Source organism: Umezawaea endophytica (assembly GCF_025061645.1).
GTDB lineage: Bacteria > Actinomycetota > Actinomycetes > Mycobacteriales > Pseudonocardiaceae > Umezawaea > Umezawaea endophytica.
The window spans coordinates 1-43009 of the sequence record NZ_JANYMP010000051.1; the positions used below are offsets into that span (position 1 = coordinate 1).

48 protein-coding genes are annotated in these 43009 nt (G+C 65.9%); 12 read left to right on the top strand and 36 right to left on the bottom strand.

What is annotated here, in order from left to right:
• Window positions 1-1641 precede the first annotated feature (1641 nt).
• The gene (locus NZH93_RS48105; protein ID WP_259630088.1) at window positions 1642-1968 is read left to right on the top strand and encodes an immunity protein CdiI family protein; all 327 of its coding nucleotides are present in this window, start codon (window positions 1642-1644) and stop codon (window positions 1966-1968) included.
• Between the two features lie 125 nt (window positions 1969-2093).
• Here NZH93_RS48105 and NZH93_RS48110 read toward each other — a convergent pair whose 3' ends face one another.
• From NZH93_RS48110 to NZH93_RS48175, 14 genes are all read right to left on the bottom strand, one after another.
• Window positions 2094-3695 carry a recombinase family protein gene (locus NZH93_RS48110; protein ID WP_259630089.1) on the bottom strand — a complete coding sequence of 534 codons (1602 nt, stop codon included), beginning with the start codon at window positions 3693-3695 and terminating at the stop codon, window positions 2094-2096.
• Window positions 3696-3886: 191 nt separating this feature from the next.
• Window positions 3887-4057, bottom strand: coding sequence for a hypothetical protein (locus NZH93_RS48115; RefSeq protein ID WP_259630090.1), 171 nt, complete (start codon window positions 4055-4057; stop codon window positions 3887-3889).
• The gene (locus NZH93_RS48120) at window positions 4054-4761 is read right to left on the bottom strand and encodes a GP88 family protein (RefSeq protein WP_443742694.1); all 708 of its coding nucleotides are present in this window, start codon (window positions 4759-4761) and stop codon (window positions 4054-4056) included. The genes NZH93_RS48115 and NZH93_RS48120 overlap by 4 nt, the downstream gene beginning before the upstream one ends.
• A gap of 51 nt (window positions 4762-4812) precedes the next feature.
• The gene (locus NZH93_RS48125) at window positions 4813-5256 is read right to left on the bottom strand and encodes a hypothetical protein (RefSeq protein WP_259630091.1); all 444 of its coding nucleotides are present in this window, start codon (window positions 5254-5256) and stop codon (window positions 4813-4815) included.
• Window positions 5238-6212: a GH25 family lysozyme gene (locus NZH93_RS48130; protein ID WP_259630092.1), complete on the bottom strand. Its 975-nt coding sequence runs from the start codon at window positions 6210-6212 to the stop codon at window positions 5238-5240. Before NZH93_RS48130 ends, NZH93_RS48125 begins: the two co-directional genes overlap by 19 nt.
• A gap of 86 nt (window positions 6213-6298) precedes the next feature.
• On the bottom strand, window positions 6299-6631 hold the full coding sequence (locus tag NZH93_RS48135; RefSeq protein WP_259630093.1) for a hypothetical protein: 333 nt from the start codon (window positions 6629-6631) through the stop codon (window positions 6299-6301).
• Between the two features lie 540 nt (window positions 6632-7171).
• A complete protein-coding gene (locus NZH93_RS48140) occupies window positions 7172-9379 on the bottom strand; it encodes a hypothetical protein (RefSeq protein ID WP_259630094.1) in 2208 nt (735 codons plus the stop codon).
• On the bottom strand, window positions 9366-10160 hold the full coding sequence (locus NZH93_RS48145) for a hypothetical protein (protein WP_259630095.1): 795 nt from the start codon (window positions 10158-10160) through the stop codon (window positions 9366-9368). The genes NZH93_RS48140 and NZH93_RS48145 overlap by 14 nt, the downstream gene beginning before the upstream one ends.
• Window positions 10161-10164: 4 nt before the next feature.
• Complete coding sequence (locus tag NZH93_RS48150) at window positions 10165-13035, bottom strand: phage tail protein (protein WP_259630096.1); 2871 nt, start codon at window positions 13033-13035, stop codon at window positions 10165-10167.
• Between the two features lie 48 nt (window positions 13036-13083).
• A complete protein-coding gene (locus NZH93_RS48155; protein WP_259630097.1) occupies window positions 13084-13569 on the bottom strand; it encodes a hypothetical protein in 486 nt (161 codons plus the stop codon).
• Entirely contained in the window at window positions 13485-13763 is a 279-nt protein-coding gene (locus tag NZH93_RS48160) for a hypothetical protein (protein ID WP_259630098.1), read from the bottom strand. Before NZH93_RS48160 ends, NZH93_RS48155 begins: the two co-directional genes overlap by 85 nt.
• Window positions 13760-14398, bottom strand: coding sequence for a phage tail tube protein (locus NZH93_RS48165; RefSeq protein ID WP_259630099.1), 639 nt, complete (start codon window positions 14396-14398; stop codon window positions 13760-13762). Before NZH93_RS48165 ends, NZH93_RS48160 begins: the two co-directional genes overlap by 4 nt.
• Window positions 14399-14407: 9 nt before the next feature.
• Entirely contained in the window at window positions 14408-14827 is a 420-nt protein-coding gene (locus tag NZH93_RS48170; protein WP_259630100.1) for a hypothetical protein, read from the bottom strand.
• Window positions 14824-15138 (bottom strand): hypothetical protein, encoded by a 315-nt coding sequence (locus NZH93_RS48175; protein WP_259630101.1) that lies wholly within the window; start codon window positions 15136-15138, stop codon window positions 14824-14826. Before NZH93_RS48175 ends, NZH93_RS48170 begins: the two co-directional genes overlap by 4 nt.
• A 395-nt stretch (window positions 15139-15533) precedes the next feature.
• Between NZH93_RS48175 and NZH93_RS48180 the strand changes: the two genes are divergently transcribed.
• Window positions 15534-16568 (top strand): DUF3800 domain-containing protein, encoded by a 1035-nt coding sequence (locus NZH93_RS48180; RefSeq protein WP_259630102.1) that lies wholly within the window; start codon window positions 15534-15536, stop codon window positions 16566-16568.
• Here the strand turns inward: NZH93_RS48180 and NZH93_RS48185 are convergent.
• From NZH93_RS48185 to NZH93_RS48210, 6 genes are all read right to left on the bottom strand, one after another.
• A complete protein-coding gene (locus NZH93_RS48185) occupies window positions 16565-16930 on the bottom strand; it encodes a phage Gp19/Gp15/Gp42 family protein (RefSeq protein WP_259630103.1) in 366 nt (121 codons plus the stop codon). The genes NZH93_RS48180 and NZH93_RS48185 overlap by 4 nt on opposite strands.
• 35 nt (window positions 16931-16965) lie before the next feature.
• On the bottom strand, window positions 16966-17163 hold the full coding sequence (locus NZH93_RS48190; protein ID WP_259630104.1) for a hypothetical protein: 198 nt from the start codon (window positions 17161-17163) through the stop codon (window positions 16966-16968).
• Complete coding sequence (locus NZH93_RS48195; RefSeq protein ID WP_259630105.1) at window positions 17160-18155, bottom strand: SU10 major capsid protein; 996 nt, start codon at window positions 18153-18155, stop codon at window positions 17160-17162. Before NZH93_RS48195 ends, NZH93_RS48190 begins: the two co-directional genes overlap by 4 nt.
• Before the next feature lie 33 nt (window positions 18156-18188).
• Entirely contained in the window at window positions 18189-18965 is a 777-nt protein-coding gene (locus NZH93_RS48200) for a hypothetical protein (RefSeq protein WP_259630106.1), read from the bottom strand.
• 183 nt (window positions 18966-19148) lie between these two features.
• Window positions 19149-20114 (bottom strand): hypothetical protein, encoded by a 966-nt coding sequence (locus NZH93_RS48205; RefSeq protein ID WP_259630107.1) that lies wholly within the window; start codon window positions 20112-20114, stop codon window positions 19149-19151.
• Window positions 20115-20258: 144 nt separating this feature from the next.
• Entirely contained in the window at window positions 20259-21803 is a 1545-nt protein-coding gene (locus tag NZH93_RS48210; protein ID WP_259630108.1) for a phage portal protein, read from the bottom strand.
• A gap of 41 nt (window positions 21804-21844) precedes the next feature.
• On the opposite strand from NZH93_RS48210, the gene NZH93_RS48215 reads away from it, so the two are divergent.
• A complete protein-coding gene (locus NZH93_RS48215; protein WP_259630109.1) occupies window positions 21845-22810 on the top strand; it encodes a DNA-methyltransferase in 966 nt (321 codons plus the stop codon).
• Between the two features lie 322 nt (window positions 22811-23132).
• On the top strand, window positions 23133-23921 hold the full coding sequence (locus tag NZH93_RS48220; protein WP_259630110.1) for a PDDEXK family nuclease: 789 nt from the start codon (window positions 23133-23135) through the stop codon (window positions 23919-23921).
• Window positions 23922-23924: 3 nt separating this feature from the next.
• On the opposite strand, the gene NZH93_RS48225 is transcribed toward NZH93_RS48220, so the two are convergent.
• The 7 genes from NZH93_RS48225 to NZH93_RS48255 all read right to left on the bottom strand — a co-directional run bounded on the left by NZH93_RS48225 (window position 23925) and on the right by NZH93_RS48255 (window position 30120).
• A complete protein-coding gene (locus NZH93_RS48225) occupies window positions 23925-24878 on the bottom strand; it encodes a terminase TerL endonuclease subunit (RefSeq protein ID WP_259630111.1) in 954 nt (317 codons plus the stop codon).
• Entirely contained in the window at window positions 24875-25564 is a 690-nt protein-coding gene (locus tag NZH93_RS48230) for a terminase large subunit domain-containing protein (protein WP_259630112.1), read from the bottom strand. The genes NZH93_RS48225 and NZH93_RS48230 overlap by 4 nt, the downstream gene beginning before the upstream one ends.
• A gap of 100 nt (window positions 25565-25664) precedes the next feature.
• Window positions 25665-26123: a phage terminase small subunit P27 family gene (locus NZH93_RS48235; RefSeq protein ID WP_259630113.1), complete on the bottom strand. Its 459-nt coding sequence runs from the start codon at window positions 26121-26123 to the stop codon at window positions 25665-25667.
• Between the two features lie 676 nt (window positions 26124-26799).
• Window positions 26800-27213: a hypothetical protein gene (locus tag NZH93_RS48240; RefSeq protein ID WP_259630114.1), complete on the bottom strand. Its 414-nt coding sequence runs from the start codon at window positions 27211-27213 to the stop codon at window positions 26800-26802.
• Window positions 27197-27826 carry an adenine nucleotide alpha hydrolase family protein gene (locus NZH93_RS48245; RefSeq protein WP_259630115.1) on the bottom strand — a complete coding sequence of 210 codons (630 nt, stop codon included), beginning with the start codon at window positions 27824-27826 and terminating at the stop codon, window positions 27197-27199. The genes NZH93_RS48240 and NZH93_RS48245 overlap by 17 nt, the downstream gene beginning before the upstream one ends.
• 143 nt (window positions 27827-27969) lie before the next feature.
• Window positions 27970-28143 carry a hypothetical protein gene (locus NZH93_RS48250; RefSeq protein WP_259630116.1) on the bottom strand — a complete coding sequence of 58 codons (174 nt, stop codon included), beginning with the start codon at window positions 28141-28143 and terminating at the stop codon, window positions 27970-27972.
• Window positions 28144-28818: 675 nt separating this feature from the next.
• Complete coding sequence (locus NZH93_RS48255; RefSeq protein WP_259630117.1) at window positions 28819-30120, bottom strand: DUF932 domain-containing protein; 1302 nt, start codon at window positions 30118-30120, stop codon at window positions 28819-28821.
• A 594-nt stretch (window positions 30121-30714) separates the two neighbouring features.
• On the opposite strand from NZH93_RS48255, the gene NZH93_RS48260 reads away from it, so the two are divergent.
• The 6 genes from NZH93_RS48260 to NZH93_RS48285 all read left to right on the top strand — a co-directional run bounded on the left by NZH93_RS48260 (window position 30715) and on the right by NZH93_RS48285 (window position 33836).
• The gene (locus tag NZH93_RS48260; protein ID WP_259630118.1) at window positions 30715-31161 is read left to right on the top strand and encodes a hypothetical protein; all 447 of its coding nucleotides are present in this window, start codon (window positions 30715-30717) and stop codon (window positions 31159-31161) included.
• 87 nt (window positions 31162-31248) lie between these two features.
• The gene (locus tag NZH93_RS48265) at window positions 31249-31671 is read left to right on the top strand and encodes a hypothetical protein (RefSeq protein WP_259630119.1); all 423 of its coding nucleotides are present in this window, start codon (window positions 31249-31251) and stop codon (window positions 31669-31671) included.
• Between the two features lie 61 nt (window positions 31672-31732).
• Window positions 31733-32446, top strand: a complete 714-nt coding sequence (locus tag NZH93_RS48270) for a hypothetical protein (RefSeq protein WP_259630120.1) — start codon at window positions 31733-31735, stop codon at window positions 32444-32446.
• Between the two features lie 2 nt (window positions 32447-32448).
• Window positions 32449-32835 (top strand): hypothetical protein, encoded by a 387-nt coding sequence (locus NZH93_RS48275; RefSeq protein ID WP_259630121.1) that lies wholly within the window; start codon window positions 32449-32451, stop codon window positions 32833-32835.
• Between the two features lie 154 nt (window positions 32836-32989).
• The gene (locus NZH93_RS48280; RefSeq protein ID WP_259630122.1) at window positions 32990-33319 is read left to right on the top strand and encodes a hypothetical protein; all 330 of its coding nucleotides are present in this window, start codon (window positions 32990-32992) and stop codon (window positions 33317-33319) included.
• 268 nt (window positions 33320-33587) lie between these two features.
• A complete protein-coding gene (locus NZH93_RS48285; RefSeq protein WP_259630123.1) occupies window positions 33588-33836 on the top strand; it encodes a hypothetical protein in 249 nt (82 codons plus the stop codon).
• Between the two features lie 147 nt (window positions 33837-33983).
• On the opposite strand, the gene NZH93_RS48290 is transcribed toward NZH93_RS48285, so the two are convergent.
• The 6 genes from NZH93_RS48290 to NZH93_RS48315 all read right to left on the bottom strand — a co-directional run bounded on the left by NZH93_RS48290 (window position 33984) and on the right by NZH93_RS48315 (window position 37529).
• On the bottom strand, window positions 33984-34703 hold the full coding sequence (locus NZH93_RS48290; RefSeq protein ID WP_259630124.1) for a DUF7341 domain-containing protein: 720 nt from the start codon (window positions 34701-34703) through the stop codon (window positions 33984-33986).
• The gene (locus NZH93_RS48295) at window positions 34700-35242 is read right to left on the bottom strand and encodes a zinc finger domain-containing protein (RefSeq protein WP_259630125.1); all 543 of its coding nucleotides are present in this window, start codon (window positions 35240-35242) and stop codon (window positions 34700-34702) included. The genes NZH93_RS48290 and NZH93_RS48295 overlap by 4 nt, the downstream gene beginning before the upstream one ends.
• Window positions 35242-36414: a hypothetical protein gene (locus NZH93_RS48300; RefSeq protein ID WP_259630126.1), complete on the bottom strand. Its 1173-nt coding sequence runs from the start codon at window positions 36412-36414 to the stop codon at window positions 35242-35244. Before NZH93_RS48300 ends, NZH93_RS48295 begins: the two co-directional genes overlap by 1 nt.
• Entirely contained in the window at window positions 36404-36652 is a 249-nt protein-coding gene (locus NZH93_RS48305) for a hypothetical protein (protein WP_259630127.1), read from the bottom strand. The genes NZH93_RS48300 and NZH93_RS48305 overlap by 11 nt, the downstream gene beginning before the upstream one ends.
• Before the next feature lie 80 nt (window positions 36653-36732).
• The gene (locus NZH93_RS48310) at window positions 36733-37134 is read right to left on the bottom strand and encodes a hypothetical protein (RefSeq protein ID WP_259630128.1); all 402 of its coding nucleotides are present in this window, start codon (window positions 37132-37134) and stop codon (window positions 36733-36735) included.
• A 68-nt stretch (window positions 37135-37202) separates the two neighbouring features.
• On the bottom strand, window positions 37203-37529 hold the full coding sequence (locus NZH93_RS48315; RefSeq protein WP_259630129.1) for a hypothetical protein: 327 nt from the start codon (window positions 37527-37529) through the stop codon (window positions 37203-37205).
• Between the two features lie 430 nt (window positions 37530-37959).
• On the opposite strand from NZH93_RS48315, the gene NZH93_RS48320 reads away from it, so the two are divergent.
• Both NZH93_RS48320 and NZH93_RS48325 read left to right on the top strand, forming a co-directional pair.
• Complete coding sequence (locus NZH93_RS48320; RefSeq protein ID WP_259630130.1) at window positions 37960-38385, top strand: hypothetical protein; 426 nt, start codon at window positions 37960-37962, stop codon at window positions 38383-38385.
• 206 nt (window positions 38386-38591) lie between these two features.
• The gene (locus tag NZH93_RS48325) at window positions 38592-38966 is read left to right on the top strand and encodes a hypothetical protein (RefSeq protein WP_259630131.1); all 375 of its coding nucleotides are present in this window, start codon (window positions 38592-38594) and stop codon (window positions 38964-38966) included.
• Window positions 38967-39044: 78 nt separating this feature from the next.
• Here NZH93_RS48325 and NZH93_RS48330 read toward each other — a convergent pair whose 3' ends face one another.
• From NZH93_RS48330 to NZH93_RS48340, 3 genes are all read right to left on the bottom strand, one after another.
• The gene (locus NZH93_RS48330) at window positions 39045-39524 is read right to left on the bottom strand and encodes a TSCPD domain-containing protein (RefSeq protein WP_259630132.1); all 480 of its coding nucleotides are present in this window, start codon (window positions 39522-39524) and stop codon (window positions 39045-39047) included.
• Between the two features lie 111 nt (window positions 39525-39635).
• On the bottom strand, window positions 39636-41249 hold the full coding sequence (locus NZH93_RS48335) for an aminotransferase class I/II-fold pyridoxal phosphate-dependent enzyme (protein ID WP_259630133.1): 1614 nt from the start codon (window positions 41247-41249) through the stop codon (window positions 39636-39638).
• A gap of 137 nt (window positions 41250-41386) precedes the next feature.
• The gene (locus tag NZH93_RS48340; protein WP_259630134.1) at window positions 41387-42283 is read right to left on the bottom strand and encodes a S1 family peptidase; all 897 of its coding nucleotides are present in this window, start codon (window positions 42281-42283) and stop codon (window positions 41387-41389) included.
• Between the last annotated feature and the right edge of the window lie 726 nt (window positions 42284-43009).

The following is a 43009-nucleotide window of genomic DNA, read 5'->3' on the forward strand; positions in this document are numbered from 1 at the left end:
AGCCTCTTAGTCTCCGGCGTGCGGCAAGTAAGCATTGTCTGCTCCTATTAAAGTAAGAACAGCGACAACTTGAAGGAGCTCGGGTCGCGTTTATTTGTCAGTACAGCTGATGGGTAATTCGAACATCAATCGGTGATGCCTGCTGGTGTGAAACCGGCAGCGGAGAGCTCTCCGGGCATGCGGGACACCGGTCTGGTCGCCATATGAGCGGCGCGAGCGGTTTCCTGAAGGGCTGTTTGCGATGTTGCGAATGTGGAAGGACTTGCCGGGCGTGCAGATTGGAGTGTTGCGCTTAAGGTCGCATGGTTCACCGGTGATGCTTTCACAGGTCGCACTCCCTTTCTCCTGCGGGTCACGTAAATGCAGCAGGGGCTCAGAACCGACTAAAAGTGCAGGTCAATCGTCATTGATTCAAAAATCATCGGTTGTGAATCGCAATGCGTGCAATCAGGATTGCGCCGTTCGGTCCTGTGTCGCATGTGGGCATGCGTGGGCGTAGTGCAGTTCAGGAGTTGCAAGGACGGTTTCCTGTGTGGTGAAGTTTGTTTCCCTGTCCAATTCTTCACGCTCCACATACGCTGGAAATGCAAGCGGCTGCAAGGATGCCAGCGCCCGATAGAGCGGCCGCCACGACAACGCACCCAGATCCTGTGGTTACCCAGCTTTCCCTGGTGGTTGTCAACTTGTCATGTATTGTTTCGCGCCGGTCCTTTAGTAGGAACACGGCTGCTTGCTCCGAAGATTGACCTTCCGGTACGGCGTAGGCGATCCACGCTGCCACACCGGGAAAGGTCATGAGCAGTACATCGTTTTCCCATCCTGCCTCGCGAACTCGCAAGGCCGCTTGGGCCTCGGTAGAACCCTCCGTGCCCGTTTCTAGATGAGCTTGAAGATCTTCTTGCGCTTCTTGTTGCGTGTTGAAGTACCTTCCATGGTCCGATACCGACAAGTCGGCTTCGCCCTGGATTCTGATGCAAGCCCAACTCCATCTCACCGCCATGACCTTCGCTCCTCCGCGTGTCGCTGCGCCAGTCAAATTTACCATCCTATAGGATTGTTGGAAAATATGAGCATTCCTACCTGGGTGGATAACTGCTGACCAATCGAGGTTCGGCAAACTTCACCGACCGCACCCACTGGATCTTCGCTGGCAGATGTCGATGGGGACGATTGGGGCTCCGACGACGAAGGTTCACTCAATCGGAGGAAGGTAATTCATGCGTCACGACGATTGGCAGAGGGCGGCCTGAGCCACTCGGAGCACGCGACTTGGGTCTCGCGGGCGCGCAAGCGCGAGTTGGACATGGTCTGCTTGATACAGGAGTCAAGGCGCTGAAGGCGTACACCAAGGGTGACCGCACCCATGCCGTCTCAGACCTGTCCGCTGGTCAGTCCATTGCGTCACCGAGGTGGTGTACCGCGCCGCCACCGAGGGCGAGTACACCGGCAACTACCAGGGTGAGCCACCTGGACGGCCGATCTTCGAGGTTCCGTACGGTGGACAGACGCACTACGCCACGGTCCAGATCGGTGACAACGGCTTCATCGTCGATGCCAACACGCGCAGCGCGGACACGCCCTTCGAGGGCCCCAACGTGATCCGCGCGCGGATACGGACCCGAACTACCGAGGTTGGGAAGAATGGGCAGGCTGCCTTCGATCCGTGTGACATCCGAGTGGGGTGCATTCCCGTTCTGGGTCCGCGTTTCCAGGGAAGTGATCCCCGACAACTGCTCGGCTGAGCGGCTGGTGTCCGAGTACGGGGCGCTTGGAGATATGGCGGCTGCTACCGATGCCTGGGATGACGAGTTCCAGGCCGTCTACAACCGCAGCGACCCGGAGAGCCTGGGCTTCCCCGGCGAGGCGACCACGGCGGCGTGGCACGAGCGGGGTGAGCGGTTGGCCGCGGCGTTGCCGGTGCGGTCCGAGTTTCACACCGCACGTGGGGATCGTGTGTTCGGTGTTTGAGGCTGGCACCTGTTGGTGCCGTTCACACTGCGGTGTGTGGAGCAAACCTGGAGCAGACGGGAGAGCCGAACGGCGTGCGACGGCTTCGAACGGCGGTGAACGGCACCGGCTGACGTGCTGGTTCTCTATTTGTGCTGGTCAGGGCGTCGGCCGGGCCGCGCTGGCAGTGTGAGGGTCAGGGGTTCGAGTCCCCTCAGCTCCACCAGAGGTAGACATGCACGAACACCAGGAGCGGAAGCCGATAATTCGGTTTCCGCTCCTTTTGCGTCTGCCGGTTGTGGTACCCGAAAGACTGGGACTATTCGGTCCGGGCTCAGGATCTTGATCTGCACAACCAGCGCTTCTACGACTGCCTTACGTTGATTCGCGTTGCCACCACCGAAGATCTCGGTGATGTGGTTGTTGACCTGGGCGAGGGTTGCCGCGTCGGGCATGGTCGGTTCGGTTTCCAGTTCCGCCACGAGTTCTGCTTGGCGTTCACGAAGTTGTCGCTGTGTAGTGCGGTGCCGCAGCAGGCGTTCCTTCGCGGAGTCGTCATTGGCGTCGAACAGGTCGGCCTCGAAGGCGTCGAGATACTTGTCGATCTTCGAGGTGACCTTGCCGATCTCAGCTTGGACGGTGCGTAGTTCGGTGGTCGCGGTGTCGTGGTTGGACTCGTGAAGTTGGCGGGCAACGTCGACCGCTTGCTGCATCAGGCTTTGCTGACTGCGGTAGAACGATGAGACCGCGCCCAGGACGGCTTGGTCGAGCGCGTCTGCGTTGATGCGTTCCATGTCGCACGTGTCCGTGCCGTACTTCTGCCGCGTCACGCAGGTGTAGTAGCGGTAGGTCTTGGTCTTGCCGGTTGCGCGCGTGCCGACCATCGCCTTGCCGCACTTGGGACAGGGAAGACGACCGGTGGCGATGTAGTCCGAACCGCTTGCGGCGCTGTGGGAGGCGCTCTCGCCGCGTTGGTCGAGAAGGTGTTGCGCCTCCGCGAACTGCTCGGGGCTGATCAGACCCGGATGAGCGTTCTCCGTGGTGATCTCGCGAAAGCTGATCTCCCCGATGTACATCCGGTTCTCCAGGATCTGGAGTATGCGTCGATACGACCACAGCCCTCCAGAGCCTGACCGGAAGCCGCGCTCGTTCAACACCTTTGCCACCGCTCGTGATCCGAGCCGATCCTTCGTGTAGAGATCGAAGATCAACCGGATGATCGCGGCCTCGGAATCGTGCGCGTAGAGGACGTGAGTCTTCGGATCCTTGAGATATCCGAAAGGCCTCTTCCCGCCCTTGTACTGCCCGCGAGCGGCCTTGCGTTCCATCCCGGAAGTGACGCGATCGATGATCATGTCGCGTTCGAATTGAGCGAACATCGACAGCATCTGGAGCAGCAATCGCCCCATGGGGGTGGATGTGTCGAACGGTTCGGTCGCCGAGCGGAAGGCCACTCCGGACTGGTCCAGTTCATCGAGGAGGGTGACCGTGTCGCGCAGGTTTCGAGAGAAGCGGTCGACCCGGTACACCAGCAGCACGTCGATCCTGCCCGACCGCGCCCAGTGCAGGGCTTTCTGAAGATCCGGCCGGTTGGTGTTCGCCCCCGACGCGTCATCGCTGAACTTCTTGACGATCCGCCACCCCGGCTGCGACGCGACGTAGCTCTCCAGCCGTGTGTCCTGTGCGTCGATCGTGTACGGCTGGTTCTCGTCGTCGGTGCTGCGGCGCGTGTAGGTGGCGACTCGCACGTCCGAGAGTTCGACCTGTGCCGCTTTCCGGACTCTCGCCGTGGTGGCGCGTCTAGACAAGAATTCCCCCCTTGAGTCGGCTTTGGAATGACTGAATGGGCGAGGATTTGCACAAGGCTTTGCTTGAGGTGCTTATTTCACGGTTCACCTGTTCAAATTACCATTTAATTGAGTTCTGTAATGCTTGACTCCTATTTATTTCCCTGGTGCTCATTCCATGAGTTGACCAATGTTGCGAGATGGTTCACAGCAGCGGAATGGGCAGCCTGTTCGAGCGGCACGGTCTCGACGTGATCCACGGTCCATGCCACGGTGTGGGGTTCAGGGATGGCGTTCAAGACTTCCTCGATTGGATCGGTCATCGGCGTACACCGTCGGAGCCTCGTGACCTGCGAGCCCGCTCGGAGGCCTGCCATTCCCGGAAGGTTCGTTGGCCGATCACGCGCTTGAGGTGCGGGATGTTGTTCTGCCGCATCCCGACGGGTGCGGGACCGAGCACGGCGAGAAGGTCGCTCGCGGCGTTGGAGTGCCACCCCGCCGTGGTGATGGCTTGCTCGTCGGGGAAGACGTCGGCAACGCGATCGGTGTCCGGGTCCAGCAGGTGGTCTTCCTTGCCGCCGTAGGAGAAGACGTAGAGGAAGTTGAGCGGGGAATCGGGTTGTACGAGTCGTCGGAAGCGACTGACTTCCTTGGTGTAGCTGTAAAACGTCACGTCGGGTACTTGGCGAGCGATGCGAAGCCAGGCCGATAGGTAGTCGTCGCTGAAGTAGTCCCCGGCGTCGTGTACTCGCAGGAACTTGCCTCGGTACTTCGGTGCGGCCAGTTCGGAGAGCACGTCCTGTTCCCACTGCGGCAGGTCGTCCAGGATCCGCATTAGGTTGCGTTCATGCTTGGCTTTGACTGAGGCGAAGGCGTATCGGCCGACGCGGGCGTAGCAGACTGCCGCGCACACTCCGGCTGCCGGACAGGTGTTGTAGGTGCGGCCGTCGGGCAGACGTCCGGCCCACGCCGGTAGGGAGAAGGTGAAGATCCCGTACCGGCGCAGGCCGGAGTTCTGCGTGATCAGCCGCTCGGGTCGACGACGTCGTGGGGCTGTGTCGCCCAGGGTGGTCACCTCCTACTTGAAGCCGAACGGCATCGGCTCGGGTGCGGGGATCAGTGGGGTGCCGTCGGTGTCGCGCGGATCGGACACGGGGGTGACCTTGTGCTCGGTGGCGATGACGACGCCGAAGGTGCCGAGCAGGACCAGGACCGCGTTGATCACGGCGGCGGTGGCGGAGCCCTGGGTGTCGGTGAGCACGCCCGCGCCGACGAGGCCGGAGACCAGGGCGAGGGTGCCGCCGATCCAGGACGCTGCGGTGCGCAGCGGGCGGGGACGGGGGTCGGTCATGGGGGTTTCCTCCTGTGTTGGGTGGTCGGTGCTGTGGTGGTCGAGCCACACGACGAAGGCGCGGGCCGCCTTGTAGGCGAGCCAGAGGGCGAGGGCGAGGCTGACCACGAGCGAGCCGCCCGGCGCGAGACCGAGCGGCTCGTGGTCGTGGGTCAGGGGCGGTTGATCCACGCCCCTGCTCGGATCAGGTTCGGGTTGGGGATGCCGTTGAGGCTGGCGATGGCAGCAACGGTGGTGCCCCACCGGATCGCGAGTGCGGAGAGGGTGTCGCCGGGCTGGATCTGGTAGGCCTCGCCGCTGCCGTCTCCGCCGGAGCCGGGCACGCGGAGCACCTGGCCCACGCCGATGAGGTCGGGGTTGGGGATGCCGTTGACGCTGGCAAGCGCGGCAACGGTGGTGCCGAAGCGGACGGCGATGCCGGACAGGGTGTCGCCCCAGACCACGGTGTAGCTGCTCCAGTCGGCGGGCGGGGTCGGGTCTGACGGACCGGGACCGGGACCGGGGGCGGGCGCGCCGTCGAGGACCATCGAGGCCAGCGACCAGCCGGGCATGGTGACGTTGCGGTCGACGTGTCCGGCGAACCCGTTCACGTTGCCCTTGCTGGTGTGCTGGTGCATCCCGAGTCGGGGGTGGACGTAGTCGACGGTGCCGGGGTCGCCGTTGTACTGGGCGCACCACAGGATCACGTCGCCGTCGGTCCATTCGTCGGGGCGTAGCCGGGTGGTGAACCAGTTCTGGTTGGCGTAGACGAGGATCTGGCGGCGGCCGGAGCGTTCGCGGTAGAGCCGGATGAACTCGGAGATGAAGCCGTTGGGGTCGCCGAAGCCGTCGGCTTCCATGTCGAGCATCGGCCACAGCGACCCGGAGTCGAGCAGGCCGCGGGCGAGCAGGTTGGCCACGAAGTGGTCGACCTGGGCGCTGATGTTGCCGGGCTGGGCGAAGTGGTAGCCGCCGGTGCGGATGCCGACACCGCGGGCGCCGTTGATCTGGCTGTCGGCGGCGGGGTTGGTGTAGTCGTCAGCTTCGGTGACCTTCACCGAGCACCCGGTGATGTTGTGGTCGCGCACGGCGGTCCAGTCGATGCTGGTGCCCTGCCACGAGCTGATGTCGACGAGGTAGTCGGTCAAGCGGGTGTTCCTCCTGATTTCGGGCATGACGAAGCAGCCGAGCACCGGGGTGGTGTCGGCTCGCGGGTCTGCTGGTGGGTGTGGAGCTAGGTGGTGTGGCCGCGTAGGGCTTGGGCGGCGGCGTCCTCGGCGACGCGGCGGCGGTCGCGCTCGGCGTCCAGTTCGTCCTCAAGCTCAGCTAGACGGCGTTCAAGTTCGCCGAGGCGAGCACGGAGGGCGGTGAGTTCGGCGGCGTGCGCGATGCGCATCGCAGACAGTTCGGCGGTGTGCTGGGTTTCGCGGGCGGACAGCGCGGCGAGGTACTCGGCGCGGTCGGCGCGGTTAGCAGTCATCAAACGGTGATTGGCAGAGAGCAGATAACCCACGACGATGACGAGCGCCCCCGCAATACCGAGGTTCGGCAGTGCAGCGAGGTCCAAGCAGCCTCCTTTCTGTTGGCAGTGAGAGCAGAAGCCATCACGTTCAGCTGAACGGGTGACACCATCACGCGGCGATGAGCGCGCAGACACGAAGTGGTACCGTTTGGCAGGTCTGGGACGAACACCTCGGACCGCGTGAAGAGACAACACCTTGTTTGACCGGAGTGTTTCGTCGACCGTTGGACTGGCGGTCGTTCGAGCCGGAACACTCTGAACACCTTGTAGTTGCGAAACGAACCACCCGCCAGCATGGCGGCTGGACGCTCGAACCGGTTGCCGGAGCTGGAGCGCGCGTGGTTTCGTCGATTATTTGGGCTTTCGTCCTCCTTGTGCTGGCCTTCTTGGTTGCGTTCAGCGCCTACCAGGCCCGTGTGATGTGGAAGGACGACCCGAAAGCTAGGCGCATGAGCGCGCGCGCACAGGTGTGGCGGATGTCCGGCACCTTCGAGATCGAGCGCGAGATAGATCCCAGCCTGACGCCACCCACAGCTGTTACTCGATCGAGGAGCAGCTCTCGGCGTCGTTCTCGCCGCCGTTAGCTCAGGGCACGCGAATGCCCTCGCCCAGCAGGACCGCGCGGGCACCGGGATCCAACAGCGGATCAGGGGACAGCCCGGCGTCGAAGGGTGGGCCGGGGCTGAGGGTGGCGCGCAGGGTAAGTACTTGTCGGACGCGTCCTTGGTCGTCGCCGTTGGTGCGGATGCCGACCACCCACGCCGGAGTGGTCAGGGCCGCGCCGACGGTGTCGGTGATGCGCACGAGGTCGCCGAGTTGGATGCGTGGGTCGGGCAGGATCTCGACGTCGCCGAGCACGGGTAGCGGGCTGGACGCGACGGCCAGCAGGTAGGCCGCGACCGATGACGCCGCGGTGGAGGTCTGGAGCCAGGGTGTGGCGGGGACTTGGTAGACCTGTGGGCCGTAGCGGCTGACGCTGGTGGTGTCGGTGCGCCGCAGAGACCGGCGGGAGGGGCTGCCGGTGGCCAGTTCGACGGAGTAGATCGACAGCGACGCGACGTTGGCCGAGGTGACCATGAAGACGGTGGCGGATCCGGTGTTGCGGAAGGTGATCCGCATCTGTGCGCCGTCGCGTTCGGTGGTGGATTCGACTTGTCCGTGGACGCCGCCGCTGCCGTCGCTGACGGTGGCCCACCGGACCCGTGAGGTGGTGCTGGGTGTGGTGGTGACGTAGGCGATCGGGGGTGGGCTGTCGTACTCGGTGACGTCGTAGTCGTAGGTCAGGGTCAGGGAGGAGAACCCTGGGATGCTGCGGCGGACGGTCTCGGTAAACCGTTCCCGCGTGGTCCCAGACGAGGTGTAGATGGAGTAGGGGACGTCGATGACGTTGCGGACGGAGTCGATCGCCTCCGACACTTGCAGGCTCGCGATCTCCCGCGCGCTGGCCGCGGTGAGGACCGGGGTTCCGGGTGTGGTGAAGCGAGAGTTGTTGCGGTAGCGGAAGATCCCGTGTTCATCGAAGGACGCGGTGGCTTGTTCGGCCTGGGCGACCGCGCCGATCACCTCCCACGCCGAGCCCTCGGTGGGTGGGATCGCGGTCAGGGTACTGGTGATCGCGTCGAGTACCGCGCCGCGCTGCCAGACGTAGTCCTCGAACTGGGCACGGGTGGGCGGGAAGGTCATCATGGCGACCTGGACGGCCTCGACCGGAACCCCGGCGGTCAGCGACACGTAGTTGAGTTGGGTGCCGCTGGCGGGCAGTCTGCCGAGGGTGCCGGGGTCGAACTCGCGGTAGAACCCGCCCGGCCCGGACATGTAGATGCGCGCGGTCGGTTGGGTGCCGGTGAACGACCAGTGGCAGCCTAGGTGCCAGCGCCCGAGCGGCAGTGTGTCGAAGAAGATGACCACGGTCCCGCCGTCGGTGGCAGCCGTGGCGCGGTTGTTCTTGAAGTCCACGCCGAACTCGACGGAGTTGGTGGCGCCGTCGGCTTGGTAGAAGCAGGACAGGAACGCGGTGCCGGTGTCGGGGCCGATGGCGCTGGTGTCCACCCACATCTCGGTCCACAGGTTGCGTCCGGGAACGGTGGTGCGGGTACGCGGATCCCAGCGGACGGTGAACGAGACCGTGGTGGCACCGGGGAGCGCGGCCATCTCCCACGGGGCGCGGTCGCGCAGGTAGCCGATGGATCCGGAGTGGGTGCGGTAGAAGCCGATGTCGGGGGCGATGCCGCCGTGCATGGAGGAGTAGAAGATGCACTCGGGGCGCGGTGGTGGTGCGGTGTGGATGTCGGCGTCGCGCAGCAGGCTGTCCACGATCCACACCCCCGACGCGATCGGCACGGTGTTGACCGAGACGGCGACCGGGAGCCGTGCGGCGCCGCGGAGTCGTTCCGCGCCGTCGAGCGCGGACAACTCGACCTGCCCGGTGCCGGAGTCGGCGGACCGGTCCCGCACCAGGCCCCGGAACGCGGGGAGTGCGTCTTCGGCCAGGCCCCAGCCGTGCAGCACGGATTGGCGGGGGCGGGCGATGTCGGCGGTGGCGTGGGGTGCGTAGGGGCTGTAGAGCTGGGCTGCGGTCTGGGTGTCGGTGCCGGACAGGGTGAGCCGCAGTTCTGCGGCGGCGCTGCCGTTGGTGGCGCGCATCGGGGCGGGTAGGTCGGAGTCGTAGGCGCGGTCCAGCGACCAGGAGGTGACCTGGTCGGTGAGGTCGCGTCCACCGAGGCGGGTGAGGCTGGTGTGGACGCGTTCGGCCTCGCCGAGGGCGGCGGTCAGTTCGGGGTCAGCTTCGAGCACGGCGCACCTCCACCAGGGTCAGCGACAGGTCACGGGCGGTCGCGGTAGGGCGGTCGGTGTAGCCGGTGACGGCCATCGCGGGGCACCCGTCCCCGATCGGCAAGGGGCTGGGGAGCGGGGTGGGATCGGCGAGGCGGAGCAGTGCCGGGCCGACGGGGATGGGAGTGGTGAGCGGGCCGGGGACGATCGCCGGTTTGACGAACAGTGTCCGATCCGGCGGTTCGGCGGTGATCGTGGCTCCGGCTCTCGACGTCCAGGAAGACAGCCCGGCGGCGTTGAACCAGTAGAGCTGGACTTCGCTGGTCGATGCGGGAAACGAGGTGGTGAAGGTGAGCCGCTGGCCTGCGGGCACTGGCCAGCCTGGCCAGAAGGGGTGTTGCCAGCGCAGCACCGAGGTTGAGCTGGTTCCGGTGAGGGTGACCGTCCGGTCCGGCTGTTGGACGAGGCTGCCTTGACCTGTCAGTTCCCAGGAACTGACAGGTCCGAAGCCCTGAGACTGCGTGCCGTCGAGCAGGTTGCGCGTGCTGGGGTCGAGCACCGCGAGCGGACTCGGACCGAACACGCGCCGTGCCAACGCGTCCAGCCATTCGGCGTCACCGGGTTGCAGCCCGGTCCAGGAGAGAGCAAGGCGGCGGGGCGGCGTCGGCAGACTGGTCACCGTCACCGCCCCACCCAGCGCCTGGAACTCGGTCACACTCAAGGAGACCGACCGGTCGAACTCTTGTGCGGCGTCATCGACGGCGCGCAGCCGACCGGGCGGCCCGATCCACAGCGATGGCATCGGGTCACCTCCGGGACAGCACGCGGTTTCCCTCGGCGGTGGCGCGGGCGATCTCGGTCGTGCCGACCTGCACCACGACCGGGCGGGCCGCCAGCTCCCGAACGGCGTCGGTGAACGCCGCCAGGTCCGCCGCCGTGACGGGCTGTTCCGTCGACCTCGGCTCGGCCGCGCCTACGGTCCGAGTTACCCGACTGGTGATGTCCACCGTGGAGCGTTCGAGGGTGAGCGGGATGCGTCGGGTGAAGTCGGCCAGGTAGTTGCGGACGGCGGGTTCGCCGTCCTCCAATCCGGTCACCAGGCCTCGCATCAACAGGACACCGTTGGCACGCAATAGGGTCCGGTCGCGTGCGGGTGGGCCCTTCCACGACGGCAGGAGATTGGTCAACTGGGCGAGCTTGTTCTTGACCGTCTGGAACATCGACTCGATCCCGCGTAGCAGGCCGCCGATGATGTCGCGGCCGATCTGGAGCAGCAGGGAGCCGACGTCGCCCAGCGCCCCGACGATGCGGCCCGGCAGGTTGGCGACGTAGCTGAGCAGGCCGCCGGTCGCGAGGTCGATCCCGGACACGATCGAGCGAAACGCGCCGAGCACGAGTTCCTTCGCGCCGTTCCAGGCTCGGTCCCAGTCGCCGGTGAAGATCCCGATGAACAGATCGAGCCCGCCTTGCAAGGCTTGCAGCGCGCCGGAGACTACCGAGACGATCCGGTCGAACACGGGCACGACGACGTAGTCGATCAGGAACGTCAGGACCGGGATCAAACCGTCGGTGAACGCCGCCGCGACCTTCGCGATGGCGGCCGTCCAGGTCGCGAGCAGACCGGCCGCTTGGAGCACAAGCGGCAGCAATTTCGTGATCAGCTCCACCGCTGGTGGCAGCAGCGCGGACACGAGTTCCAGCAGCACGGGCAGCAGCGGCACCAGGCCCTCGGACCAAATCCGCATCCACGCTTCCGCCAACGGCGGCAGCAGCGGCAGCAGTCCGACTAGCGCGGTGGTGAGCACCTCGCCGAGCAGTCGGCCGGTCTCCACGAGGCTCGGTGTCGCGGCGGCCAGTCCGACGCTGAGCACGTCGGCGAGCTGCTCAACCACGCCCACGACGACCGGGAGCACCGGCATGACCGCCTGGAGCGCGGCCAGCAGCACCGCCGAGAACACCTCGGCCAGTTGACCGACCAGCGGGAGCACGGCCGCCAACGCGGTGAGCAGCGATCCCGCCAGCTCGGCCGCGATCGGTGTCAGGACCGTGAGCAGCGCCGACAGCGCGGGTGCCGCGATCCGTAGGGCTTGGACGAGCAACTGTCCTAGTTGGACGATGATGGGCGCGGCGGCGCGGGCCAGGGCGAGTAGCGCGGGCGAGAGTTCGCGGACACCGTCGGCGAGCGCTCCGCCGACGAGTTCGTTCACGACCAGCGACACGGCCGGAGCCAGCTCCGCCACCACGCCCGAGAGCAGCGTCAGCACCGGTACCAGCACCGACGCCAACGCCTGCGCGGCAGTCCCGGCCAGCGGAGCCAGTGCCCCGAGGATCGCGCCCAGGGGGGTGGCAGCACCGGTCAGGGTGCCCAGCGCGGCGGCGACCATCGGCCCCAACACCGCGATGGCGGGAGCGACGTCGGAGGCGAGCACCGACGCGAGCGACATCAGCAGCGGCAGAAGCGCTCCCGCGACTGCTCCCAGACCGCTGAAGATCTGTTGCAGTGCAACGGTTCCCTCCGTGCTGCGGAGGAAGGCGAGCAGTCCGCCGGTGACGGCGTTGAGGGTGCCGAGCAGTCCAGCGCCGCCCTGGTCGGCCGCCGCGAACAGCGTGCCGACGATCCGGGCCACGTTGGTCAGCAACGTGAACAGGTTGCCCAGCGCGGACAGCCCGGCGGACATCCATTGCCGGAGTTGGCCGGTCTCGCGCGCGGTGGCGATGAACGTGGCGAAGGTGTCCGCGCTGTCGGCTAGCCCGGAGGCGAAGCCCGGCAGGAAGTCCGAGCCCACGGCGGCAATGTCGCGCAGGGCCCGCAGCAGCGGCGCGAACCCGGCCGAGAGGTAGCGCACCGATTGGCCGGTGTTGTCCAGGATCAGCGTGACGTCGTCGACGGTGCGGGCTTCGCGGCCGAACTCGCCGAGTCCGCGGGCACCGACGTTGAAGCCCGCGGCGACCTCGGACAGCCCACCGCGCAGGACCGGCAGGTAGGTGCCGCCCAGCTTGGTGACCTGTTCGCCGAGGTCGGCGAACAGGGCGGTTTGGATGTCGAGCTTGAGGTCGTCGAACTCGGGTTTCAGTGCGCGGACGGCGTCGCTGGTGGCCCGCATGGCGGGCGGGAAGTCCTTGACCGCTTTGGCGTACTTCTCCGGGGTGTCGGCCTTGAGCGCGTCGGACAGGCCGTCGACGCCGAGCTTGAGCGTCTGCACCGCCACCGCCGCCGCGATACCCACGGCGGGCAGCACCAGCAGCGACCCCGACGCCGTGGCCGCCGCCGACCCGAGCCCACCCACGAGGCTGATGGCCTGGGCCAGGGCTCCGGCCAGCGCGGCGTACTTCAGCGTGGAAGCGCCGACGGCGGCGGTGTTGCCGGTCAGTCCGGTGACGCCCCGGTCCAGATCCGCCATCCCACGCAGCGCGGTACCCAGGGACTTGTCGAGCACGACCTTGAGCGAGACGTTCTTGTTCGACAGGCGACGGTGGACCTGGTCGAACTGGGCTTCGGCGGTCGCGGAGTCGAGTTCGGCCAACAACCGGATCGCGGTCTGATCGCCCTCGCGAGCGGCGGCTACGAGCTGTTGGCGCAGCAGGTGGGTCTGGATCTGCGCGGTGAGGGAGATCGAGGGGGCGCCGCGTTCGGCGGCGTTGATCTCGCCGCGCAGATGCTGCCCGAGTCCCTGCAAGGAGGGCAGGATCTTGAGGTAGGCGTGTCCGACTGTGGCCAGAGGGGATCACGCCCCTCGCATCCACAGCGCGATCTCACGCAGGGACTTGGTCTCGGGTTCACCCCCAGCCGCAGCCGGGGCGGAAGTGTCCGAGGTGGATGGAGGATCGAGAGGACTGGTCAAGTCGTCGTCAGCGACGGTGTGCCCGAGGGCCTGGGCGACGGTGGCCCACAACAACGTGACTCGGCGTTCCAGCACGGCTAGCAGCAACCCTTGACGGGTCCAGCCCGCATCCGGTCCGGCGGTGCGCCACACAGCAGCGTCCTCGGGGAGGTTGGCCACGAGCGCGCAGACCCGCCGCAGGGGCAGGGTTCCCCGGTAGAGGTCGAGCAGGTCGACCCCGTAGCGCAGCAGGTCGGTTTCGAGGGCTTCGGCGGTGGTGTCGTCGGCCAGCAGGCGGACGACGGTCAGGGGTTTCCCCGCCCCAACTCCCTCATCACCGAGCGGGAGAAGTCCTCGGCGTCGGCGGCCGTGGACGCCATCGACCGCCACGTCCGGTACTGGGCATCGCCCAGGATGAGCCGCAGCGCGGCCAGGTGGCGGCCGTCTTCCTCGGCTTCCATCGCGTCGAGGGGGAAGGTGTCGGCGGTGGGCAGGGTGAAACGGGTGCCGCGCCACATCACCGCCCGATCGGACCGGACGGCCGGGGGTTGGCGGGTGGCCTCGCGGCGCTGGCGGTTGCTCACAGGGCATCTCCTCGATCAGGCGTCGTGGTGGCGGCGAGTGCGCCGCCACCGGGTGCGGCGAGCAGGACGGCGGGGTCGTCGGTGAGCCACACGGCCAGCGCGGTCGACCCGCCGATCGGGGCCAGCGCAGCGAAGGTCAAACCCCAGCGGGCCTCTTGGGTGCGTGACCACTGGGCGTCCTGGGTCTCGGAGACCTCGGCGCGCGGGACGTAGAGCCGGTGGTGGTAGACCTGGGTGGCCGAGACGTAGTCGACCCAGTCCACGCACAGCGCCCGTTCGTCGCCCTTGGGGACGCTGGAGATCTCGGCCCGGTATTTCTTGGACCCGGCGGCCGTTTCGGCGAACACCAGCCCACCGAAGTACGCGGACAGCACGATGCCCTTGGTCTCCTGAAACACCGAGGCGACAGTGAGTTCCTGCTTGGTGTAGATGTAGCGCGCCGGGGTGAGCTGCTGCCAGTGCTCCGTACCGGTCTTCTCCACCGCCCGCTTCATCGTCACACCATCGTTGGTGGACAACCCCAGCCCGGTCCACGCCGCCGGTAGCGCCGTGGTGGCATCGGGTGGCTCGGGGGTGCCCGGTGGGCCGAGCGAGAGTTCCCCGGTACCGGGGACGCGGACAAGGGAACTGTTCAACGCCAAGGGTTACCTCCTGGTCGGCGTGCGCGCGTAGACCGCCACGGCGGCTGTCGCGAGGGGTTGGTCGGTGTGCGGGTCGAGTCCGGCGACCGGTCCGGCCACCGGCTCGGCGGTGATCAGGACGCCCGCGTCGTGGTGGTCGCACAGCAGCGCCAACGCCAGTCCCGCAACGGCTTTCGCGGTGTGTTCGCTGCGGTGCCAGCAGGTCAACCGGATCACCGCGCGTTCCACGGCGGGCCACGTCCAGGTGTGGCCGTCCTCGGCGACCAGCAGCCACGGCAACGACGGCGGACCGCCCTGCGGACCGTGGCCGGTCTCGGTGGACACCTTCGCCCCCGCAACTTCGAGTTCGGGTCGGGCGGCCAGTAGCGGGCGCAGCATCCGGACGACCAACTCGGCCACGTCGACCGGGACCGGCAGGGTCACGCTTTGTTCACCTCCAGACCTGCCACGGTCAGCCCGGCCGCCTCGGCGGCGCGTTTGAGCACCCCGTGGCGGGCTTCCATGCCGACCCCGGCGGGGTGCCGCACGGCGACGGTGACGCCCACCCGGTCGCGGTTGGGGTCGTCGAACACGTCGACCGGCAGCGGCTCGCCCGAGGCGACACGGTGGCTGCCGCTGCGGGCGATCCCGGCCACCTCGTCGGCCACGCCCTGGATCACCGCGCCGAACTCGGCGGAGGCCAGCAGTTCGGCGACCCCGTCACGGTCGATCTCGACCCTCTCGAACGCAGGCATCGGTCATCCCTCCACGTGGGTGAGTCGGGCTTCGTAGTGGGTATGGCCGAACCGCGGGGACCACTGCGCGGGCTCCCCGTCGACCTGGAACACGCGGTCGCGCCACACGATGCGTTCTCGGGCGGTGATCGTCGAGGTGGTGAACAGTCGCCAAGTGGTGACGACGGGTTGACGGCCGCGCTCGGTCGGCTCGCTGGACCCGCCGGGCTGGAGCAGGCCCCAGATCGTGCGGCGGACGGCGTCCGGCCCGTAGCCCAGCGCGGGGACGGGGTTGTCGTATGGGTCAGGGGTCTCGGTTGGGGTGATGACCGTAAGCCGATGGGGAAGTTGCAGAACAAGCCTCCTCGTGGAGAAATCGTGCTGATGTCGGTGTCCCGGTACTGCACACTTGTCCGATGAGCGAGGCAGAACCTGCGGTGATCTACGTAGACGAGTCAGGCAACACCGGAGAGAACTTGAGGGATGACGCGCAACCGGTCTTCACGTTCGCGGGTGTGCGGCTGAGTGACGAGCGCGCGTCGGAACTTGTGGGTACGGTGGCCACGAAGCTGCGCAAGTCGGGACCCGAAGAACTCAAGTCTCGTTCGCTGCTGAGGAACGACAGGACTCAGAAGATCCTTCTTGATGCTCTGCAACAACTTCCCGCCGAGACCGCCTTCACGCTGGTGGCCGACAAGCAGTACGTGACCGTCTCGAAGCTCGTTGACCTGCTTGTCGTGGAGACCATGGCGAACAGCGGCTACGACATGTATTTGGATGGTTCCGCACGCTCTCTCGCGCACCTCTACTACTACATCGGACCAGTCATTGGAGACGCTGAGGCGTGGCAACGACTTCTTGTCACCTTTGTAGATTTCGCCGTAGGCAAGGAAGAGGTTTCACCTGACCGGTTCTTCGCCTCGATCGAGGCCTACTTGGCCACTGTCAGTCTCGACGAGCACGATCCGTTTTCGATGCTGGGATCGATCCAGCTCGAAGGTTGGAAGTGGTGGACTAGCCGCCGCCGAGGTGAGTTCAAGGACTCCCTTGATCCCGCGCTCGCGGCATTCGCTGTCTTCTCCCACGAGATCGGTCAACGGATCGGGCCGTTCAAGCTCGTCTGCGACGAGTCTGCGGTGATCCAACGTCACGCGTCGTTCGTGTTGAACGTTGGTGAATACCCAGACCTTGCAAACCCTGGAACGAACTTGCCTTCCTCACCGATCACCGAGCTCGTCTTTGCCGACAGCGCTACGAGCGCCCAGATCCAGATCGCTGACTGGATTGCTGCCACGTCCCGACGGTATGCGGCAACCCGGCTCAAGGACTCGAAGGCGAAGCCGGTGTTGCCTGAATTTGGCGAACTCGTTGAGAGCTGGATGGTGTGGAACATCTGGCCGGATTCGGTCGAGCAGTTTCAGGCGGATCTAGGGCAGGGAGCTGGTAGCTAGATCGTCCAGATGGAAAACGCACCGCGTGGCAGTGGCAGTGGCATGGGCGGACGCAGCAGGTCCAGTTCGTCGTTGGTGAGGTACAGGCCGCCGCCCTCGTGCGCGGCGACCCGTGAGTGACTGCCGGTGGTCTCGGATTTGTTGCCGTCCGCAGGCGAAGCCAATGCCCGCAGCACGGCTGTGACGATCACACCGGGCGTTGTTGCCGGTGGCGGGTCGGAAAGATCCGGGACGCGGACGCGGATGATCGCCGAGGCGTCGCCTATGAACACCGCTGCGCGGGCTTGCTGTTCCGGGGTGAGTTGTACTTCGGTGCGGGCTTGGACGTCGGCGACGGTGGCCAGCGGGATGGGAGCGGACACGGTGACTCCACCCCCGTCCCTGCCGTGGTCGGCCGCTAGGCCGGGTCCTTGCCGGTCTTCCCGGTGACCGCGCTCGGCGGTCGACCTCCGGCCGCGCGCACGCCCAATTCGGCGGGTAGTCCGCGTAGGGCCTCGATGGTGTCCTTGTCGGTTACCTCGGCCTCGCCGTCGACGAACGTCACACCCAGGTCGTGGACGACGAGCTGCGGGTACTGCGGGCTGACGAACTTCACGTGCCACCCCCGACCGGGGCCGTGGCCAGGCCGGTGATCTTGCCGTGGGCGATCTCCGGCCCGTACTCCAGGCCGATCTCGCCGTAGATCTGCGCCCGGTCGGTGCTGCCGGTCTTGGCGAGCGGTTCGGAGAACAGGAACCCCTTGCCGGGCGACTCCAGCAGGACGGGGGCGCACTGGTCGAGGCTGACCACCTGGACAACGTCGGTGGGCATGTACCGGTTGAGCATGATGTTCAACCTGCCGAAGTCCGTCTCGATCGTGGTGACCGCGACGCCACCGACGTTGCGGGTGGCCTCCTGGTAGTTCTTCTTGGTCACGAACTCGGTGGTGAGCTGCCGCTTCTGCCACGCGTTGCACATCAGAGTGGCGGTCTCGGACACCTGGATGCCGCCGTTCTCCCAGACCTTTTGCAACAGGTCGATGACCATCGCTTCGGTCAGCGGCTTGGCGGTGGCGTTGGTGATGACGTTGGTCCGGGTGGCGTCCAGGATGCCCCTGGTCTTGCGCGCGGTGCTGTTGGTGGTGGGTTCCTGGTAGATGCCGGTCAGGAACGTCAACTCGACGTCACGGGCGATCTGCACGAGGGCCTGGCGGGTCTGCCAGTCCATCTCGACCGCAACCGCGTTGCTGCCACCGATCGCTGCGGCGTTGGGGTTGGCCGCCCCGGTCCCGGCGAACATGTTCTGCGTAGCCTGCCGGGTGTAGGTCACGCCCACCGTCTCCTGGTGGATTTCCAGGACGTTGCGGTCCTGGCCCCGGATGCGGGTCTCGGCCGGTGGCGCGTCCGCGCCTTCCAGACGCTGGCGTGCGGGGTCGGGTGGGCGCAGGTCGTAGACGGTCCAGGTGTGCACGATCGCGTTCGCACGGCGCCCGCCGGTCAACCCGCCGATCGAGCTGAGGAACGGCGTGTCGGTCGGCGTCAGGCCGAAGAGTTCACCGACGTAGTTGGGGGAGTTGTAGGTGTTGGCGATGGCAGCGATTCCGGGCAAGGAACCTCCTTACAGGTCAAGGGAAAGCGGCGGTCACCGCTGGGTTCGGGCTTGCTCGACGAGCCGCTGGTTCTTCAGCGAGATCGCCGTGGCCCAGTCGCCGCGGGCTTCGGCCTCACGGATCTGCTCGCCGATCCCGGACGGCCCGCCCGACCGCTGCCCCTGCGAGGGATCCGGGGCAGGGCGACGGGGGCCGTCGACGCGCGCGAGGTGCGGACGCTGAGCGAGCACCGTCGCGAGGTCCGCGGTGATGGCGGTCGTGTCCACCGCGCCGTCCGCGCCGAGGTAGCGGTCTCGGTCGTCGAGGTAGCGGGGTGCGTCGGTGGGGTCGGCCCAACTGGTCGCGGCGGCGCGGATCTCCGCGTCCACGGCCGTGCGCCGCAGGGCGACGAGCTGTGCTTCGGCGGCTGTTGCGCGCTCGACGGCCTTCTCCGCGTCGGTCTTGGTCGCGGCCTCGATCTCGTCCAGCTTCGTGGCCTTGGCCTTGTGGTCCCGCGCGGTCTGCTCGGCACGGGTCAGCTTCGCGCGGACCTCCTCGTACAGCGCCCGGTAATCCGGTTCGGTGGCCTTGCCGGTGCCCTCGACCGGTGCGGTCAGGGCAGGTGATTCGGTGGCCGGTGGAGCTGGTGAGGGCGGCTGTGCGGGAGGTTCCGGCGTGGGCGGGGTGGTGGTTTCGGACAGGGCGAAAACCCCCTTTCGTGTGACGTGAACGGGAGCGCGGACATGGGAAAATCCGCGCGTGAAGAACCGGCCGATGCGCACGCCCGCTGTCGCGGTGCTGCTTGCTGCCTCGGCTGGTGCCCAGGTCATGGCCGGAGTCGACGGCGGGATGACCACGTGGCTCTGGACTTGGCTGGCAGGGACGGTGATCGCCGCAGGTGCAGCCGGACTGCTAGCGGGCGCTGGTCCTGCTTCAAAAAAACCCTGTTTCGGCGGGCCAAGGCGAGGCTGAATTAGCCGCTTGATCAGCAAAAATGACCGAAATAGCGGCCGTTATCGGATGTAGCCGAACCGCTTGAGCTGGTGGACCAGTTCCGCGCGGTCGTCGGCCGCGTTCACGAGCTGCGCCGGGGTCGGTCGATCGACACGCGAGCGGACGTAGCGGGAACCGGGTCGTTTGGACAGCTCTCCGAGCTGACGACCGACACCGCGTTTGGTGGTGGCCTCGCGGGTGAACTCGTAGCCACCGGCGGTGTAGACCGCGCCCCGGCGGCGGGCGTTGACGACACGGGACATGTCCGCCCCGGTCCGGATCGCCTCAGCGGCATCCGCACCGAACGCCTTGTCCTGCTGGGCACGGGTCATCCGCTCGAACAAGGTGCCCGGCGATGCGCTGGCCGGGCCGGTGCCCCACTGGTCGTGGGTGACCGGCTTCATCCCGCAGTCACAACGCGGATGCCGCAGGAATCCTTGGCTGTAGCGGTAGAGCCGACCGGACAGGATGACGCACCGCCCGCACGCGGGCAGGACCACGACCCGCTCGTATCCCGCGATCTCGGGTTCGACCGTGGCGGCGATCTGAACGGCAAGGCGGCCGGTGTCGGCGACCTCGGTACTGACGTAGGTCAGCAACCGGTGCAACCCCAACGCCCGCGCCTCCGAGGGCGGCGCCCCGAGATCCAGTGCGCGCCGTAGGTAGCCGACCGCGAAGTCCAACAGCGGCGCGAGCAGCAGCCCGTTGGCCGCCATCCCCACGAACGCACCCGCCACCAGCAGACCGAGCGGAGCCGATACCGCCGCCGCGGCGGCCAGCGTGCCGAGCACATAGGACTGCGCCAACCCTGCGGCCTGGGCCTGAGCCTGTTCCACGGCGGTGACGACTTCCGGCCGCACGTCGGCTTCCCAGGACTGTTCCAGGTCGGCGACGTCGAGTCGGGTCCACGCGGTCTGGGCTTGCTCGACCGCCTGGCGGACGGTGACCTGCTGGGCGGTGTACTGCTGGGTATCCAGTGGCGTCACGGGTGATCACCGCCGGACCGCAGAAATAGGGGTAACGGAGATCGGCGGATGCGCGACAATCGCGGTGGCGGCCACCCCCCGGCCGCCGTATCCCCGGTCGGGGTTCTCGACCCCCCTGAGCACCCCGACCGGGCGCACACACCGTCAGCGACCGGTCAGCGCCGCTTCACGGAACACCACGGCGGCGTTCCCCCGTCGAGGCGCGGGAACCCGCGGTAAGCCCTGCGCGCTGTCGACTGGCGGCACAGGGGGCGTCTGGCCGGTGTCAGGTTTCGGGCCGAACTCGGCGGCTTGGTCTTCGCCCGTGATTCGCTGGTAGGCCTGCTGGTCCTCGGCTTCCATGTCCAGGATCTGCGCGTCGGAATAGCCCAAGGCCCGCCGTGCGGAACGGCGGGGCAGGAGCTTGTCTGCCGAGTACAGCTTGACCACCCCGTCCGCCTGCGCGGCGAAGGTGGGGGTGGATGGGTCGACCCACTGGGTTTCGACTCGCAGCGCTTCCTGCGGTACGCGGCCGTCGCGCACGTGCAGGACACGGCGGACGACTTCCTCCCAGCCGTCGCCGAAGCTACGTTGACGGCGTTCGGCGCGCTTGATGTGACGGGACTCCGAAGACCGGATGCCGTCCGCCGACGCCGGGTTCTCCGTGGCATAGCCCAGGAAGTGCGGCGGCAACCCCGACAACGACGCCACCAACCTGGACAGTGCGTTGAGCGTGTTGTGGAAGTTCGACAGGTCGGCCTCGGGGAACTGCCCGACCGCGACCCCGTCCTCCTTCGGGGACTTGGACGAGGCCCATAGGACCCCGGCGACCGCTTCCCACGGGGTCAGCGGCTTCCCCTGCGCGTCAACGAAATCTTCCTTGTCGAACCCCAGCGCATACCTTCTGGGCATCGCGTGGAACTCAGCGCTGATCATCATGTCGGTGGCGATCTTGCACGCGGCATCCGAGAGCGGGAGCACACTGGCCAGCTCGGAGCGCCCGAGCCGCGGAGGTGCGGTGCGGCGTCTGCGAGTCCGCGGGCGGTTCACCAGCGGGACGACGGGGACCGCGCCCATGCCGTGTTCGTCGCGGTCGCTCTCCTCCCAGACCGCGCCGCCGTTGTCGGAGGAGTACCAGATGGTCTCGTTGGGCAGGTAGAGGGTGGCGTAGGCCTCGGTGAGGCCGTCGCCGCTCTCGTCGTCGTACTGCCGCTTGACCGCAGCCCGAACCTTGCGGGTGCGCGGGTCCAGATCGACATGGACGTCCAAGGGGGATTCGACCGTCACCAGCGGCGTGTTCGTCCGGTCCTCGTTGGTGCCGACGATCGCGAACGACCGGCCCAACGTGAGGGCGTCGATGTGGGCCTGCTCGGAGTGCAGGTCCAGCCGGTTGGCCTGCCAGATCGCCCACAGTTCCCGATCGGCCGCCTGCTCGCCGCCGAGCCGGAACCCGGTGACGTCGAGGCGTTCGTCCAAGGCGTCCACGACGAGCTGCGGCCAGTTGATGACGACCTGGCGGACCCTGTTGTCCAATCGGCGGATCAGCTCCGGGTGCATGTACGACAGCGACTGTTCGCCCTCGTAGTAGGAGTCGAGCACCTCCAATTCCGGGATCTGTGCGTTGTGCAGCCGAGACAGGCGGGCCACCCACTGCTCAGGGGACAGCTCAAACTTGGTGGTGATCAGAACGATCACCACCAAGATGGGCATGCCGAGGATGTCAGCAGCAGTGGAACCTCTAGGCTTCCGGCGTGACCGCTGACCCCATGCTCCCGTTTGATACTGAGGTTGACGGCAACAGGGTGGAGCACGGTGACGCCTATGACCTGCTCGCGACCTTGCCGGAGGCCTCAGTCGATCTGATCATTACCTCGCCCCCGTATTGGGGGCTGAGGTCATACGGGCAGCAACACGACGAGTCTGTTTTGAAGAAGTGGCTCGATTTGGGGAATGACGTTAGCGACGCTCCTAGTTACGATTGGTACCGCCAGAACGGTGGCATGCTGGGATTGGAGCCACTTCCCGAGTGGTTCGTTGCCCACCTGGTCGAAATCTTCGAGCGCGGAAAGGATGCGCTCAAGCCAGGAGGGAGCATGTGGATCAACTTGGGGGATACCTATTTCGCTCGATGGTCAAGCATTCGGGAAAATGGACGGCAAGGCCTAGGTGGGAATGCGCGAGAACGTCGCCGCACTCCAATGGGTGGATTTCGCCAAGAAAAGCAGTTGCTGATGGTCCCCGCGCGCTTCGCTATCGCAATGCAAGACAACCGATGGATTTTGCGAAACGACCTAATTTGGTCTAAGCCGAATGTGCCTCCGCGGCCGGAAGTTGACCGCCTACGACTTTCTCATGAGCACTTCTTTCACTTCGTTAAGCGCCAAAAAGAAGGCCGTCCGAAGTATTACTACAAGCTTGACCAGGTGGAGGACGGGACTCGCGACGTTGTTGAAGTCAACGTTGGGTCTGGTTCGGGCGGACACTCGGCGACGTTCCCACTCAAGCTCATCAAGCCGCGCATTGTCAGCTCTTGCCCGCCTCGCGGAACTGTGCTGGATCCGTTTTGCGGTACGGGGCGGGCGCTGACCGTTGCTATCGAGACCGGTCGAAAAGCAATTGGTTTCGAAATGAATGAACCATTTGTGAAAGCCGCGCGCCTCGGCCTGCTTGGAGTGAGCAAAAAAGAGCAAGCGCAAGGGGGAAAGCGTGAGCGGTAAAAGTAGTAGAAGTAAGCGCGAGCCCGGCAACTTTATTGCCGAGTGGTTTGGTCACCGCGTCTACCCAATTGTTGCCAACAGTGGCAGAGCTTATGAGGACCAGGACGGTAAGCGGTGTCCCTTCGTCTCTGACGTCACAGGCACTTCAACTGGCTGCGTCAAGCCAACATCAAAAGGTGTCTGCACTGTCAGCAGCACGAGCAACGGTGTGAGGCAAGATTGGCTTGCGTGTCCGTATCGGGTTCTTGACCCAGTCCTCTTGGACAACGCCGCGCGCCGCTTGTTTGGCCACGAGGCTGACTCTCATGTAAACCTCGTACCGATGACCACTCTGGAACATCGTCCTGGTGCCACCCGTTTCCGCGAGGCGGTCAGGGAAGGCGTGCCGAGTATCGTGTACTTCCAGAACCGCTTGGGAGGTGAAATCGGCATTAGGGCCACGCCGAGGTCTCCACAGCTTTCGTTCGACGCCACGATGATCGAGATTTTGCCAGGCGATACGCCAACAGGCCTAAAGCTTGGCCGGTATGGCATCTTCGAGATCCAGACAATGGATTTTCATGGTAGCTACCGTGCAGCGATGAAGAATCTTGAGAATGCGCTACATCTTCACAAGGAAAAATTTGCCGAAGCTGTTCAGGGCAACCCGCAATGGGTCTCAGAGGGCATGGAAGGCCCCAACATTGCGAACGTGTTCAAGCGTACTTTCTATCAGATGATGTTCAAATTCCAGATTGGTGGCCACGGCGACTCTACGGGATGCGTGTTCGCGCTGCCGCGCGCCGTATGGGACAGTTGGCAGCGCCACCTTGGGGCACCCGAGCTGGTCGAGCAAGAAGACGGAACTTGGCGTTTGCGAACAGACAAATTTACTTTGCCGTCGAAGCCCTCTTCCTGGATCTATGTATTCGACATTGAGGCTGATAGTGACGTTTCGCCGAGTCCCATCAAGCTCTGGCGAGTAATCGGCACCAGCGCCGAGATCCTTGCTCACTACGCGCTCGACGTCGCGCCCGCGGCAGCACTGGAAGTAGGGGGATCGGTCGAACAGCTTTTGAATTCAGTCAGGACGAAACTCCGTAAGTGTCTTCCTGAGCTTGCGCTTGGCTAAGACTTATCCAAGCACTGTCATCTTGGATGACTTGCGAGGTTTCTGGCCGCGCAACCGCCATCCACCCACCGCCATCGCCGCAGTCGGCACGGCGTCGATGCGCTTGCCGGTCTTACCGCGTTCAGGCTTGTCCGGCCGGATGAGGTCGGGTTCGCCAGGTGGGTGGCGGACTTCGACAGAGTCGAAGCAGAACGCCGCGACGGGGTTGCCGTGGTGTGACCACGCCCGTGAGCGGGTCAGGGTCATCAGTTCGGTCATGCCGTGGGTCATGCCCTTGTAGGTCTGCGGTACCGGGTACATCGGCACGCCGGTCCGGCGTTCCAGGCGTTGCCGCACCGGTTCGCCCGACCACTCGTCGTAGGAGATGTCGGCGACGCGCAACAGGCCGGTGTCTGCGGTGACGTCGTCCTCGATCACGTCGTAGTCGATGACCTCGCCATCTGTGACGGTGATCCACCCCTGCTCGACCCAGCGGGACACGCGGCCCTCGGTGAAGTCGTCCAGAAAGCTCACGCCGGTCTCCGGGAGCCAGAACCTCCACAGCACCGACGGGTGGCCGTCGATGCCCTCCGGCACGACCAGGCACCACGCGGTCAGGTCCAGTTTGGACGCGAGGTCGAGTCCGCCCCATGCGGGTCGACGGGCCAGCGCTTCGCGCAGCCGTGCCGGGTGGTCTGTTTCGGTGCCGGTGCACGCGGTGTAGAGGTGCATTGGCATCCACCGCGTGGTCTGCGAGACCCACTGGTTGAGCCGGTACTGGCGAAACGAGTTCTCCCGCGCGGGGTCATTGAGGGCTTCAAGGGCTTCCTCCCGTAGCGCGGACAGCGACAGGAAGTCCCCGAGCGCGGGGTTGGAGTGAAACCAGTTCCTCTCGTCCCACGGGTCGGCGTCCTCAGGCAGGTTGCGCAGGTAGACGAACCTGTGCGGCGCCCGTGACGGGTCGTCGGCGATCTTCACGCACTCGTCGTGCTCGGCCTTGGCGAACGAGCTGGGGTCGTCGCCAGCGGGGTCGCCGCGAGCAACAGCGGCTCCAGTCGGGTGCCCATGCCGGTGCGCATCGCAGTCCAGAACCGCCCATCCGGCTGAGTCAGGACCTCGTCGAAGATCACACAGGACGGGTTGGAGCCCAGGTTGCCCAACGCGTCGGAGGGAACGACGACGTAGACGGAGTTGGTCTTCTCGTCCACGATGCGCGCGGAGTGCTCGATGACCCGCAACCGCTTGGACAGCACCGGGGACAGAGCGACCATGCGGGCGGCGACGTTGAACACGAGCTTGGCCTGATCGGTGTCGCGGGCACAGCCGTAGACCTCGGCGGACTCCACGCCGTCGCCGACGAGCATGTAGAGCGCGACGAACGCCAACAGCTCGGACTTGCCGTTCTTGCGGGCGAGCTCGATCCAGCCGATACGGAACCGACGCACGTAGCACTGGGCTTCGTCGTCCCACCGGACCTCGCCGAACAACGGCCGCACGATGTCATCGCGCTGCCACGGGGCGAGGACGAACGGCTTGCGCGCCCACCTGTCCTTGGTATGGACACAGATTTCCTCAGCGAACGCCTGGGCGTGGTCAGCGCGAGGCTTGCAGAGGTGTTCGCCGCGTTTGCGGCAAGTGTGGCCATCGAAAGTGCGCCCGCACACCGGCAACCGCGCCCCGCGATGGGGTGTCTTGGTGGTTGTTCGGGGCGTAGCGGTGCCGGTGCGCGAACTGGTCGTGGTGCGCTGGTGGTTTGCGCGGGACTTAGCTGAGGAGGCGGCCCGGTCCGCCCGCATTGTGGTCGCCGCCCACCTCCACCTTGATGGCCTGACGATCCGACGGCGTCAGGCCGAACCGGGCGGCGTAAGTCAGGAATGTCCGCTCAGCCTCGGCCTGAACTTGCAACGCGGGGTTCTTCATCAGGCCGGATCCGCCCTGCACCAGCAGCGCAGATCCGTTGACCAAGGCCGTGGCATTGCGGTAGCGGTTGAGCGCCTCGCACAGCACAAGGAACGCATCGGCGTCCCACGAGGTGAGTACGCCTCGCTGCTCTAGTCCGGGACCAAGCCGCGCCCAGATTTCGCGGGCACCATCCGAGGCCCAGTCTTGGCAGGCGATGTCCTGCGTGGGCGGAATGGGCTCGGTGTCGTTGATGCGGTCGGTGCGATCGCCGTGCAGGACGCGGAGTTGTGTCGGCTTCGCCGCCGGACCGCGCTTTCCCACTTCGAACACCTCCGATGGACCGCCATGCTCATCCGATCGGGTGGCATTTTGGTTGCGGTGCGTTATGGGGGACGTGACAAATACAGGTCGGCGCGCTGTACCTGCTGTCCGCGATGGACAGAAAGGTCATCGAAAGTTCTCGGTGGTCAGGGCAGCGTAGATCGCCCGATACAGTTATTGGCGGATCACAGGTGGCCCACCGTCCCGGCAACATGCATGGGTCGGGAAGGTCTCGGCCCTGCCCACTTTGGTGGGCAGACCTTAGGGAGACCGAGTGATCCGTCGTAAGCAGGCTGGGGACGGGGGGCGTAAGCGTCGCCGAGACGACGACCCAAGAGGAAGTGGAGTTCCGCAAGGGTCGCCGTCGTTCTCGGCCTTCTGGTACAGGTCGTGGGATTGCTGAGTAAGCTTTCCGACCTGTTGACCAGGTAATCGCTGGTCGGGTGGCGTGCCGCGAGGCATGTCACCCGACCAGACTGTAGGACTTAACGCATGCGTACTGTCCTACTTGTCCGCAACACAAGTCTGTCACAGTGTCGGAACCGGTTGTGCGTTAGGTACACGAGAACGGTATTTAGGTTCCTGAACTACGGCCTCGGGACGGGCTGGAAGCGCGGCGGGTCAGGACGCGGCGGGCGCCCGCGAGCAGGCGGCCGAGTCGGTTGCGCATGGTTGGTTACTCCTCCTCTCGTAGGTCGGGGTTGGGCATGGCGACGCCGAGGACTGCGGCAGCCGCCAGACCATCGAGGTACTTGTCTCCGATGTGGAACAGCCGCGCGGCGTGCAGAAACGCGTCCTTCTCGTCGCGGGACTTGAAGCACAGCGCGAACCAGAACTCCGAGTCGGTGGCGAGTCGGAACCGTTCGTCCTCGCGCTTGGTGCGTTCGCGGAAGCCGATGGCCAGCGCGTCGAGTTCGGCGGTGGAGTCGGTGGCCAGGTCCCCGCTGTACTCGACGCCCTCCAGTGGATCGGATTCGGGTTCGGCGTTGAGCTGCGCCAACAGGTCGGCTTGCGAGGTCGGTCCGCCGATGGCGGCGGTGGCCTGGAGCTGGGCCAGGAGGTCAGCGTTGGGGTCAGCGGGTGAGGTCACGGCGGAACACCTCCAAGTCGGCGAGCGGGAACCACTCCAGGATCCGGGCGTAGTCGTCGGGGGCGTGGCGCCGGATCGGGTCGAGGAACCGGAAGTCCATGCCGTCGAAGCTGCGGCCGAACCACTCGTACTCCTCGGGCAGCGGACAGTTGTGCCGTGCCAGGGCTTCGCGGACGTCGGCGATGCGCCAGTCCCACACGATCGACACCTTGCGCAGGTGTTCGCGCTTGGGGCCGTGGGTGACCATCGCCATGCGCCGGTTCGGGGAGTCCGCGGCGCGCACGCCGTCGGCGTTCCAGGCCGCGGGCAGGTCGAGATCCGCACGGATCAGCTCGGCCAGCTCCTCATACGTGGGCTCGGGGAGCTGGGCGGACTCGATGACCGCCGCACGTTCCGGTGGCTGGAACAGCAGGCCGTTGAGCCACCGGTACAGCGAGGGGTGCGGCAGGTTCAGGATCGGCACGCCGAAGAAGTCCTCGTAGAACTTGCGGGACTCCTCGACAAACCGCAGGTCCGGCACGAGGTACAGGTGATACGGGACGACCTCGATTCCGGCGTCGCGCATCGCCAGCCACGAGGCGAGCGAGTCCTTGCCTCGGCTGAAGCCGAGCAAAACCGGTTTCCCTTCGGCCGCGAGTTCGGCGCGGATCTGTTCGGACGGGGTGATTCCGTCGATGGTGATCGGTACGGCACACCTCCGGTGGTCGTGATGCGTGGCGGATCGGTGATGCACGGTGCATCACCGGGCGAGGTGGTTCAGGCCGTGGTGTCGCGGGCGAGGATCCGGCTCACCGTGGACTGTGCGACCTGCGCGTGCGGGGCGATGTCGTGTTGGGCAGCGCCCAGCTCGTATGCTTGTCGCACAAGGGTTTCGTGCTCGTCGACCCAGGCGTGGACCTGGTCGGCGGCCAGGGCCAGGCGGTCGAGCACAGCGGCCAATTCGCGCCCGGTTTCGCTGTCCTCGGGGACGGGTCGGCGGACGTGGGATCGGCGTTGCCGGAAACCTGGCAAGACAGGATCGGGCCTCAGTGGCTTGTGCCCTTCCGGACCAGTCAGGGGTCACCCCCCTGGGGTGGAGCGTGCCCGGTCCACGAGGTCGTCTGGTCGGCGCTTGGAGCTGATCTCACGGGCTGTTCCACCCTCCTCGGGTCCGGGGATCCACTGCGGTGACACGGGCATGGCACGGCCCACACAGCCCCCGGCCCCTACTCGGGTCATCCGGGTCAAGCCCAGCGGCTACCAGCTCACGGCGGGTCAGTGGCCAGTGATCGGCCACCGTGGGTGGTTGTCCACACCGGTTATCCACATGCTGTGGACACCCAATGTGGTCACAGCGGCACACTCGGTCACGGGCGAGCACTGCCGGACGGAAGCGGGACCGGTGAGCACCGGTGTAGCCGCGCTGTGTGCTCGTGCCGTGGGCGCGGCGGGAACGGCTGCGGCAGTCGGGGCACATGCCGCCGGTCGTGGTGGCGTTCCCGCATCCGGGGCGGGTGCAGGTGCGGGAGGCACGGGCAGGCAACGGCCTCGACCCCCGAGCACCGGACTGCCCCCGGCACACGGTACCGGGGGCAGTCGGTTAGCCAGATTGGCTAGAGGACTTGGCTAGAGCCCTTCGGACAGCAGATTCAGAGCGGTCTGTGCGGTATTGCTGCTCTCCCTGGCAGGGAACAGGACGGCCATGTCACGGGCCTTACGGGCATCCTCGGTACCGGGCTTGACGGGCTTGACGGTCTGGGTCCAGCACAAGACGGCCAGCAGAGCGGCCCACCTGGTGCTCTTGATCTTTTCGGTGAGGTCCACCTCACCCCGGAACAGCTTGCCCACCACCCCGGAACGGAGGTCGTAGAGGTCGAACAGGGCCTTGCCGGCACCGGGCTGCGGCTTGTCCTTCAATACCGTGTCGGCGAACGTCTCGAACTGCTGAGCGGTCATTTTCTTATGGCTCAGCTTGGTGGCGATCTCGCCGAACCCCTCCGCGAACCGGGTGAACAGGTCCAGGGCTTCACTGGCTTCGGTGATCCTGGTGTCGGAGTTGTTGTCCGGGGTCAACTCCACCCGGTCGGACAGGTCCGGCAAGACCACCGGGATGACGGTGTGGGTGCCGGTGTGCACCGGCATCACCCGGAGCACGGAACCACGGCCGGGCACCAGGGAGTTGACCAGGACGGCCCTCATCTCCACGGTGTCCACCTTGCCCACCGGCACCATGTCCGGCACCCGGACAGAGGCAAAAGCTCCGGTGGAGTCCCACAGCGGACCGGCGGGACCGGTCTTGGCACCGGTGGACTTGAGGATCTCGGTCAGGATGCTGCCCCGGACCTCAATCGGTACCGGGTTGGCCTCACGGATGGTGTGCCCGATGTGGCGGAACCCGAATTCCTCGGCCTTGTCCACCATCACCAGAGACCACACACCCGGTGCTGCCACCGGCACGGTGGTGTGGTCCGGCTCCACCAACCCCTTGTCATTGGGGTAGTCGGCCAGCATGGGGCACCCGGAGGTGTGCTTACGGCCTGATACCTGGTCACAGTCGGTGCACTTGTCGGACGGGACCAGAGCGGCCATCGGCTGACGGGTGACACTCCACCCGGACACCCCTGCCTTTTTCAGCAGTTCGTTCACGGTCCGGCTGCTGTTGTTCGCCGTCGCGAGCCGCGACCACACGTCCTTGTCCGGCCGGACCTGCACCGGCTCCTCCACCTTGGCTTTTGCCGGTGCCTTGACGGGCTTGCCCTCTGCGGGGGCGGCTACGGGCTTGGCCGGTGCCTTGTCCCTGGTGGTCTTGGCCGGTGCCTTGCCCTCCACCTTGGTCGGTACGGCCTTGACGGGTACAGGTTTGGTTTCCACCTTGGCCGGTGCCTGCTGGGACTCCTGGATGGGGGCAGGGGTCTTCGGTTCAGTCATGGGATTTCCCTAGAAACGGCCAGCACTCTTCTCGGGTGCTTGGCGGTGGGATTTAGGTGACACCCAAGACATTACCGGCCACATAACCCCTTTCAAGCCTTTTAGGGAATCTCCGGACAAAGTGACTACGAACGGTCTAACGCATATTCGGACGATCTTCGACGTGGAGTCGTGGCAATGAAAAAGGGGCCGCGAACAGTGTCCGCGACCCCTTCCCGTTCTCGTCGGACCAGTGTCACCTAAACCCGAGGGAACGCCGGACATCATGTCGCATCACCGTGACCACTGTCGAGTCATGGCCTCTCACCAGCGAATACGGTCGACATGGCACGGCAGTGCGTCGCATCATCGAAGTCATCACCGGAAAAGAAATCGCATTCGTCAACATTCAATGGATCACAGGAGAGGGTTTCTGCTCCATTCGGGTGATCTTTGCTTGTATTCATTGTCCGGACATAAGAGAATTGACATTGTGCGGAATTGCTCGGTCTGGGGTGTGGCAACACCCCGGACGGGAAACGAGAAGCGGAGTGAACAATGGCAGTGGAAATCGACGACCGTGAACCCCGGACGGAAATTGTCCGGGGGCGACGTGTGTACGGCGCCCAGTGGGCGCGCACCGCGGAACTGGGCACGAAAGCCTTGGCGCGGCGGATCGTGCTGGACGTGGAGTACAAGTACGGCCTGACCCACGCGCCGCTCGACCCGGACCGGCCGTTCGGGATCGCGGCATGGGTCTACCGCGCACCCTCGGGCGACTGCATCGACTTCGAGGTCTACGGCATGACCGACAGCCTCCTGCGCGACCCGCAGTGGAGCGGGCAACTGCGCACCGACCTGGGGCACCTTGTGGCTCGGTACAACTGGGTCAACCGCGAGCGTCCGCAGGACCAGAGGTTCGGCGGTGGCGCGGTCTACCTGTGCACCGAGGCCGAGGAGCGCGCCCGCGACGGCCGCTCCGGACACGTGAGGGTCTACCGGCGCTGGCTGGGTTGGCTGGGACGGCGCTTCCGGCCGTACCTGCCCGTCGCCTGCGACTGATCACCCCGGATACAGCGACGCCCCCGGTCAAACGGTGTGGCAACACCATCCCAGGGGCGCGCTGTCGGAACCCGAGAAACGGCGAACATGAATTCCGACGAACCGCAGACTAGCAACCCCGACGAGCACGCGGTCTTCCTCGCCCACGGCGTGCTGGAGATCGCCCGAGGACAGTTCGGCCGCGCGGTGACCAGGCTCGCCACCCAGTCGAGCGCGGAAGCGACCGCGTTGCGCACTGTGCTGACCGAGCAAGCCTCCGAGGTGCGCGCACTGCACGCGCTGTCTGTGGGCTACGGGTGGAGCGACGCAATCCACCGCGTCACCACTCCGGACGCGCTCGCCCGTGCCCGCGAACACGGCCACGTCGGCACCGACCTGGCGACCGGGTGCCCAGTGCTCACCGGGACCGGCCAGCGCGCGCTGTCCCGGTGGCGGGACTTCGTCTTACCACTGCGGGACCTGCCCGAGTACGCGCCTATGTGGCTGTTCGTCCACGGGCTGGACGGCTGACCTATTCACCGCTGCCCCGGTGTGGCAACGCCGGGGCAGCGCTTCGAGAAAGGCACTACGCATGACGGAACCAGCGGACACCGCCCATGACGGGCAGGAAGACCTGGACGTGCACGGCATGTTCCTGATCATGAACCTGTTGGGCGGCTGCAAGGGATTGCGGCTGCGCGAGGGGATGAGCGAGTACGTCACGATCGAACACGGCGAGACGGTCGACTACGACGACGTGCAGCGGGTGTACGCGCGGGCGGATCTACTCGAACTCCCGGTCCGCTACTCCGACACGGTCGGCAGCGACATCGACGTGGTGAACCAGCAGGAACTCGTGGTCGAGTTCGGCGCATCGACGTTCGTCGTGCTCCACAACGAGTTCGCCGACGCGCACGGTCTCGCGTTGCCGGTGTGTCGACCGCTTCCCGGCGACGCCGACAACTCCCGACTTCGCCGACTGTTCGAGATGGTGACCCGCTTGAGCGATCACCCGGTGTTGAACAAGGAACGCCACGCCCGCTACCTCAACGACTTGGCGGACATGGCATGGCGATCACACGTGCGCCGCTCCGTGATCGCGGCTCTGCCCGACCTGTCGCCGGATGACGAAGGCGACCAGCGGATCACCGGTGCCGCCCTTGACACCCGCGAGCCGATCAAGACCGCCTACTTCGGGTTCGAGGACACCACGTGGACGGCCACGACGCGGTACACGGTCAAGAACGCCCGTCACGACGATGCGGTCCGGTATGTGGCCGTGACCCTGTTCGGTTGGGAGGTCTGATCATGGCGAAGCTCGACAGGAGCGCGGTGGACCTGCCGCCGTTGCCGGTGCAGTACGAGGACTTCTACGACGGCCACGAGTGGCGCGGGGAGATGCAGCAGCGCGGCTGGAGCGTGCCCGGCTTGTGGGGCCGAGACGGCTGGAACCTCGGCACGTGGCCGCTTACAGCGGTCGCGCTGTTCGCCGCGCCGACGGCGAAAGTCTGGGCCTATGTCACCTATGTGGAGGGTGACGTGGACGTGCACGCGTTCGACAGCGAGGACGAGCGCGACCGGGCGGTCACAGAGGAAGTGGTGTTCTGGTGGCGCAACGGGGACGCGGTCGGCCCCGAGGACCTTCCGGAGACCGGCTACCTGGAGCACCACCACGGCCCGTTTCCGGGATTCTGATCGCAGCGAACTGAACACGTGAACTGAGGGGGACCGGTGTGCACCGGTCCCCCTCTTGCATGTCCGGCCCCGGACGGCTCACAGGGCCGGACAGCGGCTCTACCGGTGACGGAGCGGGTTGCTCTGCCGGTCACTCGGATGCAGTATCGAACGCGTGTTCGAAAATTCAGCTCAGGACTCCCCGGACCTCGTGAAGGTCTGCGACCCCGTTGAGCTGGTCTGGGTGGACCTGGGTAAAGCCCATCGGCCGGAGGTTCCGTCGGACACGCCGCCTGAGTTGAAGGTGCGCAACAGGGGGTTGGTCTTGTCCGGCACTGTGCAAGGCGAGCTACGCGCGTGGGTACGCAGCGCACGCGGCACTTGGTACGGCTTGGTCGACTACGCCGTGCCGTGGTTCGCCTTCGGCACTATTCCCGTGCGGCAGTTGGTGCCCCGCGCGGCGCTTGCCAAGCGCCGTCCGGGAGAGGTCGAGCCACCGTTCTGAGGTGAAGGTGATGGGCGGAGCCCTCGCGACGGGGGGAGTGGCCGCGAGGGCTCGACGCCCTGTCCCAGGGGAAAGCGTCGGCCGGAGGTTGTGTCGACGTTGGCTGTGATGACCTGGCCTCGTTGTGGTTGCCCTTCGGGGCTGTGAATCGCTGAGGCCAGGGGGTGACTCTTGATCACCTGATCAGGTAAGCATTGTCGTTGCGAGGCCGTTCGCGTCGGGAGCGCCGTTAGGTTGCGCGAAACGACCTTGAAGGAAAGGAAAGCCCGTGTTGGCCTCCCGTATCGCCGGTGCGCTCATCGCCTCAGCCGGTTCCGTTCTCCTGGCTGCTACGCCTGCACTGGCGGACAACGACTCCAACTTCGGCGGTGGGGTGAACGCCCCTAACAACTGGAACTTCACCGCTGCCGCAGTCTGTCTTCAGGAGGTCGCGGTCGTCCCGGTGCTCGGCGACTACGTCAGCGACCACGTCAACAACTGTTCCAACGGCAACGTCATCGACCACAGCGGTCGCTGAGTCCGAAACACGCCGAAGGCCCCGCCACTGAGATGTGTGGCGGGGCCTTCGGCGTGTTTCGGACATACGTGTACCCAGTCAGGTCATCATGCTCGCTGAAGCGACTGAAGGTCAACTCCAATCGGCCTCATTCACGTGTGATGCCGGTCACGTCGTTTCCTGGTGGAGTTGCTCGTCCAGGGTCTGGGCGAGCTGTGCCCAGACGTCCAACGGCCAGCGCTGCTCGCATCCGGCGCACACCGCCTCCACCTGCTCGGGGTCGATGCTCAGCGCCGGACGTCGGACGAAGTCCATCTCCTCGTCCGACCACACCTGCACCGTCGCCACCCCACACACCGGACACGCCCGGCCCCGCAACGGGTAGCGGGGCACCGGGTCCAACAGCAACCGTGCGGTGCGCACCCACTCGGCCGCGAGGTCGGCGGCCCACAGCACGTAGTCGGCGGCGGCGTGCTGCCAGTCCTCGGCGTGCCCGCCCCAGGTGCGCACGACCTCCAGCAGGTTCGCCGGGTTGCGGTAGGAGTGCCGATGGCCCACGCAAGCCCGACGGACCTCGTGGCGGATCTCGGCCAGCAACTCCAGCGCTCCGAGGCTGGCCGGCGGACGGCTGCCGAGCTTGCCGGTCGCCCCCGCGCGCTTGCTCCCCGGCGTCACTGCCTCCTGGACCTGGGCGAGCAGCGGCAGCACCTCGGCCACCTCGTGCCGGTCGTCCTGGCGGTGCAACACGTACAAGCCGGGCTGGACAAGCTGGTCGACGGCGGCTTCCCACGCCAAACGTGCGGCGGCAGCCTGATCACGCGTCGGGGCAGGCGGAACCTCGTCGAGGTCGACGTGGTCGAAGCTCTCGGCGTTGTGGGCGGCGGTCATGCGGTGGCTCCTGGTGTGGTGGTCACGGCGTCGAGTCGGCTCGGGTGCGCGCGGCTGTGCAGGTCGCGGGTTTCCCTGCCGCCGTTACGAAGTCGAGTGGTGCGTCGGCACGTGACGCCGGGTAGCGCGCCACAGACTGGGCAGGTGTGGCCCAGGGCATCCGTGGCGCGGGAGGGGTCGGCGCGCGTCCATCCGGCGGCGGCGTAGACGGCCGCGATGCCCCGCCGCCCGGCCGCCGCGAACAGCGCCCGGTCGTTGTCGGTGGGGCGGCGGCGCGGTGTGCGCGCCTCGGTGTAGCGGCGGGCGGACTTGATGCGCTGGATGATCTCGGCCGGGGTGATTCGGTCGGTGACCTTCCCGGCGGCCAGTACGGCGGCGTGACACTCGCCGAGGCTGTACCCGGCCAGTGCTGAACGCCACGCCCGAACGTCGGCCTCGCCGGGGGCTTGGCCCCGGAAGTGCGCGATCATCGCCAGCACCGAAGCCACCTCGGCACGGCTCATCATCTGCTGGTCGAACCGGGTCGTCACGGCGCTCATCAGGCCACCCCCGCCAACGCGGGCGCGCCAACGAAGGATCCCGAGCCGCCCTTGGGAACGTCCCCGCGGCCTGAGGCGACGCCCAGAACGGCGGCCAGGTGCTGCGGGGCCGGGTCGTGCTCGCCGATCTCGCCGTCCTCGATCGCCATCCGGCGCACGAGTTCCATCGCCGCGGCCACTGCGTCGTCGCTGCGGGACCGCCCCGCGGCTTGCGCGATCACCGGTGCCCGCATTGCTTCGGCGACCAGCTCCGGGAGCAATCCCACCCCGAGCCGCTTGCCCGCCCAGGTCCGAAGACCGGTCACGACGTGCTCGGCCGCTATTCCCTCGCCCAGCAGCCCGGACACCTGGCCCACCAGGCGGGAAACGACCGTGCGGGGCAGGTTCGGCACGAGCTCGGCAACCAGCCGCGCGGCGTCCTCGCGTGTGCGCACACCCTCGTGTGCGGGCGCGACGCCCTGAACTTGAGTTTCACTCAACGAGACAGGGACTACGAACCCCTTCCCCCTACCCCCTTCCCCCTGACCCAACGCGGAAGGGATCTCCGAAGGGATCCGGGAAGGGGTCCCCGATCCCTTCCCCAAGGTCTCGACCACGAGTGGCGCAGGGGTCGGCCGCGACTGCGTATCGGGTGCGGAGTCGGGCTCGACGGACGCCGTCGACGCCGTGCCGGTATCGCGACGTCGGCTCGGCGCGCACGCGGCCTTGACCTCCGAGGGCATCGTGCCCACGCCGTCGACGAGCGCCGCGGCGGCCAACCCCGGCGCCGCTCCGCACCGTGCCGGTAGACGGTGCAACTCGGCGGCCACCGCCGCCCGCAGGATCGGACTGGAGATCGCGAACGACTCACGGATCGCGGCGGCCAACGTGTTGGGTTGCTTCCAGATGCCGTCGTTGCGCACCAGCGACCGGACGAGCACCTCCTCGGTGTCGTGGTCGGCCAGCGCGAAGCGGGAGTCGTGCAGTTCGGCGAGCGCGGTGGTGATGGTGTCCACGCTGGTGGTCGAACACATCGATGCCCAGCGGCGCAGTCGCATCGGCACCAGACCGCAGTAGGACAGGTCCTCTTGCGACAGCAGAAGCATGTAGAGCCGCTGGGCGTCGCCGGACAGGGCTCGCCAGTCCGGGTCGTTCCAGATGGTGATGATGAGTCGGGCATGGTCACGCGCCACGGAAGGATCCCCCGGTCTGTGCGTGGTGTGCGGGCAAACGAAGCCGTGCCCGGATACGGGCAGCGGTGTAGGTACTCAGGTGCGTGCGCGTGGCGATCTGCGCGTCGGTGAGGCCGCGGCCGTGCAGCCACGCCACCACCAACTCACGCGCGCCGGTGGACAGTTCCTCCGCGACCAGGCCGTCACCGAGGAACTGACGAGCGGCTTCGGCATCACCGTGAGCGGCAGCGGAAATCATCGATCCGGCTACCGGAAACTGTTGGTGCGCATGGCAAAGCGACGCTCCTTGGCGGGATGCGTGAACGAGGATCGGTCGAGTCAGACCTGAGTAATCGGCGCGAGTGGCTTGCTGTGGTCGCGTAACGGCTGTGTGGCCAGGTTCAGCGCGTAGACCGGCATCAGTTTGCCGCCGTTGCGTCCACGGGTGTCGGTGCTGCGCACGTAGCGGTCGGTACCGACCAGGATCCCGGCAGCGAGCAGCCTGCGGACCGTGGCCCCGACCATCGGAGGACGCACCCACGCGGGCAGCAGGCCGCGCCACCGGTTCGCGCTGGTCTCCCGGAACGGATCGGCCAGTGCGTCATGGACGATCACCCGCACCACGGCTGCGACGTGCGTGCTGTTGCGGGGATCGGAAGCCAGCAACGCGGCGATGTAGTCGACGGTGACCCCGTAGTCCAACGGCAGCCCGATCAGGTGTCGGGTGATCTCGGTGGACAACTCGGCCAACGGGGTCGGGGTACGGGTCCGACCGGCCCCCCGAGACCGGTCGGACCGTATCCCCGCGCTCACACGGCCTCCGTGAGCCGGAACGTCCTGACTTCCGTGATCTCTTCGCAGTCGGCGAGGACTTCCGGATGCAGAGCCTTGATCAGCTTCTGGGACAAGGCCACCCGCAGGGTGCGTCGCCAGGTGACGGCGGGCCGTCCGTCGACGAGGCCGACTTCGGCAAGGCCTAGACGGCTTTTGATCTTGCGCTGGAGATCGGCTTTGACGTTCTTGAGCGTGTCGAGTTGTGCATCGACCACGCGCAGGAGTTCCACGCTGTCGGACAGATCGTCCAGCGGCACGGCGTTGGCAGGCGTCACAATGGCGGCGGGCTGTGATGCGGACATGAGAAGGGCCGCCTCCCTGGCGACCGGTAGTGCTGTGGGTGGTGGACAACGACGGGTAACACCGCTAACCACGCCGCGAGTAGCGCGCCCGAGTCGTCCACGCCCTGCGCTCGTGCTGCGAACACCTTCATCACCGACCCCCCGTCGCTGATGTCACGCCACCCGAACGGAGTAGCTAACGTGACCTTCCGTCATGTTCGCGACCAGCTTACGCACAACGTGTCAAATTTTCATGCACAAAAACTTATTTCCGTGGCACGGAAAATCCCGCACGGCGGAAGTTTCTGTGGTGTCCGACTCCGGTAGGTAGCTCGGGGAGTTGGGGATGCGACAGGATTGAAGCCTGCTGGGGGGCAGTTTGATCATCACTGCGACAGGGAACCGGGTCATGGTCGACGGGGACCGGCGTGACCGAGGAAGGTGTGCAGACATGGCGCGATCCGCCCATGAAGCCAACGATGGCAAGCCGCGCGAGTACGCCTTGGATGTCCTGATAGCGAGGAAGAAGCCGGGGGTCAGCATCCGGCAGATCGAACGCGACGCCGGGTTGCCCCCAGGGTCGCTTGCTCATCATCTCAAGACCGCGAAACGGGGTGCGATCCCGCGCCTTGCGACCATGCAGCGGTTCGCCGCCGCGATCGGCGCGGACTTCACCGAGGTCACCAAGGCCTTCGCGGCGGACTCCTTCGTAGCCCCCGACAGCTCGTCGGTGCTTACCAAGGACGAGCGCGAGGTGCTGGACCTCTATCGCCAGCTTTCCGAGGCGCACAAGGGGTTGGTACGAGCCCAACTGCAAGCGGCCGTCGATTACGTGGCGAAGGTGAGCCCGGCCCGAACCGGGACGAAGCGCTCGTAACCGCCGTAGTGCGACAGATCTCACCGCAAATCTCGGGTTATCGGTGGCGCGGCGAGGCCTGCACCGGTTGAGTGGTCTTCTTCGTCTGAGACCGCAAGCAAACGGAGAGGCAACTGTCTAGCCGCCGCCGGGGAGGGCCGTGCGCGAGGCAGAGACGACCCGCCCTGCGCACCACGCACCGCAGGGCCGCGCACGGGAGGAAAGACGTGGACGTGTCGCTACCGGGATACCCGCTCGTTGCGATCAGGCCGGCCCTCGAAACACCCTGGGACTACGAGGTCAATCCCGACGGGACCAAGACCTTGCTGATTCGCGATGACCTCGGCCTCGCGCAAACCCTAGAGATGATCAACGACCTGCTGCACGACCGCCTCAACGGCTGCCAGATCTGGGCCGATCACGTACTGAAGGTCCTAGGCGCCGAACAGGGGATCGACGCTGGAAACATCACCGATCGCATGACCTTCGAGTTGGCGCAGCACCACATCGTGTGGACCACGGTCGACAACGGTGTCGTCAGGCCCCGCGTACCTGAAAGCCGTCAATCGGAGGACTCTCACTCCTCCGAGGCTCGTTGCTAGAGAGAGGGCTGTCAGGGCTGATGTACTGCGAAGGCTCCCACGATCCTGCTGGGAGCCTTCGCAGTACATCAGCGCAACTTACGTTCGCCAGCTTCCCGCCCCCACGGCAGTCCTGTCTTCATCGACTGCCATGCTTGCCCTTTCGTCGATGGTGAAGATTCCCAGCTTGCGGCGGTCTTCGGGGCTCATGAAGTCGAATGCGAGACGTCGGAACACGTAGTCCATTACCGAGGATGCTTCAGGGATTTCCGGATCGTCTGTCATGCCCATCGGCTCGTAACGCGTGCTGGTCAACTTCTCGACCATGATTTCCAGAGGTACTCCGTACTGGAGTCCGACCGATGCCAGGATGGAAACTGCGTCCATCAGGCCGGAAAGCGTAGAGCCTTCCTTGGCGAACTTGGCGAAGACCTCCCCGAGGCTCCCGTCCTTCTGAGGGTTGCCGGTCAGGTAGAACTCTGCGCCTCCGATGGTGAACGAGGTGGTTTGCCCGGATCGACACCTCGGCATCCGATGGCGCTCGGGAGACCGATCGGTTCCGCACGTCGGGCACGTCATGGAGCATCCTCGCAACATGTAGTAGGTGAACGGGTACGACACCCTAGATGTGGGTCATCCTGTGGTCTTGGTGAGGGTGGGGCAAGCCGCCACGCCGCCACGGCCTGATGATCAGTTCCGCAGGCGGCTCACGATGCCGTCGACGTCGGCTACCGCTCGCGCACGCTGCTTGGCTCGACCCTCGATCTGCGGCCCCCAGGTCCGCAGTGCAAACGCCATGCTCCGAAGTCGGGCAGTTGCTTCGCGCAAGTCGTCAAACCCGACCGCGAGGTTCCCGCGCAAGATGAAGGTGTCGTCCGGGTTGTCTGGTCGATAGCGATAACCGAACAGTTCGCCTGGCAGTAGCGCTACCCCGGTGTCTGTCCGATCCTCTCCGTAGTGCAAAAGGACGGCGAACGCGTCGATACTGCTGGTGAGCTTGGTCGAGAAAATCCTGGGTGACACGCGAAGCGAGGCGTACCAGCCACCTTCGGGTTTGTCCAAGTGAAAGGCGTTGAAACCAAGCGCATCGTTGATGTTGGCAAGCTCGGATTGAAGAAATGCAAGCTTGCTGCGATAGACCCGGTTCCAGTCGTCCACCCAGGTTTGTGGGGTAAGGCATAAGGCGGCTATTCCGCTTAACTCGTCTATCTGCGGAACGCGACCGTAGCTGAACAGGGTGCGATAGTGTGCAAGAGAGTCACGGAGCTTCTGGTTGGTTGTGGCAGCAAACGCGATCCGGCACGTCGGGTAAGCGAAGGTCTTGCTTGGCGTCGTGACGGTGACCGTGTAGTCGCTCATTCTGCCCAGGGTCGCGTCGCCGAGATCGTGTCCGGTGATGGCCCCGATGGGCTGCGGGTGCAGGTCGGCGGTGAGGTAGCTTCCCTCGTATACATCGTCGCCCAGGACGAAGACCGGGCTGTCGGGGTGTCGCTGGTTGTACCGCAGCACGGCCGCGGCGATACCCAGCGCCCGATCACGGCTCAAGACCCTGCCGTTGGCGTTGTTGACGATCGGCACGTACACGGCTCGTCCGGTGTGGCCTGTCGTGGTCTGCAACCAGTGATTGACCGACTCGGCGGTAAGGTCGGGCGTCACCGACAGTTCCGCGCCGAGGAGCGGAGGAATGAGTCGTAGGCTTTGGTAGTAGCCTTCGGGGACGAGTATCCGTCCACCAAGTGGGCGAAGTTCCTCGTAGTCTCGCTCGTAGAGCAAGCTGGCGCAGAACCCGAAAAAGACCCCCTTGAAACCACCCGAGAACACCATGACGTCGTCCATCGTCACGGAGAATTGAAGTTGATTCCAATGGGCGACCGCGAATGATCGAGCCTCGTCGTCCAGTCCGCTTGACCCGCCACGGTATGCGCCAAGTCTGTGTTCCCGTTTGACGAGGTAGCTCAGGAAGCTGTCTGGGGATTCATCGCGACGACGGCATTTGTTACTCAGAATGTCAAAAGCTGCGCGAACCGATGTGCGGGGGCGGTGTTGTAGATCGAATTCGTCCAAGTCATCGACGGTCGGTGGTCGTGTGCCGTCCCTTTGGGAGCACGCATAGGAGAATAGTCCGCGTTGTTCGCGGAAGAAGTGCTGGCCGAAGTCGGTGACCACTTGGTGAGGGTTCGCCGAGGCGTGGCTACCTTTGTAGAGCTTGACGAGACGATGCTTTTTCTTGGCCTCATCGAGAATTCTGTACACGGACGAATAGAGATCGTCGAACTTAGCCTGAGGTCCGGATTTCGTTGCCACTGCCGACGTTCCTTCGGTAGCCAGTCTAGTAAATTCGCCGGTCGGGAACTGGTGGTGCGGCACGCCCCGGCCGCTGGGGGAGCAGCAGCCGGGGCGCGTGGGGCTACTCAGGGGGTAGCCTGCTCTGTGGCCACCGCTTACACGGCGGCGCTGGACAGCTCGACCTCGTCGGCCGCCCTGGGGTCGTTCTTCCGCAGGGTCTGCATGATCCAGCGGTACAGGGACGTGAGGTCTGACCAGATGCCAGCGCCGTTGCGGCCGTCGGGGGCGGTCGTGCAGACGTTGGGCCGCAGCTCCCAGTCGTCGCCGTCACCCGAGGTCGCGCCGATCAGGACTTCGCGGCCGTGCCGGACCTCGACCTGAGGGCCGCCGGAATCACCGAAGCAGCCCATCTTCTTCTTGCCGTCACGCGACACCGTGCACAGCTCGGTCGCCGGGTCGAAGAACCGGACACCGGTCTGCGGGTCGGCCACCGAGCATCGACGGTCCGGTGCGATCTTCGTGTCGAGCTGCTGCAACATCCGCGACGCCGCGATGCACGACGGGTCGTTGAAGTCCGAGTCGCAGGTGATGCCGAAACCGAAGATCCGCGTCGGAGTGCCCGGCTGGCCCGCTCGACGGGCGATCGGGATCGGCTTCTGCGGCACGGCCTGGTCCAGCAGGATCAGGGCGACGTCGTTGCCTGCCTTGTCCGGTGCTCCCAGCGGGTGGGAGAACACCTGCTGGATACCGGCCAACGTGCCGCCGGTCGTGCGATCTGCCGAACCGATCCGGACGTGAAACTGCCCCGGAACGATGCGAGGGGCGCAGTGCCGCGCCGTGATCACCCACCTGTCAGCGATCAGAGAGCCGCCGCACTCGTGATCACCGTCGGGGTACTGGATGCTCGCCATGTAGGAGCGGGCCTGAGCGTCCTCGCCACCCACGACGAGCGGCGCTACGGGACCCTGCGAGTTGCCGCCCTGGTTCCCCCATGGCTGCATCGGGTTGTCCATCGTGTCGATCTCACCGACGTTCACGCCGCGGTGGTTCATCGGATTCGCCGCGGCGCCTGCCGGAGCTATGGCCGCCAACCCCAAGGAGGCCGCGCAGACCGCGAGGGCAACGCGTCTCCAGTCATACATTTTCACTGACTCGTCCTCGGTTCTTATCGTGGGATCGAACTGTGGAGTTGCCGCCTAGGCGATGCATGCGCGCTCACGTCGACGGAGAACTCCTGCGTCTCCGCGTCCGCCACCTCGTCCTTGCGGACGTGGCGACCAGTCGCGGACACCCCCGAATCCGCCCCTTGAGGGAGGTAGGGCCGTACCCGTCTAATGCGCACTTTGGTATCGGCCATCGAGGAAACGCGGTGTTGGTCGGCTCGGGAGGATTTGATCGGAGGACGTTCAGTGACAGGTGACTGGCAGGTTCGCTCGGCTGGTGCAGATACCTGGCTTTGTGCCCACTTCGCTGCGCGCTTCTGACGTCGTTCACGGAGCAGGGAGCGCGCAACCCAGCAGGCAGCAAGCCCGACCAGGACGATCAGGAGCAACCATGCCCCTGTCCGGATCCAGGCCACCGTTTCCCAGCTCACGGCGTCCTCCTGCGTGATGACTTGCCAACCTGCGCAACACCAGTGACCAAGCGCTCGGTGCGTCCCGAATCGCGAAGACGTGGGTGAGACTGCTTCAATTTGCCCAGCATTCGAACTCCTTTCGCGTCGTTCGATTGCTGGAATAAATCGCTTACGCGAGTTTCAGTCCTTGGCCTCAAGTGGT

What these genes read in the sequence shown, in the direction of transcription:
- NZH93_RS48255 (WP_259630117.1), bottom strand. Translation starts at nt 30,120, where the DNA reads ATGACTGAACCGAAGACCCCTGCCCCCATCCAGGAGTCCCAGCAGGCA.
- NZH93_RS48275 (WP_259630121.1), top strand. Translation starts at nt 32,449, where the DNA reads ATGGCGAAGCTCGACAGGAGCGCGGTGGACCTGCCGCCGTTGCCGGTG.
- NZH93_RS48210 (WP_259630108.1), bottom strand. Translation starts at nt 21,803, where the DNA reads ATGCCCATCTTGGTGGTGATCGTTCTGATCACCACCAAGTTTGAGCTG.
- NZH93_RS48180 (WP_259630102.1), top strand. Translation starts at nt 15,534, where the DNA reads ATGAGCGAGGCAGAACCTGCGGTGATCTACGTAGACGAGTCAGGCAAC.
- NZH93_RS48115 (WP_259630090.1), bottom strand. Translation starts at nt 4,057, where the DNA reads ATGACCGATCCAATCGAGGAAGTCTTGAACGCCATCCCTGAACCCCAC.
- NZH93_RS48340 (WP_259630134.1), bottom strand. Translation starts at nt 42,283, where the DNA reads ATGAACCACCGCGGCGTGAACGTCGGTGAGATCGACACGATGGACAAC.
- NZH93_RS48270 (WP_259630120.1), top strand. Translation starts at nt 31,733, where the DNA reads ATGACGGAACCAGCGGACACCGCCCATGACGGGCAGGAAGACCTGGAC.
- NZH93_RS48330 (WP_259630132.1), bottom strand. Translation starts at nt 39,524, where the DNA reads ATGACGTGCCCGACGTGCGGAACCGATCGGTCTCCCGAGCGCCATCGG.
- NZH93_RS48175 (WP_259630101.1), bottom strand. Translation starts at nt 15,138, where the DNA reads ATGCCTGCGTTCGAGAGGGTCGAGATCGACCGTGACGGGGTCGCCGAA.
- NZH93_RS48265 (WP_259630119.1), top strand. Translation starts at nt 31,249, where the DNA reads ATGAATTCCGACGAACCGCAGACTAGCAACCCCGACGAGCACGCGGTC.
- NZH93_RS48145 (WP_259630095.1), bottom strand. Translation starts at nt 10,160, where the DNA reads ATGCCATCGCTGTGGATCGGGCCGCCCGGTCGGCTGCGCGCCGTCGAT.
- NZH93_RS48200 (WP_259630106.1), bottom strand. Translation starts at nt 18,965, where the DNA reads ATGACCTGGGCACCAGCCGAGGCAGCAAGCAGCACCGCGACAGCGGGC.
- NZH93_RS48290 (WP_259630124.1), bottom strand. Translation starts at nt 34,703, where the DNA reads ATGACCGCCGCCCACAACGCCGAGAGCTTCGACCACGTCGACCTCGAC.
- NZH93_RS48220 (WP_259630110.1), top strand. Translation starts at nt 23,133, where the DNA reads ATGACCACTCTGGAACATCGTCCTGGTGCCACCCGTTTCCGCGAGGCG.
- NZH93_RS48295 (WP_259630125.1), bottom strand. Translation starts at nt 35,242, where the DNA reads ATGAGCGCCGTGACGACCCGGTTCGACCAGCAGATGATGAGCCGTGCC.
- NZH93_RS48305 (WP_259630127.1), bottom strand. Translation starts at nt 36,652, where the DNA reads ATGATTTCCGCTGCCGCTCACGGTGATGCCGAAGCCGCTCGTCAGTTC.
- NZH93_RS48105 (WP_259630088.1), top strand. Translation starts at nt 1,642, where the DNA reads ATGGGCAGGCTGCCTTCGATCCGTGTGACATCCGAGTGGGGTGCATTC.
- NZH93_RS48315 (WP_259630129.1), bottom strand. Translation starts at nt 37,529, where the DNA reads ATGTCCGCATCACAGCCCGCCGCCATTGTGACGCCTGCCAACGCCGTG.
- NZH93_RS48320 (WP_259630130.1), top strand. Translation starts at nt 37,960, where the DNA reads ATGGCGCGATCCGCCCATGAAGCCAACGATGGCAAGCCGCGCGAGTAC.